Raw genomic sequence first — 57,324 nt, forward strand, 5'->3', positions numbered from 1 at the left:
ACGGCGACACCGTGCTGTTCCACATCGAGCCGCCGCTGCACGCGGCCCTGACCGACCTGGCCCGCGGCACCGGGGCCAGCCTGTTCATGGTGCTCCAGGCGGCTTTTGCCACCTTGCTGACCAGGATGGGTGCTGGTACCGACATTCCGATCGGCACGCCGATCGCCGGTCGCACCGATGAGGCGTTGGACGACCTGGTCGGGTTCTTCGTGAACACGTTGGTGCTGCGCACCGACACGTCCGGCGACCCGAGCTTCCGCGAGCTGCTGGACCGGGTCCGGGCGGTGAACCTGGCTGCCTACGCCAACCAAGATCTGCCGTTCGAGCGGCTGGTCGAGGCGGTCAACCCGGAACGCACGCTCTCCCGGCACCCGTTGTTCCAGGTCATGCTGGCCTTGCAGAACACGCCCGAGGCCGCTCTGCGGCTGCCCGGCCTCGACGCCGCGGTGGAGCCGTTCGGTATCGGCATCGCCAAGTTCGATCTGACCGTGAACCTGACCGAGCGCGGCGACAACGGCGGCATCGACGCCGTGATCGAGTACCGCCGCGACCTGTTCGAGCGGGCTACCGCCGCCGCGCTGACCGAGCGGTTCCTGCGGGTTCTCGCCACGGTGGCGGCCGATCCGGAGCGTTCCATCGGCGACATCGACGTGCTCAAGGAGGCCGAGCACGCGGCCATCGCCGGCGGACTGGCCGGCTTGCCCGCGCCGTACGGGGTGGATTCCACTGTCGCCCACCGGTTTGCCGAGCAGGCCGACCGAACGCCGGACGCGGTGGCCGTCCGCGACGGGTTCCGGTCGCTGACCTACCGTGAGCTCGACGCGCAGGCCAACCGCGTGGCAAACCTTGTGTTGGAGCATGGTTCCCCGACCGTTGCCGTCCACATGGAACGGTCGGTCGACCTGGTGGTTGCCGTGCTGGGCATCCTCAAGGCCGGCAGTGCCTATGTCCCGCTGCACCACGGCTATCCGGTGGATCGCATGCGTCACGTGATCGCCGAGACCGGCGCTCGGGTGCTGCTGGCCGACCGGACCCAACCCGAGTTCGACTGCACAGTGCTCACCGTTGCTGACGCATCCGTTTACGCGGCAACGGATCCGGGCATTGCCGGCAATCCCGATGCACTGGCCTACGTGATGTACACGTCCGGCTCGACCGGTGTGCCCAAGGGCGTCGCGATCACTCAGCGCGATGTGCTCAGCCTGGCCTTCGACCGCTGCTGGCGGTCGGGTCCGGGGAGCGGGTGCTACTGCACTCCCCGCACGCCTTCGACATCTCCACCTACGAGCTGTGGGTGCCGCTGCTGGGTGGCGGTGAGATCGTCGTGGCCCCGGCCGGTGACCTCGACGTTTCCGTGCTGCGGCAGCTGATCCGCGACGAGCGGATCACCTGTCTGATGCTGACGGCCGGCCTGTTCGGCGTGCTGGCCGACGAGAGCCCGGACTGCTTTGCCGGGGTGCGTGAGGTGTGGACCGGTGGTGACGTCGTGTCCGCGACCGCCGTCCGCCGGGTGCAGAACGCTTGCCCCGACACGGTGATCCAGGTCCTGTACGGCCCCACGGAGACGACTCTCGGCGTCACCCACTACACCGTCGACCCGGCCCACGTGCCGGCGACGATGCCGATCGGCCGGCCGTTGGACGGCGTGCACTGCTACGTCCTCGACGAGAAGCTGCGGCCCGTGGCCAAGGGTGTCTCCGGCGAGCTTTACCTGTCCGGCGAAGGACTTGCCCGTGGCTACCTCGGCCGGCCCGGCCTCACGGCGGAACGGTTCGTGGCCAATCCCTTTGACGGCAGCCGGATGTACCGCACCGGCGACCTCGTGCGCTGGCGGGACGGCGGCCTGCTGGAGTTCGTCGGCCGCGCCGACGACCAGGTCAAGATCCGGGGCTTCCGGGTCGAGTTGGGCGAGGTCGAGACGGCCGTGGCCACGCACCCGGACGTCACCCGGGCCGCGGTCGTGGTCCGCGAGGTCCAGCCGGGCGACAAGCGCCTGGTCGGCTACCTGGTGGCCGACGAGCCTGACCTCGACGACCTGCGCCGGCACCTGACCGGCCTGCTGCCCGACTACATGGTTCCGTCGGCCTTCGTGCTCGTGGACCAGATCCCGTTGACCGCCAACGGAAAGGTTGACCTCAAGGCACTGCCCGCGCCGGCCTGGTCCAGCGGCGACTCGGAAGGCCCGCGCACCCCGCAGGAGGAAGTCCTCTGTGGACTGTTCGCCGAGGTGCTCGGCCTGGCCAAGGTCGGCCGGGACGAGGGCTTCTTCGACCTCGGCGGCCACTCGCTGCTGGTGACCCGGCTGGTCGGACGGATCTCGGCCACGCTGGGCGTGCAGGTCGGCATCCGCGACCTGTTCGAGTCGCCGACCGTCGCCGCGCTGGCCCAGCGCCTGGCTTCCGGCGGTGCCGGCGGCTCGCTGGACGTGGTGCTGCCGTTGCGGGCCAACGGAACCCTGCCGCCGCTGTTCTGCGTGCACCCGGCCGGCGGCATCGGCTGGATCTACTCCGGCCTGATGCGGCACCTGCCGGCCGAGCGGCCGATCATCGCGCTCCAGGCCCGTGGCCTCGACGGCTCGCCGGACCTGCCGGGCACCATCGAGGAGATGGCCGCCGACTACGTCGAGCAGATCCGCAAAACCCAGCCCGGAGGCCCGTACCACCTGCTCGGCTGGTCCTTCGGCGGCATGGTGGCGCACGAGATCGCGGTGCAGCTCCAGGCGGCCGGCGAGCGGATCGAGCTGCTCAGCGTGCTGGACGCGTTCCCGGCCAGCTTCGAGGAAGGGCACGTGCTGACCGAGCGGGAGATCATGATCCTGCTGCTCAACGCGGTCGGCCAGCGCCCGGAGTCGCTCGGCGACCGCCCGCTGACCCCGGAGACCGTGAAGGCGGTGCTGCGTGCGGAAGGCAGTGCGCTGGCCAACCTCAGCGAGCGGGACCTGGAGTCGATGCTCGCGGTGTTCGTCAACAACAGCACCCTGATCCAGCACTTCCAGCCCAAGGTCTACGACGGCGACCTGCTGTTCTTCACCGCCGCCCGCGGCCGTACCGCCGAATCGTCCACTGTGGAGGCTTGGCGCCCGCACGTGACCGGGGCACTGGCCAACACCGACATCGACGCCGACCACGGCGGCATGACCCAGCCGGACGCGCTGGCCGGGGTGGCCGCCGTCCTGAACCGGAAATGAGGAGCAACACCATGGCTAACCCGTTCGACGACAACGACGGCCGCTTCGTCGTCCTGGTCAACGACGAGGGCCAGCACTCGCTCTGGCCGACCTTCGCCGAGGTGCCCGCCGGCTGGACCGTGGCGCACCAGGAGGACAGCCGCGAGGCGTGCCTTGACTACGTGAACGCGAACTGGACCGACATGCGGCCGAAGAGCCTGGTCGCGGCGATGAGCTCGGGGGAGGCTGACGGCATTGGCTGAGCTCGCTACTGCCCTCGTGGACGAATTCCTGACCCTGGTCGACGACAGCTGCGTCGCGGTGCTGCCGCACGTCCTGCGCATCGCGGCCGAGCTGCGGGTCGCGGACGTCCTGGCCGACGGCCCGCGTGATGTGGACACCATTGCGTCCGAAGTGGACGCTGACACCGAGTCGCTGTATCGGATGCTGCGGGCGCTGGCCAGCGTCGGTCTGGTCACGGAGTCCGAGCAGCGCACCTTCGCGCTGACCCAGCGCGGCCGGCGGCTGCGCACCGACGCCACCGACACCTCGTGGGCGTCGGTGGTGAACATCGAGTCGCAGCAGGCGTGGATCCGGGCCACCGACACGATCCGCTCCAGCAAGTCGGCGTTCGACCAGACCCACGGCGGGGAGTTCTTCGAGCACAAGGACGAGGACCCCGGCGCGAACCGGATGTTCCTGCGCCGCATGCGGGAACGGGCCGGCCGGTCCTACCCGCGGTTCCCGATCGCGGTGGACTGGGACCCGAGCGCCGTGGTGATGGACATCGGCGGCGGCGACGGCTACCTGCTCGGCCGGGTACTGGACTTCAAGCAGAACCTGTCCGGCGTGCTGTTCGACCGACAGGCCACTGTGGACGTCGTCCGGTCCGAGGGAACCCTGGACCGCTTCGGGGCCAGGGTCTCCACCGAGAGCGGCGACTTCTTCCAGAAGGTGCCGCTCGGCGCGGACACCCACCTGATGTGCAGCGTGCTGCACGACTGGACCGATGAGCAGGCCATCACGATCCTGCGCAACAGCAGGGAATCCCTCGAGCCGGGCGGCCGGCTGCACATCGTGGAGATGGTGGTGCCGGACGGCGACGACTGGCACCCGAGCAAGTGGAGCGACGTCGGCATGATGGTGCTGACCGGCGGGCGGGAGCGCACCCGCGTCGAGTTCGACGCGCTGCTGTCGGCCGCCGGCTACACGCTGACCTCGGTCCGCGGCATCCCCCGCTCGTACTTCAGCGTGATCACGGCCGTCTGAGCCGGGAGAGGACATTGTCATGAGCACCCAACTCGCGGTCGACCACGTCGAGTTCTTCGTCACCGACCTGGACGCGTCGCTGGTCGAACTGGTTGACGGCTATGGCTTCGAGGTGCTGGCCGCGGTCAACTCCAAGGCGTGGGGCGGTTATCGCTCGGTCGCGCTGGGCCAGGGCGACTCCGTGCTGGTGGTCACCGAGGCCGCCGGCGACCTGCACCCGGCCGGGCAGTACGTGGCCCGCCACGGCGACGGCGTCGGTGTCATCGCGCTGCGGACCGACGACGCCGCCGAGGCGTTCGCCGTGGCCGTGGCCAACGGTGCCGTGCCGGTCAGCCCGCCGGCCGACCGGGACGGCTGCATCACGGCCACCATCGAGGCGTTCGGCGATGTGCTGCACACCTTCGTGCAGCAGCCGGCGGTCGGCCGCTGCCTGCCCGGCTTCGGCGCGATCTCCACCGCCGGCACGATCGGCGCCGGCCTGCTGGAGATGGATCACTTCGCGGTCTGCCTCGAGGCCGGCGGCCTGGACGGCGCGGTGGAGTTCTACCTTGAGGTGCTGGGCTTCGCCGAGATCTTCGAGGAGAAGATCGAGGTCGGCACGCAGGCGATGAACTCCGTTGCCGTGCAGAGCCTGTCCGGCAAGGTCACGCTGACCCTGATCGAGCCGGACACCACCGCCGAGCCGGGCCAGATCGACGACTTCATCGGCAACCACGGCGGCGCCGGCGTCCAGCACATCGCCTTCACCTGCAACGACATCGTCGCGTCGGTGGCCGACATCACGGCCCGCGGAGTGGCTTTCCTCGACCCGCCGCAGACTTACTACTCGCTGCTGGCGGAGCGCCTGGAGCCGGTGGGCCACACCGTGGACGAGCTGCGCGGCCTGGGGATCCTGGTCGACGAGGACCACGACGGGCAGCTGTACCAGATCTTCACCCGCACCACCCATCCCCGTCGCACCTTCTTCTTCGAGGTGATCGAGCGGCTCAAGGCCAGGACCTTCGGCAGCGGCAACATCAAGGCGCTGTACGAGGCGGTCGAGCTGGAGCGGACCACGGCCCGGGAGACGCGGTGACCCACCAGTCCGTCGTGCTGGACAGCGGGCAGCTGCACTCCTCGCTGTCCGACCCGGCGCTGACCTCGATGAACCTGCTCAACGAGGTCGCCGGCCGGTACCCGGAGGCCATCGCCTTCGCCGCCGGCCGGCCAACCGAGCAGTTCTTCGACGTCGACGACCTGCACCGGGATGTGGCCCGGTTCCGCGAGTATCTGCTGCGGGACAAGGGTTACACCCCGGCGCGGGCCGACCGGGAGCTGTTCCAGTACGGCCGCACCAAGGGCATCGTGCACGAGCTGGTGGCGCGCAACCTCGCCGTTGACGAGCGTATGCACGTCGACCCGGAGTCCATTGTGGTCACTGTCGGCTGCCAGGAGGCGATGTTCCTGGTGCTACGGGCCTTGCGTGCCACCGCAGACGACGTGATCTTGGCAGTCAGCCCGACTTACGTCGGTGTGACCGGGGCTGCTCGCTTGGTGGACATGCCGGTGCTGCCCGTACGGGAAGGGCCGGCCGGTATCGACCTGGACGACCTGGCGGCGCAGGTGCGGGCGGCGCGGGCCGCCGGCCTGCGGCCCCGGGCCTGTTACCTCGTGCCGGAGTTCGCCAACCCGTCCGGCGTGAGCCTGACCCTGGAGACCCGGCTGCGGCTGCTGGACCTGGCCGAGGAGCTGGACATCCTGTTGTTGGAGGACAACCCGTACGGGCTGTTCCACGACGGCTCCGGTCGGCCGCCGACCTTGAAGGCGCTGGATTCCCGCCGGCGGGTGGTTTATCTCGGGTCGTTCGCCAAGACGGCTGTCCCCGGTGCCCGTGTCGGATACGTGGTCGCCGATCAGTTGGTGGACAACGGTTCTCTGTTCGCCGACGAGCTGTCCAAGCTCAAGAGCATGGTCACCGTCAACACCTCGCCCATCGCCCAGGCCGTGGTCGCCGGCCGGCTGCTGCGGTTCGACGGCAGCCTGGTCGAGGCCAATCGCCGCGAGGCCGAGCTTTATCGCACCAACCTCCGGCTCCTCCTGGACGGTCTCGAAGCCCGTTTCGCCGATCGCCCCGATGTCACATTGAACGTCCCCGGCGGCGGCTTTTTCGTCGTCGTCACAGTGGATTTCCGCTGCGACGACGCCGCCCTGGAACGTTCCGCGCTCAAGCACGGTGTTTTGTGGACTCCCATGCACCACTTCTATGCCGGCACAGGAGGTTTCTCCCAGCTCCGGCTGTCGTGCAGTGTCGTCACGCCGGCTCAGATCGAGACCGGCCTCGACCGCCTGGCCGCTTTCGTCCGAGAGGAGTCCGCGATGCTGGTCTAGGCGGCGTGGGCCAGGCCGGTCTCGAAGGCGTAGATCACGGCGTGGATTCGGTTGCGCAGGTTCAGTTTTCCCAACAGGTTCTGTACGTGTGATTTCACGGTGTGCTCGGAAACCGTGAGCGCCAAGGCAATCTCGGCGTTGCTCATGCCACGGGCGATGAGCGACAGCACCTCGCACTCCCGCCCGCTCAACCCGTCCCGTCGCACCGGCACCTCGCGCTGGACCGGCCCTTCTCCGCCACCGAACAGCACATACCCCGCCGACGCCATCCGCACTGCCGCAACCAGCTGCTCCGCCGTGGCCGACGGCGGCAGCACCCCGCACACCCCTCGTTCCACATCGGGCCTCAAGGAATGCTCGTGGCTGCCGATGGTCAGCACTCGAATCGTGTACCGGGCGTCCCGCGCCGCCTTCACGGTGACGCCGAACGCCTCCGTCTCCTCACTCACCCGGTGCAGCAGCAACACGTGCGGCTGCAACGCCTTGACCACATCCCCGACCGCGATGCCGGGCTGGCAGTCGCCCACCGCCCGGATCCCCGGCTGGTCGTTGAGCGCGGCCCGCACCCCGCCTCTGGCCAGCACGTCGTCCCCGGCGACAAGAACCTTGATCATCGTTCCCCCTCGAACTCGTGGTCCCGGGGACTACGTAACCACGGGTCCTCCCTCGCGAGGACCAGGCTCGAGCGCGTCTCTAGCGCTGGGGGACTAGCGGTTCGAGTGAGTCTTCACGACGTCGCCGATGGCCTGGTCGAGGATCGACAGGCCGAGCGCGATGTCGTCGTCCGACGCGGTCAGCGCAGGGGCGATGCGGAACACGCCGCCCATGCCCGGGAGCTGCACGATGTTCATGTGCAAGCCCAGTTCCAGGCAGCGCCGGGTGACGCGCTGGCCGATGTCGTCGGAGATCAACTCAAGTCCCACCAGCAGACCGCGGCCGCGGACGTCGGTGACGACGTCGTGGTTGTCGCTGATAGCCAGCAGCCCCTGTCGGAGCACGGTGCCGAGCTCACGGGCCTGATCCTCGAGCCGGTCGCGAAGCAGCACGTCCAGCACGGTGTTGCCGACCGCCGCCGGTAGCGGATCGGAGACGTGCGTGGTGAAGAACAGGTACCCCCGCTCATGTGCCGCCGCCTCGATCTCCGCGCTGGTCACGACCGCCGCCAGCGGCAGCCCGGCGCCGAGGGTCTTCGACAGCGTGAGGATGTCCGGCACGATGCCGTCACGCTCGAACGCGTACCAGGTGCCGGTCCGGCACAGGCCGGTCTGCGCCTCGTCGAGGATCAGCAGCATGCCCCGCTCGCGGCACTTCTCGTGCAGGGCGGCGAGATACCCGAGCGGCGGCTCGATGACCCCGCCGGAGCTCAGGATCGGCTCCACGATGCACGCCGCCAGCGCGCCCACCGACTGCGCGTCGATCATCTCGAAGCCGAAGTCCAGCTCCTGCCGCCAATCGGCTCCCGGTACCGGCAGGGCGAAGTTGCCTGGGGACGCCGGCCCGTAGCCCTTGCGGCCGGCGCTGTAGGTCGCGCCGGCGGCGGCCTGCGTCATGCCGTGCCAGGACCGGGCGAACGACACGATCTCGTGCCCGCCGGTGACCAGCTTGGCCATCCGCATCGCCGCTTCGTTCGACTCGGCCCCGGTGGTCAGCAGCAGCACCTTCTCCAGCGGCGACGGCAGCGTCTCGGCCAGCCGCCGGGCCAGGTCGACGACCGGCCGGCTGAGCATGCCGCTGAACAGGTGGTCCAGGGTGGCGGCCTGGCGCCGCACGGTGGCCACGATCTCCGGGTGCGAGTGGCCGAGGATGGCGCTCATCTGCCCGGACGTGAAGTCCAGGATCTTGCGCCCGTCCTCGGTGAACACGAAGCTGCCCTCGGCGCGGGCGATGATCTCGCGGGTGAAGTCGGCCCGGCCCGCGTAGCGGATGAGGTGTCGGTCGGCGTCTGCCCAGAAGGAATCAGCAGAGAAGTCCATGGCTGTGACGGTAGGAGCGGGCCGAGCGACACGTCCAGCGCACAATTCCGACCTCGTTGTGCGGTTTTGCCGAACAATGGCCGCATGCTGAACCCGTGGCGGCTGCGGCTGCTGAGCCGGCTCGACACCCTGGGCACCATCCGCGCGGTCGCCCAGGACGCCAACCTGAGCGCGTCCAGCGTGTCCCAGCAGCTGGCCGTTCTGGAGACGGAAACCCGCACCCAGCTGCTGGAACGCACCGGCCGACGGGTTCGGCTGACGCCGGCCGGGCTGGTGCTGGCCCGCCGGGCGCGGGCGATCCTCGACCACATGGACACCGTCGAGGCCGAGCTGCGCGGCCTGCGCGAGGAGCCGGCCGGGCTGGTGCGGCTGGGCGCGTTCCAGAGCGCCATCCACTCCCTGGCCGTGCCGGCCGTCGCCCGATATCCGCAGCTGGACGTGGAGCTGCTGGAGCTGGAGCCGCACGAGTCGATCCCGGCGCTGCGTGGCGGCGACGTCGACGTGATCGTCACGACCACCGACTTCGGGCAGCTGCCGCTCGGCCCGGATCTGGAGATCGTGCCGCTGGCCACCGACCCGATCGTGCTGGTTTCCTCGCCCGATCGGCACGTCCCGCGGGGACCGGCCGTGCTCTCCGCGTACGCCGGCGAGCCATGGGCCCTCGACATTGCCCAGTCGTACATGGCCGATCTGACGCTGCGCCTGTGCCGCGAGTCCGGCTTCGAGCCGCGGGTCGTGAGCCGGTTCAGCAACTACCTCATGACCCTGCGACACGTCGAGGCCGGTCTGGCCGTCGCGCTGCTGCCCGGGCTGGCCGTCGATCCGCGCTATCGCGTTGTGACACGGGAACTTGCCGTGCCGCTCACGCGGACCATCGCCGCGGTCGTGCGGCGGGGCTCGCCGCTGCGAGCCGCGGTGAACCTGGTGCTGACGGCGTTGCGGGAACAGCCACTGTGGACGGACGTCAGCAGTTGATGGCCTTGATCCAGGCGTCTTCCGCGTTGGCCCCGGGCTCGGCGTTGTAGCTCCACGCGCGGGCGTACCACTCGAAACCGTTGTGCTGCACCAGGGCGCCGCTGTTGTACTGCGTGTCGCGCCGCCACTGCTCGGCCTGGCACAGGGCGTTGACCGTGGTGGCCGGCGGCGCGGCGGGTGCCTTGGTGGTGGTTTTGGGTGGTGGCGGGGCCTTGGTGGTCGTCTTCGTTGTCGTGGTGGTCGTAGGCGCGGCCGAAGTCGTCGATGCCGTGGAGCTCGGAGTCGCCGACGTGGTGCTGGCCGAGGTGGTGGGGTTGGGCACCGGCTCGGCCACGGGGTCGGGGGAGCGCGTGACGGCCCAGAGGACCATGCCCAGGCAGAACAGCCCGAGCACGACGGCGGTGATGATCACGGTGCGCGTCTGGCGGCGAGTCATGAGTGCGGCACCTCCAGGGGCCCGGTCGGGGGAACGGGGTAGCGCAAGTGGGTGATCTCCACGGCCCGAAACCTTAGCCCGCTCCGCTCAGTGATTATGAAAGGGGTTCACTTATCACTCGGCAGTGTGGCCGGGGCTGACCGGATTTCCGCTGCTCACCGGCGTGGATAGCATCCGGGCCATGCTTCAGGAGGAATCCTCGGCTCAGGCGACGGTCATCCCGGCGCGCCGCTGGCTGCACGTGGCGGTGGGTAGCGCGATCGCCGCGGTCCTGGTCTACGTGCTGGCGGTGCTGACGCCGATCGGCCAGCAGCTGGAGAACGCGGCGCTGCGCGGGGCCGACCAGGTCAGCACGAACGAGGCCGGCACGGCCAACAGCAGCCTCGACCAGATCACCGTGTATTCGCTGGCCGCCGCGGTCGTGCTGATCGCGGCGATCGGCCTGCTGCGCCGCCGCTGGGACCTGGCGCTGGCCTCGGTCGGCGTGATCGTCGCCGGTCAGGTGATCACGCAGGGCCTCAAGCGGTACATCCTGCCGCGACCGCCGCTCGTCCCGCTGACCGGCCACTACGCCGACAACAGCCTGCCAAGCGGCCACACCACGATCGCCATGACGGTGCTGTTCGCGGCACTGATCGTGGTGCCGTACCGGTGGCGCGGCGTGGCGCTGTTCTTCGTGCTGTCCTGGGCCGTCGGCATCGGTTCGTACACCGTCACGGCCAAGTGGCACCGCCTGTCCGACACGTTGGCGGCGGACGCGATCGCGTTGGCGTTGGGCTGCCTCGCCTCGTGGTGGCTGGCCCGGCGCGGCCTCGTGCACAGGTACGAAGGCAAGCGCCGCATCCCACGCGTCCTGATCGTCACGTTCACCGCGGTCGTCGGCGCGTTCTTCCTGCTGTTCGGCGTGTTCTTCACGCTCGTGCCGCTGGCGCAGTACGGCCTGGACGGCGTGTTGCGCGACGACACGTGGATCGTTTACCTGGCCGCACAGTCACTGGCCTCACTCGGCTCGATCACCGCCGCCCTGATCTTCCTCGGCACGTGGCGACGGCTGGAGATCCGCTAGCGCTTACGGGGTTTGGCCCAGCCGAAAGTCAGCTCGACCGCCCGTTTCCAGTTGGCGTACTCGGCTTGCCGGTCCTCGTCGTTCCACTGTGGAGTCCAGCGCGCCGCCAGATGCCAGTTCCGGCGCAGCCCCTCCAGATCCGGCCAGTACCCCACAGCCAGTCCGGCGGCGTAGGCCGCGCCAAGCGACACCGTCTCGGCCACCATCGGCCGCAGCACCGGCACGTCCAGCACATCGGCGATGGTCTGCATCAGCAGGTGGTCGGCGGTCATGCCGCCGTCGACCTTCAACGCCTTGGACGGCACGCCCAGCTCGGCGGCCATCGCATCCACGACCTCACGCGTCTGCCACGCTGTGGCTTCGAGCACCGCGCGGGCCAGATGTCCTTTGGAGATATAGGAAGTGAGGCCGACGATGATGCCACGCGCCTCGCTGTGCCAGTGCGGCGCGAACAGCCCCGAGAACGCCGGCACGATGTAGCAGCCGCCGTTGTCGGTCACGGTCCGGGCCAGCGTCTCGATCTCCGGCGCGCTCTGGATCAGCCCGAGCTTGTCCCGGAACCACTGCACGAGCGAGCCCGTGACGGCGATCGAGCCCTCGAGCGCGTACGTCGCCGGCTCGCCGCCGAGCTGATAGCCAATGGTGGTAAGGAGTCCGTGCTCCGACTTGACGAGCGTGTCGCCCGTGTTCATCAGCAGGAAGCTACCGGTGCCATAGGTGCATTTGGTCTCGCCCTTGGCGAAACACGTCTGCCCGAACAGCGCCGCGTGCTGGTCGCCCAGTGCCGCGGAGATCGTCACGCCCGGCACCACGCGCGTGGTCTTGCCGTGAATCTCCGTGGAGGCCCGGATCTCCGGCAGCATCGGGGCGGGAATGTCGAAAAAGGACAGTAGCTCGGCATCCCAGGCCTGGGTGGTGATGTTCATCAGCATGGTGCGGCTGGCGTTGGTCACGTCGGTGACGTGCAGCCCGCCGCTGACGCCGCCGGTCAGGTTCCAGATCAGCCAGGTGTCGATGGTGCCGAACAGGACGTCGCCGCGCACGGCCCGCTCCCGCAGCCCAGGAGTGTTGTCCAGCAACCACTTCAGCTTCGGCGCCGAGAAGTACGTGGCCAGCGGCAGGCCGCAGCGCTCACGTATGCCTGAGCTTTCCGGACGGGCGGTCAGCTCGCCGACCAGCTCCTCGGTCCGGATGTCCTCCCACACGATGGCCCGCCCGACCGGCACACCCGTGTGCCGGTCCCACACCACGGCCGTCTCGCGCTGGTTCGTGATGCCCAGCGCCACCACCTGATCCGCGCCGACACCGCCGTCCCGCAGCGTCTGCGGCATGATCCGGTCCACGTTGCGCCAGATCTCCACCGCGTCCTGCTCGACCCAGCCCGGCCGCGGGTGGTACTGCCGGTGTTCCCGCTGCACGACCGAGACCAGCCGGGCGCTGTGGTCGAACAGGATGCACCGGGTGGAGGTGGTGCCCTGGTCGATCGCCATCACATACCGTTGCGCCATGATCCCCGCTCAGTCGCTCAACGCCCGGGACACGGCCTCGGCCGCGCTGGCCACCTGACTGACCAGGGCCGGCTTGGGCCGGCTGGCCGAGTCGCAGATCCGGTCCACCGCACCGGAAACGCCGATCGCCCCGACGACGAGCCCGCCGAACGCCCTGATCGGCGCGGCGATGCCGGCCTCGCCCGGCATGTACTCCTCGGCCTCGCTGGCCCAGCCGCCGGCCCGCACCTGGGCCAGCACGCGTTCCAACGCCTGCGGCGACACGATGGTGCGTCGGGTCAGGGACGTGAGCGGGCTTCGGCTCAGCGACGCGTCGTAGGCCAGCAGCACCTTGCCGAACGCGGTAGCGTGCAAGGGAAGCATCGCCCCCACCCCGAGTGTCTGCATCGTGTCGTCCGGCCGGAAGACGTGGTGCACCACCAACACCGCGCCGTCGTGGTGCACGCCGATGCGCACCTCCTGGCCGCTGCGGGCGGCCAGCGCGTCGGCCCAGTTGAGCGAGCGTGAGCGCAGCTCGTTCGCGTCGAGGTAGCTGGTGCCCAGGTGCAGCAGGGCCGCGCCGAGCTTGTAGCGGCCGGATTCCTGGTCCTGTTCGACGAATTCGACCCGTTGCAGGGTGCGGAGAATCCCGTGCGCGGTGCCCTTGGGCAGGCCGAGCGAGGCCGCGATCTCGGCCAGCCCGTACTGCCCCGAGCCGCGCGCCAGCAGCCGCAGCATGGCGGCGGCTCGCTCGATCGACTGGATGGGGCCCGGCACGGCGTCAGCTAATCAAACGAGCTCGTTGTCGGCAATGTCGAACGCCCGGTGGTGCTACGGGCCCCGTCCGGGAGCGGTTTCATCCGCCCGATCGTCGGACAGTAATCGGATGACCACCCTGTGGTGTGAGTCACCGTTCGACATTGTCGACCGGTCACCGTTGAGGGCCCGGTTCCCGCTGCTTACGGTCCCCTCACTCACTGGGGGTGAGCGGACCGTTCAACGACGAATGGAGGAGTGGGTGGCTCTCGGAGCGGTGTTCCTCAGCGAGGTGCTCGGCACCGGCCTGCTGATCTTGCTCGGCGCCGGTGTGGTGGCCAACGTGCTGCTGGTGAAGTCCAAGGGCTTCGACGGCGGCTGGCTGCTGATCAACTTCGGATGGGGCCTGGCCGTGATGGCCGGCGTCTACGTCGCGTTCAAGTCGGGTGCGCATCTCAACCCGGCGGTCACGATCGGCATCCTGAGCAGCGGGGCGAGCACGTACGCCCCTGGGGTGGCGGTGAGCCTCGGCTCGACCCTGGTCTACCTGGCCGGCGAGTTGCTCGGCGCCTTCCTCGGCGCCTGCCTGTGCTGGCTGGCCTACAAGAAGCACTTCGACGAGGAGCCCGACGAGGGCAAGAAGCTGGCCGTGTTCTCCACCGGCCCGGCGATCCGCAGCTACGGCTGGAACCTCGTCACCGAGATCCTCGGCACGTTCGTGCTGGTCTTCGTGGTGCTGTCGTTCGGAAAGACGCCGTCGGGCCTCGGCCCGCTGGCCGTGTCCATGCTGGTGGTCGGCATCGGCGCCTCGCTCGGCGGGCCCACCGGCTACGCCATCAACCCCGCCCGTGACCTCGGGCCGCGCATCGCCCACGCCATCCTTCCGTTGCGCTACAAGGGTGAGCCCGCGTCCACCGAACCGAAGAACTCCGACTGGAGCTACGCCTGGGTGCCGGTGGTCGGTCCGATCATCGGCGGCGTCATCGCCGGTCTCGCCTCCCACATCGTGTTCTGATCGGAAGGGCTTTCCACCATGGCACAGCACATTCTCGCCATCGACCAGGGCACGACCAGCACCCGGGCGATCGTGTTCGACCATGCCGGGGCCATCGTCTCGGTCGGCCAGAAGGAACACGAGCAGATCTTCCCGCGGGCCGGCTGGGTCGAGCACGACCCGGCCGAGATCACCGCGAACACCCGCTACGTCATCGGGCAGGCGCTGGCCAAGGCCGACCTGAACATCGGCGACCTGGCCGCGGTCGGCATCACCAACCAGCGGGAGACCGCGGTGGTCTGGGACCGCACCACCGGCGAGCCGGTGTACAACGCCATCGTCTGGCAGGACACCCGTACCCAGTCCATTGTGGACGACCTGGGCGCGCTGGGCGGCGGGGCCGACCGGTACAAGGCTCGCGTCGGACTGCCGCTGGCCACCTACTTCTCCGGCCCCAAGGTCCGCTGGATCCTGGACAACGTGCCCGGCGCACGGGAGGAGGCCGACCGCGGCGACCTGCTGTTCGGCAACACCGACACGTGGACGCTGTGGAACCTGACCGGCGGCGTCAGCGGCGGCGTGCACGTCACCGACGTGACCAACGCGTCCCGGACCATGCTGATGGACCTGGACACGCTGGACTGGGACGCCGAGATCGCCGCGGAGATGGGCATTCCGCTGTCCATGCTGCCGCAGATCCGCTCTTCCTCCGAACACTACGGCGTCGGCGTCGGCGTGCTCAGCGGCGTGCCGATCACCGGCATCCTCGGCGACCAGCAGGCGGCCACCTTCGGCCAGGCCTGCTTCGACGTCGGCACGGCCAAGAACACCTACGGCACCGGCAACTTCATGCTGCTCAACACCGGCACGGAGAAGGTCGCCAGCCAGAACGGCCTGCTCACCACGGTTTGCTACAAGATCGGTTCCCAGGACGCGGTGTACGCGCTGGAGGGCTCGATCGCCGTCACCGGCTCGCTGGTGCAGTGGCTGCGTGACAACCTCGGCATCATCGGCTCCGCGCCCGAGATCGAGACGCTCGCCCGCAGCGTGGAGGACAACGGCGGCGCCTACTTCGTGCCGGCGTTCTCCGGGCTCTTCGCGCCGTACTGGCGGGCCGATGCCCGCGGCGCGCTGGTCGGCCTGACCCGCTTCGTCAACAAGGGGCACCTGGCCCGTGCCGTGCTGGAGGCCACTGCTTTCCAGACGCGCGAGGTGCTCGACGCCATGAACGCCGATTCCGGCGTGGCGCTGACCGAGCTCAAGGTCGACGGCGGCATGGTCGTCAACGAGCTGCTCATGCAGTTCCAGGCCGATGTGCTCGACGTGCCGGTCATCCGGCCGGTGGTCGCCGAGACCACGGCGCTCGGCGCGGCCTACGCGGCCGGGCTCGCGGTCGGCTACTGGGGCGGCGAGGACGAGCTGCGGGCCAACTGGGCCGAGGACAAGCGGTGGACGCCGGCGCTGGCCGCCGACGAGCGGGAACGCGTCTACCGCAACTGGAAGAAGGCGGTCACGAAGTCGTTCGACTGGGTCGACGACGACGTGCGCTGATCTGATCGACGCCTGATTGATCGTCTAGGAGGAGTTCCCGATGTCCGCAAGGCTGGACGCCGGCTATCGCGAGGCGGCGCTGCGCTCTCTCGCCGACACCGAGTTCGACGTGCTCGTGATAGGCGGTGGGATCGTCGGTGTCGGCGCCGCCCTCGACGCCGCGTCGCGTGGGCTGTCCGTCGCGCTCGTCGAGGCGCGGGACTGGGCATCGGGAACCTCCAGCCGGTCGAGCAAGCTGGTGCACGGCGGGCTGCGCTACCTGGAGCAGTTCGAGTTCTCGTTGGTACGTGAGGCTCTGCGGGAGCGAGGTCTGCTTCTCCGCAAGCTGGCTCCGCACCTGGTGCGGCCGGTGCCGTTCCTGTACCCGTTGACGCACAAGGGGTGGGAGCGGCCGTACGTCGGCGCCGGGCTGATGCTGTACGACACCATCGGCGGCGCTTCGTCGGTGCCGATGCACAAGCACCTGTCCCGCACCAAGGCGATGGCCATGTCGCCGAGCCTGCGTGACGACGCGTTGACCGGGGCCGTGCGGTACTACGACGCCCAGGTCGACGACGCCCGGTTCACGATGATGGTGGCCCGAACCGCTGCCCAGCACGGCGCGACCGTGCTGACTCGGGCCTCCGCCGTGGAACTGCTGCGTAACGGCAATGGCGTTACTGGGGCGGTGGTTCGGGATGGCCTGTCCGGCAAGGAGATCCAGGTCCGGGCTCGTCGCGTGATCGGCGCCACCGGCGTGTGGACCGAGGAGAACCCGGGCTTCCGGATCCAGATGTCCAAGGGCGTGCACCTGGTCGTGGCGCGGGAAAAGCTTCAGCTCGAGACCGGGCTGATCATGCGCACCGAGAAGAGCGTGCTGTTCGTCATTCCGTGGGGCCAGCACTGGATCATCGGCACCACCGACACGCCCTACTCGGACGCGCCGGACCGGCCGACCGTGACCGCCTCGGATGTGGAATACCTTCTGGAGCACGTGAACAGCGTGTTGAAGGAGCCGCTGACGGTCGATGACGTGATCGGCACCTACGCCGGGCTGCGGCCGCTGCTGGCCGGCAAGAACAAGGAGACGGCCAAGCTGTCCCGCGAGCACGCCGTTGCTTCGCCGTCGCCCGGGCATTTCGTGGTGGCCGGCGGCAAGTACACGACGTATCGGGTGATGGCCGCCGACGTCGTCAACGCGGCGGTCGAGGGGCTCGGCGGTGTCGCGCCGTCGTTGACCGCCCGTCTGCCCATCCACGGCGCGGTCGGCTACCGCGAGCTGTGGGCCGACCGGATCGCTTTCGCCGCCCGCAACGGTTTGTCGGTGTCCACTGTGGAGCGTCTGCTGCACCGTCACGGGTCAGCTGTCACCGAGGTCGTCGACCTGATCCACTCGGACCCGGCGTTGGCTTCGCCTTTGAGTGGGGCCGAAGGCTATCTGGCGGCGGAGATCGTGCACGCCGTGACCCATGAGGGCGCGCTTGATCTCGACGACGTGCTCAGCCGGCGTACCCGCATCGCTTTCGAGTACCCGTCGCGTGGGGTGGCATGCCTGGAGCAGGTGGCCGACCTCGTCGGCGCCCGACTGGGCTGGGACACCTCCGCCCGCCGGGAGGCCGTGGACGCCTATCTGGCCGATGGTGTCATGCTGACCGCGTGATCAGTCTTCGCTGCGCTCGGCTTTTCGACGGCGACACAATGCACGACGGCCCCCGAACCGTCGTGCTGGACGGCGGCCGCATCGTCGGGTTCGACGATGCGGCCGTTGATGTCGTCGATCTCGGCGATGTCACCTTGATGCCGGGCTTGGTCGACGCCCATACACATCTGGTTTTCGAGCCCGGCAGCGACATTCTGGCCGACATGGCCTCGACGCCGCGTGACGTGGTGTTGGAGCGGATGCGCCGCCATGCCGTCGAGGCTCTGCACGCCGGCATCACCACCTTGCGTGACCTGGGGGATCGCGACTACCTGGCCGTCGAGCTCCGGGATGGCGGCGGCTTGCTGCCCGAGATCCTCGCCGCCGGGCCGCCGATCACCATTCCCGGTGGGCACTGTTGGTTCCTCGGCGGCGAGGTGCCGGCTGACCGCTCCGCGTTGATCGACGCCGTGGCCGAGCGGGTGTCCCGTGGTGTCGACGTCGTGAAGATCATGGCTACCGGCGGCGGAATCACGCCCGGCAGCGCCGCCCATTCGTCGCAGTACTCCTTTGAGCAGATTTCCGCCGTCGTCGAGGCCGCTCACTCCGCCGGTCTCCCCGTCACCGCCCACGCCCACGGCGCTCTCGGCGTCCGCGACGCCGTTCATGCCGGTGTCGACGGCGTCGAGCACGCCACTTTCCTCGACGGCACCGGCGGCGCCGCCCCCGACTGGGACACCATCGCCGAGATCATCTCCCGCGGCATCTACGTCGGCGTCACCGCCGGCCGCCTGCTCACCGGTCCGCCCACCCCGCCCCATGTCCTTGCCGCTCGGGCCTTCTTGGCCCGCATGCACCGCTCCGGCGCCCGCATCGTCTGCTCCTCCGATGCCGGCATCATCGCCTACAAGCCGCACCACTGCCTGCCCCACGGCCTCTCCGAGTTCCAGGGCTTCGCCGACATCTCCGCCGCCGCCGTCCTGACCTCCGTCACCCGCCTCGCCGCCGAGTCCTGCGGCGTCGGCTCCCGCAAGGGCCGCATCGCCCCCGGCTACGACGCCGACCTCCTTGCCGTGTCAGGTGATCCCACCCAGGACCTCGCCGCCATGCGCTCCGTCTCCGCCGTCTACCGCGCCGGGACCCGCGTCTGCTGACCCATGAGGTGCTGGCACGCATTCCGGCGGTCCCCGAAGACCTCGGGTAGCTACCCGACGGGCGGATCGAGCCGGTTTCGGGCGGATTTTTTCGCGGCGATTCCCTCACTTCCTGGACAAAGAGGGTATGTACTGTCCGGCGGATTTTTGGTCCGACAGCCCGATTGACCCTGTGCATTGTTACGCCGCCAGGGTGCCATGCTCGCGGGCCGTTACCTACCTCCGCTACACACGGAGCAGGTGACGGAGGGGATCGCGTTGCACGAGAGGGGTGTCGCTATGCGCGGCAGTTTCATCGAATGGCTGAGTCGGTACGTCGCCCAGGCCGGCGTGCTGGGACTGGTCGAGGGTGCGCTCGGCATCTTGGCCTTCGGCGGCTCGCTGAGCGCGCTGCTCGGCGATGCGTCGATCAAGGCGGCGGCCATTGTCGCGGTTGTCCTGTCCACCCTGGGACTGATGATCGTGCTGGTCGCCGGCCAGGCGAAGTGGCAGCGGGAAAGCGGGCTGGGCAAACGACTGATCGCCCAGTACTGCGACATCATGATGGAAACCCGCGCCTCGTACTACAAGGTGGTCGAGTGGAAGCAGGTTATGACTGTGAAGAGCAACGGGGACCTCCACTCCTCGATCACATTGCGGTCCGTGGCTGTGTGTGAGGACCTGCGCTTCTTTCGATTTCGTACCGGTCCGGCCTGGGGGCAGCCGGTCAAGCATCGCAAGGGAGTCACGGTCCAGGTCAGAAGTGTCATCTCGGGGGAGATCGGCGGCACCCGCCGGGACGTCACGACAACCTGGTTGAACGACGGGCGGATGGAGGTACTGGTGCACTTCTACGCGCCGGTGCCGCGTGGCAGTGAATTCGACGTGGTGATGGAGTTCTTCTGGCCGCAGCGAGCACGGCCGCTGATTGTCGACCGCGTTCCGGACAACTACACGGTGATGCTCACCTACCCGGTGCCGAGGCTGCGCTACTCGATCACGCTGCCGCCGGGGGTGCGGGCGTTCTACGACCCGATCGGCTTCGACCTGACCGAGCAGGCCTTCACGCTGGGCTCGTCCACCGACGGCATGGACCAGATGGAAATCCAGCTGGTCAGCCAGAACATGCCGTTCCGGGACCGGATCGGCATGCGGCTGGACGTCAGGTGAGGAACTCGGTCAACCGCTCGGCCTCCTCGGCGACGGCGGAGCGTTCGGCGCGGGTGAAGGTGCGCAAGGGCGTAACGGTCACGGCGTTATCGGCGGTGGTCCACGTGGCGGAGACGCGGCCGTCGACCAGCACGACGCGAGTGCCGGCCACAGAGAGCAGGCGGTGGGCGTCGTCGACGATGCGGGTGCGGTCGTCGTAACCGAGGAGGGCGTTGTCGAAGGCGGGGAGGAAGCGCACGGGGGCGGGGGTATCGGGGTCGGGGCGCGGGGCGTCGGGCAGGTCGAGGAGTAGGCGACCGCGCTCGTCACGGAAGGAGACGAGCTCGGGTTGCAGGGCTTTCACCGCGGCGGGCAGGCCGGTAAGGCCGGACCAGGCGCGGATGTCGGCGGTGGCGGCGGGACCGAAAGCGGCGAGGTAGCGGCGGACCAGGGCGGGACCGGCGTCGGATTGCGCCAACGGGCGGCCGAGCCAAGCCGTCAGCAGGACGTTGCGAACGCCGCTTTTGTTGCGCCAGAGGCCACGAGGTGGCACTTGGACCACCGGCACCAGCCCGGCGATGAGCAGTTCGCCGAGCACCCGCGGCGGCACGTCCGGCCAGCGGCCGCCGGCGGCCTGGACGAGCTCGGCCATGGTGCGGGGCTGCCCGTCGGACATGACGGCATGCCCGGCGGCGGACAGCTCGGTCAGGTCGACGGAGGCCAGCTCGCGCCGGTACGTGCCGAGAACCCGTTGCAGCAGCATGGAATCGTGCCGGCACCGCCACGCGATGACGTCATCGGCGGTGAGCAGATGGACGGTGCGGCGCATCAGGTGCGTACGAACAACTTGGCGCTGTACAAGGAGACCGGACAACGACGACGGCGCGAAGCCTTGCAGCCGCGACCAAAGCCCGACGAACGGCTCCTGCGGCTCCTGGGCCTGCAACCCGCAGAGATGCCCGACCGCGTCGAGAACCGGCAGGTCGACGCGGTCGAGCAGCAGCTGGCGGGCCAGGGTGGCGCGGTTGAGGGCCCGCGTGGACAGGACGGTCATCCGCCGAGGCTCTCCCGCAGGATGTCGGCATGCCCGGCGTGCTGGGCGGTCTCGGTCGCCACGTGCATGATCACGCGCCGGACCGTATACGAGCCGCCGGGCTCCAGCCACGGGGCGGGCGGCAGCGCCTGGCCGGCGTCGAGGTCGGCGGTGGCGGCGATCTCGACGGTCCGGGCGGCGACCTTCTCGTAGCGGGCGCGGATGTCGGCCAGGGTGTCCCCGGGCAGCATCTGGAACGCGTTCTGGTGGTCGACCATCCACTGCGGCGGCGGCGCGGCGCCGGTCATGATGTCGTCCCAGGTGACGCTGTCGGGCAGCTCGTGCGGCATGGCCGACGCACCTTCGACAGCGAAGCGGAGCCACTGCTCCTCCATGGCCATCACGTGCTTGAGCAGGCCGCCGATGCACAGCGAGCTGGCCGTCGGGCGCTCGGCGGCCTGCTCGTCGGAGAGCCCGTCGGCCGTCTTGAGCAGGGCGGATCGGGCGGCAGCTAGCACTGCTAGCAAATCGGTGGTCTCAGTCATGGGGTAACTCTGACAGCAGTAGTGGACAGGTTGTGGCCGCTACTATGAACGACATGCCGAAAACTTCGGGCCGCCTGCTGTCGCTGCTCTCCCTGCTTCAGCTGCGCCGCGACTGGCCGGCGCAGCTGCTGGCCGACCGCCTCGAGGCCAGCCCGCGCACGGTGCGGCGGGACGTCGACCGCCTGCGTGAGCTGGGCTATCCCATCCGGACGATCAAGGGCCCGGACGGCGGCTACCGCCTCGGGGCCGGCACCGAGCTGCCGCCGCTGCTGTTCGACGACGAGCAGGCGGTCGCCCTGGCCGTCGCGTTGCAGACCGCCATCGCCACCAGCGGCGTCGGCGAGGCCGCGGCGCGGGCGTTGAGCACCATCCGGCAGGTCATGCCGTCGCGGCTGCGGCACCGTATCGACGCCCTTCAGGTCACCCCGCTGAGCGTGAGCCACACACCCGTCGACGTTGCCGTGATCATGGAGGTCAGCGCCGCTGTCCACGCCCGTGCCGTACTGCGCTTCGACTACCGGGACGAGCCGCGGCGGGTCGAGCCGCACAATCTCGTTACGTGGAGCGGACGTTGGTACCTCGTGGCTTGGGACCTGGACCGGGACGACTGGCGCATCTTCCGCGTCGACCGCATCACCCCGCGTACGCCCACCGGCCCCCGCTTCGTCCCGCGCTCACTGCCCGGCAGCGACGTCGCCACCTTCGTTTCCGGGCGTTTCAAGGGTTCCGCCGATGTCGATCAGTGGCCGTGCCGGGGCGAGGTGATCCTCCACGCCCCGGCCGATGCCGTCATTTCCTTCGTCGGCAACGGCATTGTCGAGGCGCTCGGCCCCGATCGCTGCCGTCTCGTGCTCGGCAGCTGGTCCTGGCCCGGTCTCGCCGCCACCATCGGCCGCTTCGACGCCGACATCGAGGTCGTCGGACCCGTCGAGCTCAGGAACGCCTTCGCCGCGCTGGCCCGCCGCTATGCTGCCGCCGCTTCGTCGGCGACCGAAGTCCCGGCAGGCTAGCGTGGTCGTACATGGCTATTTCGCGCATGCCATTGGTGTCGCTTTGCTTGGGATTCTTCATGATCCCGCTGGACGCGACCGTGGTGACGACTGCCCTGCCGGCGATCGGCCGTGATCGCGGCCGGCAATGGGTGCTCGACGGCTACACGCTGGTCTTCGCCTGTCTGCTGTTGTCCGCGGGCTCGCTGGGCGATCGGCTCGGGGCGCGCCGGGTCTTCTTGTGCGGACTGGGTTTGTTCGTGCTCGCCTCCATGGTGTGCGGTCTGGCAACGACTCTGGGCCTGCTCAACGCGGCCCGGGTCGTGCAGGGACTGGCCGCGGCGCTGGTGCTGCCGACGTCGCTGGCGTTGATCAACGCCTCGTACCCGGAGCGGGCCGCACGGGCTCGTGCCATCGGCGTGTGGGGCGGCATGGGCGGGATCGCCGCTGGTCTCGGACCGGTGCTCGGCGGTGTGCTGACCGGTTGGATCGGCTGGCCGGTGATCTTCTTCCTCAACGTGACCGTCGGTGTCGCCGCGATCGTGTTGACACTGCGCCATGTTGTCGCCCCGAGCGCCCGGGCGCGGGTCGGCCTGGATCTTCCGGGGCAGGTGCTGAGCGTTCTGGCCGTCGGCGGACTGGCCTTCGGGCTCATCGAGGGCGTGGTCTGGGCGTACGCCGTCGCGGCGCTCGGCGGCGTCGGCTTCGTGCTCGTCGAGCAACGACGACGGCACCCGATGTTGCCGCTGAGTCTGTTCCGCAGCAAGGAGTTCACCGGCTCCGTGCTGGTCGGTGCGGCCATCAACACCGGCTTCTACGGCGAGCTTTTCCTGCTGTCCCTGTACTTCCAGCACATCCGCCTGCTGACACCGGCGCTGGCCGGACTGGCCCTGCTGCCCAGCCCGGCATAGCGTCGGTGGCCTCCGCCTTCGACGGCCGGCACACTGCCAGGTTCGGGCCGGTGATGCGCTTCGGCCCTGTTACCGGTGCGTTCGGGCGTTGCGCAGCAACATGATCCCGCACTGGCAGCTGGCCTTTTGTCCGCTGGCCAACAAGTTCAGCAGCCGTCCACCACATGCCCACTTCTGCCATCGAGCCAGCCAACAGGCGGCCCCCGCCACTCCCCAAGGGGAGGCGCCCCACGTCCATTCTACCGTGCAGAGGTCTCGGCCCGGCGGCGTGAAGATCCACATGTGGATAACTCGAGCCCTGTGGACAAGCAGGGAATCCGCAGGCCGGATCGTGTGCGGTAGTGGAATTGCCCGGTCCGTTCGACCCGTCTGCCAACTCATCCGGCATGATCGGGGTGTGGACGAGCGGGCGGAGATCACGACGGCCAAGGGCGCGGCGAGCGACGAGCTGGTCGTGGCCTTCGGGCGGCTGCTGGGCGCGGCCGGGCGGCTGGGGCACATCCTCGGGCGGGCCATCGAGGAGGAGTTCGGCATCAGCCACGTCATGTACGAGGTGCTGCTGATCCTCGGCCGGGCCGGCGAGCCGGGGCTGTCGATGGGCGTGATCGGGCGCGAGCAGATCCTGACCACGGGCGGCGTGACCCGGCTGATCGACCGCATGGAGGCGGCGGGCCTGGTCGAGCGGACCGAGGATCCGGGCGATCGGCGGGGGCGGCTGGTGCGGCTGACCCCGCACGGCGAGGACGTCGCGGTGCGGGCGTCGCGGGTGCACCGGCTCAACATCGAGCGCTACTTCCTGGACCCGCTGCCGGTCGAGCACCGCGCCCAGTTCCTCGCTGACCTGCGGATTCTCGGTCACGCGGCGCGGAGTTCCCTGCCTCAGCTGCGCTGATCCGGATTGTGACCGGCGTCACTTCTTCGGGGAAATATCTGACGAGTCAGAATCTGTTGAGTCAGGTAATTGGCCCACGAGGAGGACGCCATGAGCAAGCTCAAGTACCAGGTCATCGACCTCGACTTCCCGGTCGGCGACAAGAACAAGACCGCCACCCTGGTCACCGGCGAGCACGACGCGCTGCTGGTCGACGCCGGCTTCACCCGGGCCGACGGGCACCGTCTGGTCGCCCGGATCCTGGACTCCGGCAAGCGCCTGACCACGGTGTTCATCAGCCACGGCGACCCGGACTTCTACTTCGGGGCCGAGGTGATCGCGGATGCCTTCCCGGAGGCCGAGTTCGTGGCGACGGCGCCGGTGATCGAGCACATCCGGCACAGCTACGAGGGCAAGCTGGTGGCGTGGGCGCACGTGGGCGTGAACCTGCCGACCCGGTTGGTCGACATCACGCCGCTCAACGGGATCGAGTTGGAGGGAAAGCGCTTTCAGCTGCGCGGCGGCCCGGCCGAGCTGGCGGACCGGCACTACCTCTGGCAGCCCGAGGACCGCGTGATCCTCGGCGGAGTCCTGCTGTTCCAACAGGAACACGTGTGGGTCGCCGACACGCCCAAGCCGGAGCAGCGCGCCGCGTGGGTGGGGCTGCTGGACGAGATGGCGGCGCTGGACGCCGACCTCGTCGTGCCCGGGCACCGCTTGCCCGGCACACCCGCGGACGCCACCGCCATCACCGCCACCCGCGAGTATCTCCTTGCGTTTGAACGGGAACTCGCCGGCGCCGTCGACGGAACCGCGCTGACCGACGTGCTCGTGGCCCGTTATCCCGACCACGGCATGCTGATCGCCGCGCAGATCGGCGCCAAGGTCGCCAAGGGCGAGATGAGCTGGGGATGAGCGCCGCCGACGTCGTTCGCCGCCAGTACCTCGCCTCCGCCGCCGGCGACCTGGCCGCCCTGCGTGACACCCTCGCGCCGGACGTGGAGTGGACCGAGATGGCCGGTTTCCCTTTGGCCGGCACGTATCGCACGCCCGAAGGCGTCACCGCCAACGTGATGGAGAAGCTCGCCGCCGACTGGGACGGGTGGACCGCCCATGACGACAGCTATGTCGTCGACGGCGAGAACGTCGTGGTGCTGGCCCGCTACACCGCCACCAACATGGCCACCGGCAAGGCGCTCAACGTCCGGGTCGCGCACCACTTCGTGGTGCGTGGCGACAAGATCGTCCGCTTCGAGCAGTTCGTCGACACCGCCAAGGTGCTCGCCGCGATGTCGTGACTGAAGGTGGCGGCGGTTTCCGCCGCCACCCTCGGCAACACCATCCAGGTGCCGTCCCGCTTTTCCGGGAGAGCGCGCCTTTGCAATTTGCACCGGGCAATCGGCGTCATTGCCCGGTTTTTCCTGTGTCGTGGGGAAACCCTCGTGAACGGGTGTGCGGGCCGTCGCGATGCTGCTAGCCTCCGTGCAGATGCACGTGCATCTGCACGGAGAGAGGGGACTCGTTCTGGCATTTGCCCTGGTGACGGGGTTGGCTGCACAGCTCGGCCGAGGTCAGCTGGACGGGGCAGCCGCAGTGGCACCGCCGGTGCCGTGTCGTTCGCATTCGACCGAAAGGGGAGGTCGGATGCCTTTGGCGGCACGGGCATACGGCGGCCTCCTGCGCGAACAGGAGACCGCCACTGTCCATTCATAGAGCACTGCTGAGGTATCTCTAGGAGACAGACATGTCAAGAGTACGCCCGCGGCCGCGACGCCGGCCGACGACGGCATGCTCACGAGGCCGGCATCGCCGCCTCACCGGTCAGCGACCGCGTTCCGCGCCCGACTTCGGGGCCCCGCCCCGCCGCCGTCCCGCGGCGACGGCATCCGCCCTGTGGCGAGCCGGATCCTGTGACTGCTGCTGGATTCGCTTCACGCGCGATGTCGTCATGCACCTGCGGCCGACGTTGCACGCGACCTTGCTGATCTCGGTGACACTGACCGGCTTGATCGTTGTTTCATTCGCGTCCGGATCCGCGGCAATGCCGCTCACGCTGTGCGCCGGCGTCCTGCTGCGGGCGTGCCGCCGACGCTGACCCGCGGATCGCTGTGGGCGGACCCCGGTCCGCCCACAGCCCACGCCACCGGTTGCCGTCCCGCTTTTCAGCGACAATGTCCACTTTTTGTCAACTTCCCGCCCGGTAACCCCGTAACTGACCAGTTTTATGCCTGTTTTCGGCGCCGGATCCGTGCTTATCATTGGTCGCGTGTCCGGCTACGAGTACGACATATTCATCAGCTACGCACGGCGTGGCAGTGTGCAGAAATGGATACTGAACCATTTCCATTCGAAGCTGATGGACTGCCTCGCCGATGAGATGGCGACCAAGCCGCGGGTCTACATCGACCGCACGATGGAACGCGCCGTGCACTGGCCGTCCAGCCTGCAACGGGCCCTGCTCCGCAGCAAGATCATGCTCCAGGTCCTTGCCCCGCCGTACTTCCAGTCGGACTGGTGTCAAGCCGAGTGGCGCAGCATGCGGGCCCGCCAGGAACAGCTCGGACTGGCCAGCATCGACTGCCCGCAGGGCCTGATCTGCTCCCTCCTGTTCGGCGACTCGGACACCTTCCCGATGGAGGCCCGCGAGGTGGCCTGGGTCGACTTCAAGGATTTCGCCAATCCGGACATGGCCTTTCAGAAGACCGAGAAATACGGTTCTTTTCACTGGAAGGTTCGAGATCTGGCCCGTGACCTCGCCGTATTGCTGCCGCAGGTGCCGGAATGGCAGCCCGACTGGCCGATCGTGGACATGCCCGATCCGGTGCTGCGGCCGCCGACGAAGATGCCGAGGTTCGGGCGATGACCGGCACCGTCGTCACCTTCTACTCCTACAAGGGCGGCGTCGGCCGCAGTTCCACGCTGGCCAACGTCGCGGTCCTGCTGGCTCGGTGGGGCCATCGCGTGCTGGCCATCGACTGGGATCTGGAAGCCCCGGGCCTGCACTACTACTTCAAGGACGCGATGTCCCAGCCACCGGCCGGCGGCGTCGTCGACCTGGCCCACGACTTCCTCGCCCAGGCGCCACCCTGCTCGTACGAGCTTCAGCTCGAGGTCGAGGAAGGGACGCTGGCGCTGCTCGCCGCCGGCCGGTTCGACGTCGACTACGCGGAGCGCGTGCAGTCCATCGACTGGGCCGATCTCTACGACCGCGGTTTCGCCGCCTATCTGGAGGACCGCCGCGCGGAGTGGACCGAGGCCTACGACTTCGTGCTGATCGACAGCCGGACCGGCATCTCCGACACCGCCGGCATCTGCACCGCGCACCTGCCCGACCGGCTGGTCGTCGTGTTCACCGCCAACGACCAGAACCTCCAGGACGTCGTCGACATCGCCGAACGGGCCGACCGGGCCCGTGACGGCATGCCGTTCGACCGGCCCAAACACATGGTGCTGCCGGTGCTTTCCCGGCTGGACAGCCGGGTCGAGTACGAGCGGGCCGAGGCCTGGCAGCGCCGGTGCGCCGACGTCGTCGCGCCGCTGTTCAGCGAGTGGCTGGCCGCGACGGTGCCTGGCGAAGTGATGATGCGGCACCTGACGCTGCCGTACGTCTCCTACTGGAGTTTCGGCGAGCAGCTGCCGGTGCTCGAGGAGCTGACGCCGTCGGCCGACCAGCTCTCCTACGCGCTGGAGACCGTCGCCGCCGTCATCGCCCAGCACTTCGACCGCACCGACCTGCTGGCCGACAACCGGGATGCCTACGTCGCCGAAGCGCGCGCCCCGCACGACGAATTCGACCTCGACCTGCTCGTCTCCAGCCCTCGCTCGGCCGCGGCCGACGCCGGCGCCCTCGTCGACAAGCTCATCCGGCTGGGCCTGCGGGCCGACCGGTCGCTCTCCGGCGTGCCAGAGTTCCTCGACCGCTCGCCCCACCTGGCCAAGCATCTCTGCCTGGTGGTCGACGGCCAGGTTTCCCGCTGGCAGGTCAACGAGGCCGAGTACTTCCTGCGCCAGACGTTCGCCCCGGGCGACGGGCAGCGGCGGCTCTTCCTCGTGCTGACCCGGGCCGGCGACTGGGACAGCCTCCCCGGCTTCCTGCGCAACCTTCGTCCCCTCAAGCTCGGTCCCGACGTCGCCGCCGAGCTCCGTGATCTCATCGCTGCCTCGCCCGACGCCGCCGACCCCGACCGGGAAAGCCTCCGCGACGCCGCGGCGGCGCTGCGCAACCTGCCGGCGTATGTGCCGTATCCCGGCCGCCTCGCCCTCATCCGGGAAACCATCGCCGGCATGGCTGCCGCCCTCGATGCCGGCGACCTGGCCCTGCTGCACGACCTCGCCGTGGACACCGAGTTCTTGAGCCGGACCCGGGGCAGTTCCCACGAGGTGAAGCTCCCGGCCGACCTCCGCGCGGAGATCCGCACGGTGCTCGACCGCATCGACCGCCGACTCACCGTCTGAAAGGTGTTGCAATGCCGGAGAAGTACGGAAGCCACGAGCAGGCGACCCTGTTCGCGCTGATGCTGGCCCGGACGGAGGTGGGCAATCCCGATCTCAAGAAGGACTACGGCATCGAGCTGCGCGCCGCCGCCCGTGATCGGCTGAACAAGGACGGCCTGATCCGGTCCAGGCAGGTCAAGCGGCGCTACGTGCACCAGATCACCGACGACGGCATCGCCTGGTGCGTCAGGGAACTCGGTGTCGTCGAGGCCCCGGACCGGTCGGGCCCGCTGCCCCGTCTGGTGTTCGAGGTGATGCACAGCCTGCCGGTGTATCTGGCGTGGCAGGGCATCGACTTCGCCGACGTGCTCAACCGCGGCAGCCTGGAGTCCGTCATCCGCGAGGTCTACGAGGAGCTGTCGGTCAAGTCCCAGGACTGGATCCGGCTGGCCAAGCTCCGGCCGCGCACCGAGGGCGTCGACCGGGACGTGGTGGACGGCGTCCTGCTGAAGATGATCAAGACTGGTCGCGTCCACCTCGCCCCGGACTCCAACCGCAAGGTGCTCACCGACGACGACCATGACGCGGCGATCCGGATCGGCAGCGAGGACAAGCACCTGCTGGCGATCGAGGAACCGTCATGACCGATGAGCTACGGGAGGCGTTGGCTGCGGTGCGGTTCAACTTCTCCGAAGGCCCGGACAACGTGTGGCGGACCCCGAAAGCCCACGTGGACGGCCTGCACGCGCGGGCAGAGCACCGCATTCGGGCCGGTATCGACGACGCGGCGGCCAGCACCGGGCCCAACCCGATCGGACTGGTGCTGCAAGGCCAGAAAGGCATCGGCAAGACCCATCTGCTTGGCGCGGCTCGGCGAGCCGTGCAGCAGGCGGGCGGCTACTTCTTCCTCGTCGAGCTGACCAGGGCGGAGGCGTTCTGGGCCGACGTCGCCAGCGCCATGCGCAGCGAGCTCCGGCAGCTCAACGAGGACGGCGAACTTCAGATCACCGCGTTGCTCATGCGGCTGTGCGTGCGCGCGAACGTGCCGGACCAGGTGCGGCGATCGCTGCTCAACCGGACGGCGCTGACCGCGGAGAGCCTGCGCGAACTCGTGCGTCACCTGCTCAAGGTGGACGAGCGGGTGGTGGCCGAGGGGTCGGACACCATCCGCGCGCTGGCGCTGTACGCGTCCGAGCACTTCGCCATCGGACGGCAGTTCCTGGAGGGGACGGCCGAAGCGCAGCACGCGCGGCGGTGGGGAATCCCGGCCCGGGCGCAGGATCCGCGCATCCTCGTGCGTGACATCTCTCGTGTGCTGGCGCTCACCGGCCCCTGCGTCATCGCCATCGACCAGCTGGACACGCTCGTCGCGCTCGGCCAGGACGAGACCGATGCGGAAACGGTGACTCCGGCGCTCAAGCTGGAGGTGGCCCACATCGCCGATGGCCTGATGCAGCTGCGCGAGACCACCAGACGGACGATGTCGATCGTGGCGTGCCTGCCCAACTCGTGGAAGACGCTGCACCGGATCGCCAGTGACACCGTGGAGGACCGGTTCACCGAGACTCCGATCCTGGGGTCGATCGTGCAGCCGGAGGTCGGTCGGGCGCTGGTGGCGAAGTGGCTGTCGGTGGCCTACGACCGGGTCGGGTTCGTGCCGCCGCACCCGACCTGGCCGATCGCGCCGGAGGCGTTCGGCGATGCGTGGATCGCCCACACGCCAAGGGAATTGCTCAAGCGCGTCCAGTCGCACGCCGAGTCCTGCCTGTTCGGCGAGATCCGCGAGCTGACCTCCTTCGAGGACAAGCCGGTCGAGGAGGCCATCGAGCCGCCGGTCCGGGTGGGGCCGCCGCCGGACTACCTCGCCGAGTACGACCAGAAGTTCGCGAAGCTGCGGAGCAAGGCCACTGTCGTGGTCGCGGATCTGAAGCTGACCAACGAGGACGACGTGATGCCGGGCCTGCTGCTGGCGGCGGTGAAGTCGTGGATCACCGAGGTCGGCAACGACGCCATGGAATGGAAGCCCGACCCCGCGCACGGCGGCGGCTCGCTGCACGTGAGCCTGCGCCGCACGGTCGACGAGGAACAGGACATCCAGGAGCTGTGGGCGTTCCGGTTCATCGCCAGCGCGCACGGCAAAACCGTGCTGCGTCGGATGCGCACCGCCCGTGACGCGGCCCAGATCCGGCCCGGCGTGACCAACCGGCACCTGGTCCTGATCCAGAACGGGAAGCAGGGCTGGGCCGGTCCCCAGACCAAGCTGGAACTGGGCGAGCTGGAGGCGGCCGGCGGGCGCCGGGTGATCATCACCGATGAGGAGGTGCGGACCTTCAGCGCGCTGAAGGAGATGCTGGCCGACCAGTCGCACCAGTTGATGGCCTGGATCGTGTCCCGGAAGCCGGTCAGCACCACGACGTTTCTGCGGGACATCCTGCCGGAGCAGGGGCAGGGGGTGTCGCGGCAGCGGGAGACGCGGCCGCCGCCGGAGAAGGTGGCGCCGGTGTGGCCGACGGCGGAGCCCGACGAGACCGGTCCCGCTGTGCGGGAAGAAGTGGTGGCGGAGCCGGCGGACCAGGTGGTGCCGGAGGAAGCGGCTGAGCCGGTCGCGGTGAAGGCGGCGGCGGGGATTGTGCTGGACTCGGTGCGGATCGAGCTGGAGTCGCTGCGGAAGCACGTGATGATCTTCGCGGGGTCGGGGAGCGGGAAGACGGTGCTGCTGCGCCGGATGGTGGAGGAGTGCGCGCTGCGCGGGGTGTCGGCGATCGTGCTGGACCCGAACAACGACCTGGCGAGGATGGGGGATGCCTGGCCGGAGAAGCCGGACGGCTGGGGAGAAGGGGATGAAGGAAGGGCGAAGGAGTATCTGGCGAACACGGAGGTGGTGGTGTGGACGCCGGGAAGGGCCGGCGGGAGGCCGCTGAGTTTTCAGCCGCTGCCGGACTTTGAGAGTGTCCGGGAGGACCCGGACGAGTTCCAGGCGGCGGTGGAGGCGGCGGTGGCGAGACTGGTGCCGCACGCGGGCCTGACGGGGGCGTCGAAGGCGGCGCAGAGGGGGAAAGCGGTTCTGCGGGAAGGGCTGAAGTACTACGCGAGAAGGGGAAAGAGGGATCTGGGCGGCTTCGTGGAGACGCTGGCGGAGCTGCCGGACGGGGTGAGCCAACTGAACACGGCGCCGGCGATGGCGGCGGATCTGGCGGAGACGCTGCGGGCGGCGATGGTCAACGACCCGCTGCTGGGCGGGAACGGGACGCCGACGGATCCGGAGCTGCTGCTGACGCCGACGGAAGGCAAGAGGGCTCGGATATCGGTGATCAGCTTCGTGGGGCTGCCGGCGGACGAGCAGCGCCAGGGGTTCGTGAGCCAGCTCCAGCTGGAAGTGTTCGCCTGGGCCAAGAGGAACCCGGCGGTGGATCGGCCGCTGGGCGGTCTGATCGTGATGGACGAGGCGCAAACCATTGCCCCGTCGGGAAACCTCACGGCCAGCACGCAGAGCACGATCCTGCTGGCCTCGCAGGCCCGAAAGTACGGCCTCGGCCTGATCCTGGCCACGCAGGCGCCGAAAGGCGTGCACAACCAGGTGGTCGGCAACGCGACGACACAGTTCTTCGGTCGCCTCAACAGCCCGGCGCAGATCGCGGCGGCGACGGAGATGGCGCGGGCCAAGGGAAGCACGGTGGCGGACATCTCCAAACTGGAGCGAGGGCAGTTCTACGCCACCGGAGACACGTTCGCGTTCCGGCGGATTCGGACGCCGCTGTGCCTGAGCCACCACCCGCCGAGCCCGCTGCGCCTGGAAGAAGTGTTGGACAGAGCCAGAAAAGAACACTAGAAAGTGCTCCCCACCGCCAGGTGGGGAGCACTTTCGCGTTGAGTCAGCTCACGGTTGAGGCCAGCACGGTGTTGATGCGCTGCCACAGGGCGGCGAAAAGCTCCTCGCGGCGGTAGGAACGGGGCTCGGTGCCGCGGCCGAGCAACGAAAGGTCGTGCAGCTCAAGCACAGCGGCCCCGGCGGCGAGGTCGTAGACGGGTCGCGCCCAGCCGTTGCTGCACGCGCTGCCGGCGTCGTGGCGGCCGACGACGAAGTTGACGGTCTCGTCGCCGCCGATGCCGCCGCGCTGGATGTCCAAGGCGTACACGGTGTCGCCGGCCCGTTCGACGCGCACGGCGATGCGAGAGTCACCGACGTGGACGGAACCGGCGAAGCCGCGACGGCCGAGACCGGGCAGGGCGGCGGCGAACTGCTCGCCGAGGTAGCGCAGGGCGGCGTCCTGCTCGGCGTAACGGCTGAAGGTCGCGGGAACGGCCACAGGCTCAGCGATGTCCTTGGTGGCGGCGATGATGTCGGCGACGGGAGCCGACAGGACGACGCCTCGATGCGAGCGGCCAGCGACTCGGTGAGACCGTCGGAATCGCGCAGGTAGGCGACGTGCGGGTGCAGCAGACCTCCCGGCACGGCAACGGAACCGACCAGCACCGGCAGCACGTGCTCGTCCCCGGACTTCACGGCCCCCAACATGGCCGACGCGAAATCGTCCACGGACGCCAGGAACGGCACGAAGAACCGCACCCGCGCGTCGGGCAGGTCGCCGCTTTCCTTGTGGGACCACCATTCATGCGTCTGCTCGGGCCCGTGCAGCACGGTCAGCCCCCGCTGCCGCCACGCCTCGACCCACACCCCGACCGCGTCCCGCTGCTCCTCGGCGAACGACACGGCAACGTCGTAGTCCACTCCGACCTCCACTGCTCCGATTGGCTGGGCGACAGCAGGATCCGGGCCGGTTGTCGACGGGAAGTGGACGAGCCGTGGATCAACCGACCGTGACCGTCGTGCAACCCGCCGAACACGGCCGAGTGCTCGACACGATTCCGAGTCACTGACCGTTTCCCGTTTCCCGTGACGACGGGAAACGGTCACCTCATTGTTCCGATAATCGACGCGATGAATCCTTGATGTGGGCGCCGGAAATCCCGGAAATCAACGCCTCGGCAATCAATTTCCCTTGCCTGGAGGATTTGTCATGTCCACTTCTGTGTCCCGTTTGCTCGCGGCCGCCGCGACGGCACTGGTCGCGTTGTGCATCGTCTTCGGCTCGCCGGCCAGCGGCGCGGTCCACCGCCTCGACGGCGGCGACCCGACCCCGCCGCCCACCACGACCAGCGCCACCACCGACGGCGGCAACCCCTGGCACGACTGATCACACAAATGACCGGCCGCGAAATGCTCGCGGCCGGTCACGTCATTGTGGTCTAATTGGTCGACGCCGTCAGGGGAGGCAACCCGTGACCGAATCGTTTGGTGCACAGCTGCGGGCGTGCCGTGACGCTGCCGGTATTTCGATGGGGGAACTGTCCCGGCGGGTCAACTACAGCAAGGGCTATCTCAGCAAGATCGAGAACGATCTGAAGCCGCCCAATCCGACCATGGCGAAACTGTGCGACGCGGTGCTGGGCGCGGACGGCCGGCTCATCGCGGCGGCCCGCGAGCGGCCGACACTGGACCGCCGGCAGGTGCTGGCGGCCGGCACGATGCTGGCGCTCACCGGCGGCCTGACGCTGGCCGGCGGCCCGAGGCCGATGCTGGACGACAGCGTCCTGGACGGCATGCGGGCCTCGTTCGAGAATCTGCGGGCGCTGGGCGCGCGCACCAGCCCGGTGGTGGTGCTGGAATCGCTGCGTGCCCAGGTTGGCACTGTGACCGCGCTGGCCGGCGAGAACCCGGAGCCGATCCGGTCGAGGTTGCTGCTGCTGGCCGGCAGGATCGCCGAGTACACCGGCTGGATGTGTCAGGAGGCCGGCGACGAGCCGGGTGCCCTTGCCTGGACCCGGCGGGCGTCGGAACTGGCGAAAGCCGGTGGCGACACCGAAATCGAGAGCTACGCCTTCGTCCGCGAGGCCGGCCTCGCCCTCTACCGGCACGATCCGGTGAGCACGATCGACCTGGCGCGGCAGGCCCAACGCGTCGGTAGCCCGACCGCGCGGACCTTGGGTCTGGCGCTACGCCGTGAGGCCCAGGGGCACGCACTGGCTGGCGATCGCCACGCCTGCGAGAGCGCGATGGACCGGGCCATGGAACTGCTCGCTCAGTCCACTGAGGACGATCGACGCTATCCGGTTCTCGGCTCAACCGCACCGGATCCGATCGGCCTGGCCCGCGGCTGGGCCCTGTGCGACCTCGGCCGCACCGGTGAGGCGGCCGAGGTCCTTGAGGTGGAACTGACCAGGCTGCCGGACATGTCCCGCCGCAACCGGGCCCGGTTCGGGGTTCGCCGCTCGCTGGCCCACGCGCTGGCCGGCGAGATCGACCAAAGCTGCCTGACCCTGGCCGACACCCTGGACGACGTCGCCCACGTGGACTCGGCCACGGTCCGGATGGACCTCCGCGACCTGGCCCGCACGCTGGGCCGCTGGCGCGGGCACCGCACGGTCCGGGAGCTCCATCCGTCGCTGAGCCGCGTGCTGCACGGGCACTAACGGCACGCGCACGACAGGGCGGCCCGCTCCGCGCGAACCAGATCTTCCTCCGGCAGCCCCAGATCGGCGAACTGTTGCTCGGCGTCACGCCAGTGCGTCACGGCGTTCGCGTGGTGGCCAAGGGCGTGCAAGGTTCGCGCGACACCACGGTTGGCATGAGCCTGATAGATCCGATTGCCCATGCCGGTCGCAAGGTCAAGGGCGGCCAGGAAGGCGCGGTGTGCGTCGGCGAGGCGCGCGTCGGCCAGCGCGGTGTCGCCGCGATCATGGTACAGCTGGGTTCGGAGATCGGCGTCGGCCACACCGGTTGCCACGGCCTTGGCGTGCTCCTGATAGCGCATTGCCTCGGCCAGGCGGCCTTGTCGGCGGTGGACGTTGCCGATGTTGTTCAGCGCATGGGCGGTGGCGCAGTCGTCGTGCACCTCGCGGGCTTGCTCGTACGCCTCGGTATGGCTGGTCATGGCCTCGGTCAGTAGCCCCAGTTCCTGTTGCACAGCACCGAGATTGTTCAACGAGTGGGCCAGGCCCGGCCCGTGGCCGATCTCTCGCAGCATGACAGCGGCCGCGTGTTGCTGCTCCAGTGCGGTTTCCTGTCGGCCACGGAGATGGTTGAGGTAGCCCAGCATGCTCAACGCGTGCGCCTGCCCGCGAACGTCGTCGCACTGTCGGTACTTCTCCAGCGCGGCAGCGAAATGCGTGATGGCCAGCTCGTGGTCGCCGAGCTCCATGGTGGGAATGGCGACAGCGCACAACGTGGCGGCCTCGCCCCGCACGTCGCCGAGTCGCTGCCAGTGCGGCAACGCCTGCTCGGCCAGCGCCCGCGCCTCGCTCACCTTGCCGACGCGGTCGTGCGCGGTGGCCAGTCTGAGCAGCACATGAGCTTGTCCGTAATCGCCGGTGGCGGCCTCGCGGGCCAGCCGCATGGTGCCCATCCAGTCCTCGAACTGGTTGGTTGTGTTGAAGTAACGCCAGATCAGCACGGCCAGCTGCCACGTGTGTTCCGGCAGGCCGTTGTTCGCGGCGTAGCGGATCGCGGCGACCAGGTTGCCTCGCTCGGCGGCGATCCACGCCACCGCTGTGTCGCCGGCGGCGAAGGTGGGCGCGGCGCTCGACTGTCTGTCCACGGTGGGCTGCTGGCCGAGCGGATAGCCGGCGGCCATGGCCCGGCCCAGTGCCACCAGGTAGTAGTCGAGCAGCCGCAACAATGCGTCCGATGTGGACTGTGGCTGGGCCGCGGCGAACTCCTTCAACGGATCCAGCATCTGATAGCGGTCCGGCGCGATCTCCTCCAGCAGGCACACCTCGTGCAGCGCGTCGAGCAGGAGTCGAACCAACGCGACATCGCGGTCGACGAGCGCCGCCGCGCCGGTCACGTGCAGATCCCCGGGGGCATGGCCGAACAGTCGAAACGTCGCCTGCTGCGCGGGATCCAGCTGCTGATACGACGCCTCGACCGCCGCGCCGCCGCTCAACCGCTGCACCAGGTGTTCCAGCGGCCACCGATCGTGCCGGCGGAACATCGCCGCCGCGACCTTGATGTCCACCGGCAGGTACCCGCACCGCTTGACCACCTCGGCGACCTCGGCCGTCTTGCCGCGAACCCGATGCGGGCTGGTCAGCACGCGGAACATGGCGACGGCGTCCTCCGGCGGCAGCGGCGAGAGCCGCACCGGCTCGCCGGTGTCCGGGTCGCCCATCCGCCGGCTGGTGACAATCGCGAAGCAGCCGTCCATCTGCGGCAGCAGCGGTCGGACCTGATCCGGCGAGAAAGCGTTGTCCAGCACCACCAAGCGCCGGGTGCCGTACAGCTCCTGCTGGTACCGAGCGGCCTTCGCGCTCTCCGTCGCAGGGATCTGCTCGGGCGGCACGCCGAACTCGACCAGCAGCCGGGTCAACGCCTCGGACGTGGTCATCGGCGGCACGTTGGGGGTGAACCCGTTCAGCGACAACAGGAACTGCCCATCGGGATGACGATCACGCAGCCGGTAGGCCGCCTCGATCGCCAGCCCGGTCTTGCCGGAACCGGGCGCCCCGCTGACCCACACCGCCGGCCCACCGGCGCCGATGATCGTGTCCAGCTCGGCGGCCCGGCCGGTGAACCCACCCGGCCGCGACGGCAGCGAGCCGGCCGGCTCGCCCTTTTCGGCCCGGGCCACCAGATTGCGCAGCTTGGGGCCGGCCTCCAGCCCGGAATCGGCCAAAGCGGCGGCGGCGTCCCGGAAAATGCGGATTGCCGCCACGTCGTCGCCGCCGGCCAGCAGCGCCCGCATGAGCAGCTCGGCGTGCTTCTGACGTGACGGGTCGACCTGCACCACCGGCCGCAGCCGGTCCCGCGCCGAGCGGTGATCACCGGCCGCCAGCTCCAACTCGGCCAGGTCGCCGACGGCGTCGAGGTAGGCGTCGTCCGGTGACACGACCGAGGCCCCGCCGACCCGGTCGATGTCGATGTCCTCGAGGAACGGTCCGTGGTGGAGCTCGACCGCCGCCCGCAGCAACGCGATCTGCTGGCGGGAATCGCTGGTACGCAACGATTCCTCGCGCAGGCGGTCGAAGCGCAGGGTGTCCAGCCGGTCCTCGTCGATCCGCAGCACGTAGCCGGTCGGCGTGGTCTCGATGGCCACGTCGTCGAAGTCCTGAAAGGTCTCTCGCAACCGCTTGATGTAGGTCCGGACCAGCGACCGGCGTTCCGCGTTGCCCGGCCACACCGTCTCGGTCAGCCGCTCCGGCGACACCGGTTTGTTGGCGTGCAACAGCAACACCACCAGGACGAAGCGCTGCTGCTGGTCACCGAGCGGCACGGGCACACCGTCGTGCCATGCCTCCAGTGGCCCCAGCATCCGAAACTCCACGCGGCCTCCCCGGCGTTCGAGCTTGCTGTCGGGGCAGTCACGGCGCAAGCGCCCGTCCGGGTGCCGGCCTGATCCCCGTTCCGTCCACGATCTTTCGACGTCGGCCCGACACGCTGCCGCGGTGGAAGCCGATGTGTTGCCCTGCTACGTGGTGTGCGATTTCTCGTCGTCCATGACCGACTACATCGGAGAGCTCGGCGCCGGGTTACGCGAGTTCCGGGCGGCGGCGCACGCGGATCCGGTTGCCGCGGCACGGATCCGGGTCTCGGTGATCGGCATGGCCCGGACGCCGTGGGTGCTCCAGCCCTTGCGCCAGGTGGTCGAAATTGTCGACGTCGCCGAGCAAAGTCCCTGTGCCGCAACCTTCTTCGGGCCTGTGTTCGATTTCCTCCATGCGCGCGTCGAGGAGGACGTGAACGCTCTCAACGACAACGGGCTAAGACCCCTTCGTCCGATCGTGTTCTTCGTGTCCGACGGCCGCCCGGCCGACGCCGCCGAGTGGCCGGCCGCGCACGCTCGGCTGACCCGGCCCGAGCTGGTCGCTTTCGGCGTGGGGGCGGCCGATCCGGACACTTTGACCCGGATCGGCACGGCCCGGGTGTTCCTCGGCGGTGTGCGGCTGGGGACCGCGCTGGCCGCCACGGTGCTGCATCCACGCCGTGTCCACTTCCGGTCCACTCGCCCGCCGGACGCTGTCCCGCGAATTCACGGGGAGGCAGGATGAACGGGCATCTGGATCTGGTGCGTGAGCTGAAGTCGCTGCGGAAGGGGCGCGGCGTGCACGCGGGCCGGATCGAGCACCGGATCGGGCCGGCGATCAGGGCCGCGTGCGAGATCGACAAGAGCGACGGGCCGGTGACGGTGCGGCGCAAGCTGACCACGCGGCTGACCGAGCTGATCCACCAGCTGCCGGCGGACCTGCGGCTGGCCACGCTGGTCGCGTTCGGGCTCGAACCCGAGGCCCGGCAGCCGCTCTACCAGCAGCGGATGCTGTGGGTGGCGGCGCGCATGGACCGTGACGAGCGGACGGTCCGCCGCCGTGTCGACGACGCCGTCAACCAGCTGGCCGAGCTGGCCGTGGTCCCGGGCGACCGGTCCGGCGGGTGGCGGACCGCCGAGCTGACCGTGGCCGTCGCGCTGGACCAGGACCGGCCGGAGGTGTTGGAGCAGCGACGGATCATCGCCGAGCAGGACGGCCTGCGCGAGCTGGAGCTGGTGGCGCCGCTGCCGCTGACCGAGACGGACGTGCAGGTCCTCTACGGCGGCACGCTCGTGCCGGCCGACGGCGGCTTCACCCTCACGCTGCCGGCGCCGGTGTCCAAGGAGGAGCGGCACGAGGTCGCGCTGCGGTTCCGGCTGCCGGCCCGGCAGGCGATGCCGTACCTGCTGTGCGTGCCGCGGCGGCCGTGCGAGCGGTTCGACCTGCGGGTGCGGTTCGACCGGGACCGCGAGCCGCCGACGGTGTTCGCGCTGCGCGGGGCGTCGCGGGAGGACCCGCTGCACGACGGCCACGAGCATCCGGTCGACCGGGCCGGGGAGATCCACGTGCGCTTCCACCAGCTGACTCCCGGCCTGGCCTACGGCGCGCGGTGGGAATGGCCGGCCTGACGGTTCGACTGCCACATGCGCTTCCCATGTGCGCCCTGGTGCCACATGGGAAGCGCATGTGGCACATCCAGGGGTGTTTGTCGGGGGTCGTGGTTACGGTGATGTGGTGCGAGTAGCGACGTGGAACGTGAACTCGGTGAAGCAGCGGCTGCCGAGGCTGCTGCCGTGGCTGGACGAGCGGCGGCCGGACGTGGTGTGCCTTCAGGAGACCAAGCTGTCCACGGAGGCGTTCACGGCGTTGCTCGGCGAGGAGCTGGCGCAGCGCGGGTACGAGATCGCCGTGGTGGGGGAGCAGCGGTGGAACGGGGTGGCCGTGCTGTCCCGGGTCGGCCTGGACGACGTGGTGGTCGGGATCGAGGGGGCGCCCGGCTTCCCGCACCAGGAGGCGAGGGCGATCGCCGCCACCTGTGGGGGCGTGCGCGTGCACTCGCTGTACGTGCCGAACGGGCGTGAGCCGGACTCCGACCACTATCGGTACAAGCTGGAGTGGCTGGCCGCGCTACGTGACGTAGTCGCCAAGGGACCGGCCGACGCGGTGCTGTGCGGCGACATCAACATCGCGCCAACGGATGCTGACGTGTTCGACCCGGCGGCGTTCGTGGGCCAGACGCACGTGACCCCGCCGGAACGCGCCGCCTTGCAGGCCCTGGTGGACCTGGGCCTGCACGACGTGGTCCGCGAGCGGTGGCCGACCGAACGGGTGTTCAGCTACTGGGACTACCGGGCCGGCATGTTCCACCAGGACCTGGGCATGCGCATCGACCTGGTGCTGGCCTCGGGTCCGGTGGCCGGCCGGGTGAAGGCGGCCTGGGTGGACCGGCATGCCCGCAAGGGCAGCGGCCCCAGCGACCACGCGCCGGTCATCGTCGACCTGGACGAGGCCCCGGACGGCGACATCGGGCCGGTCGTGCCGCCGCCGTCGGCCCGTGGCACCGGGAGGAAAGCGAGGCTGCCCCAGGCGAAGAAGTGATCCACATGTCACAACCCGAGTTCACTACGCCATTCGGCACCGTATCGTTATAAGCACTTGCCGAGTGGGGAGGTGAACCGGATGCGACAGCGCCCGTACGTGGCGTACCAGCCGTCGAGCCAGCCGCTGCCGAGCCGGTTCCAGGTCGACGGCCTGCTGGGGCGCGGCGTCGGCACGGAGGTGTACGACGCCTACGACGAGGAGCTGGACCGCCAGGTCGCGGTCAAGCTGTTCCCGGCCGACCTGGACGACGTCGCCTGCCGGCGGATCGCCGACGAGGCCCTCGCGCTGGACCGGGTCAACCACAAGCGCCTGGTCGCGGTGTACGACGGCGGCATCCACCAGGGGCGGCCGTACCTCGTGATGCAGCTGATCCGCGGCCTCAGCCTGAGCAAGCGCTTGCGCGAGGGCCCGATGCTGACCGCTGAGGCCGTGGTGCTGGTCGCGCTGCTGGCCGACGCCCTGGCCCACGTGCACGCCCAGGGCGTGGTGCACCGTGACGTGAAGCCGTCCAACATCCTGTTGGACGAGGAGGGCATGCCGCACCTGAGCGACTTCGGCATCGCCCTGCTGGCCGGGCAGTCCCGGGTGACCGCGGTGGACGAGGTCATCGGCACGCCGGCCTACCTGGCCCCGGAGCAGATCCTCAGCGGCGCGCTCGGGCCGGCCGTCGACGTCTACGCGCTGGGCCTGGTGCTGCTGGAGTGCATCACCGGCCACCGTGAGTACGACGGGCCCAACAAGCTCGACGCCGCGCTGCTCCGGCTCAGCCGCGACCCGCAGGTCCCGGAGGAGCTGCCGGGGCCGCTGGCCGGGCTGCTGCGGGCCATGACCGCCCGTGAGCCGGGCCGCCGGCCGACCGCCCAGCACTGTGTGAACATGCTGTCGGCGATGGTCGTCGAGGCGGCCGAGCCGGAGACCGAGACCCTCGCGATACCCCGGGCTATGCCTTGGCGATCAGCTTGATCTCGATCAGCTGCGGCGGCAGCGCCAGCCGGGTCACGCCGATGATCGTGCTGGCCACCTGCGGGTTCTCCGTGCCGTAGGCCGCCTTGCGGACCGGGCCGGCAGCCGCCATGCCGGCGTCCACGTCCAGCACGTAGATCACCTCCTCGACCACGTCGTCCAGCGACGCCCCGAAGCGGGCCAGCAGCGTCTTGGCGTTGGCGTAGGTCTGGGTCATCTGGTCGGCCATGTCGCCGAAATAGGTGATCCGGCCGTCCTCGTCGAGCGGCGCCGGCGCGACCATGTGCTCGCCGTCGTGGGAGAGCTGGCCGGACACGTAGATGGTGTCGCCGTGTCGCACCGCCTGCACGTATCCGTAGGCTTGTTCCCAGGAGACACCGAAACTCTCCACCTGCTTTGTCGTCATGGTGGTGACGGTAGGAGTCGCTGGAGACCACGGAACAGCGGAAACCGTGCCGTTGATGCCAAGGATCGTGCCAGCCCGAGGATTGTGGGGAGGTGTTGGATGGCCCGCCGGATCGCGATCCTGGTGCCGCCGCTGGTGAGCCCGCTGGACTACAGCATCGCCGCCAACATCCTCGGCGACCAGCCCGGCTACGAGCTGCTGTCGGCCGGCGATCCTGGGCCGGCCGGGCTGGTGGACGGTGTCGTGATCGTGCCGACCCATCCGCTCGACGCCGTCGACAGCGCCGATGTTGTTGTGGTGCCCGGGTTCGACGGCCCGTACGTGCGGCTGCCGCAGTCCTTCCTCGACGCCATCGCCCGCAGTTACGACCGTGGCGCGACCATCGTCGGCATCTGCACCGGCACGTTCGCCTTGGCCGCCAGCGGGATCACCGCCGACCGTCAGGTCACCACCCATTGGCGTTACGCCGCCGAGCTCCAGAAGTTGTTCCCGGACACCAAGGTCGTGGACAACGTGTTGTTCATCCAGGACGGCACCGTCCTCACCTCGGCCGGCGCCGGCGCGGCCATCGACCTCTGCCTGCACCTCATCCGTGAGGACTTCGGCGTCGACGCCTCCCAGGCCGCCAGCCGTGAGGCTGTCGCCTCGCCCGCCCGCCTCGGCCCGCAACCCCAGTACACCGACGTGCTTTCCCCGCCCAACGCCGATCTTGCCGCGACCCGCGAATGGGCCCTGTCCCGCTTGGCCCAGCCGCTCACCGTCGACGCCATGGCCCGTCATGCCGCCATGTCCCGCCGCACCTTCATCCGCCGCTTCAACGAGGAAACCGGCCTGCCGCCGATGAAGTGGCTTACACTCCAACGCATCCTCGTTGCCCGGCGCCTGCTGGAGACCACCGACTGGTCCGTCGACCGCATCGCCGGCGCCGCCGGCATGGGCTCCGCCGCCAACTTCCGCGTCATCTTCCGCCGGGAGACCGGTTCCCGGCCCAGCGACTACCGCCGCCTGCACCGCGCCGGGTGAGGATTGGTCGGTTTCAGGGCCGGATAGCATGAGCCGAGTGAGTGAGCAGCGTACCGTCGATGCCTATTCCGGCGGCGGCGGTGGCACGATACTGGAACACCGGTATGCCACGATATTGCTGGCGCAACTGCTGCTCGGCGACCCGATCCCCATGCTGGGGGACACTGTTTCACCGGTGCAGATCACGTTCCAGCGACCCGACGTGAGCACCGTCGACGACATCATCGTGACTGGCGAGTTGCCGGGCGGCCGGCGCCGAATGCTCTCGATCGGCGTCCGGCGAGCTCCGAGTTTTGTGCCCAGCGACGAGAAGACGATGGCACTGCTCGGTTCCTATCTCGCTGTCGTGCATGAGCACTGGGCGGAGATCGAGGACGATCGGTGGCGTCTTGGCCTCGTCGTCGCCAGCCACAACACCGACCTGCGGCAGTTGGCCGAGCTGTCCGTCCTCGCCCGCAACATGCCGGACCACCAGGAATTCCGCGCGGTGCGGCTCAAGAAGACCAAGCTGCGCAACCGACTGGCTCAGCTCGACAAGATGGTCGCAAAGGCGGTTGGATCCATCGAGACCACGGTGCCTGTGGAGGAGCTGACCTGGCGCCTGTTGTTTGCGCTGTGGCCGTTGGAAAGCTATCTGGAGGGCATCGAGCAGCACGATCGGACGGCCATGGTCGGTCGGCTCCGGACCATCTCCCCGCAGGGGAGTCTGAGTGCGGCCAACCAGGTCCTCGATCAACTGTTCACGCTGGCCTGCGCGTATGTGAAAGGCGGCGCCGTAGTCACCGCGGTCATGTTGCGTCGGAGGCTGGGCGACCTGCTCGAGGATGGTCCGTCCCGGCACAGACAGGGATGGTCGGTGCTGCGGCGGCTCTCGACCCAGTTGCGTGATCACACCCGCGCGCAGTTGACCACGGCTGAGCGAACCCTCGAGATCGATCGCGAGGCAGCCAGGAAGGACCTCGGCGTGGCGCTGACCGAAGCCGGCACCAGTGCCGGCACGATGATCGTCACGGGCGACCCGGATGTCGGAAAATCAGCGTTGACGCTGCGGGTGGTCGAGGAGTTGCGGTTCGCCGGGGCCGGCGTCGCCGCCCTTAGCCTGCGTCATCTGCCGGAGACGATGGTCGAGTTGGAGGCGCTGCTCGGCTCCGGGCTGGTAGATGTGCTGGCCGAGACCTCAGCCGAGGTCCGTCTGCTGGTGATCGACGGCGCCGAGGCCGCGGTGGAGGGCCGGGAGGTGATGCTGACCGATCTCGCGATCGCGTCGCTACGCGCCGGTCTTGGCGTCGCAGCGGTCACCCGTTTGGATGGACTGACCGACGTTGCCCGGTGCCTGATGGCGGCCCGACGTGCGGCTGGTCTGGATGGAGCTAGGCCCGTTGAGCACGTAGTGCATGCCTTGGGTGAGAACGAGATCTGCCAGCTCACGGACGCGTTCGCTGGGCTGACCCGGTTCGCCGACGACCCGAGATCGACCTGGGTGCTGGGCCGTCCCGGTCTCGTGGATCTTGTCCTCCGTGCCGGCGTCGCCTCCGCGCTGCCCGACCGGGCCCTGTCCGAAGCCGACGTGTTCGTAGCGATCTGGCATGGCTTGGTGCGGCGGTCGACCGCCTGTTCGCCGGACTCACGTGAACAAACCTTGCTGACATTGGCCCGCCGGGAGCTGTTGCCCGGCGCGGTTCGCACCATTTCTGTCGACCCGTCGTCCTTGCCCTCGCTCCGTTCCGACGGCCTTCTGCCGCCCGCAGCGCCGACCTACGCATGGCATCGCGGCCCTGTCTTCGCCGGCGACCTGATCCGTGACCTGGCCGCCGCTAAACTGCTTCTGGTCGAAGGCATGTCCTTGATCGCCGGCGCCGAGGCACCCCGCTGGCTCCTGCGAGCCGCCCGCCTCGCTTGCCAGGTCGTATTGGCTGACTCCGTCTCCGCCTGCCTTCTGTTGGCCCAGGCGTTCACCGAGATCGCCGCGCAGTACGGCCAACGCTGGGCCGAACTTCCCTTCGAGGCGTTGCTGACCCTCGGCACCGCCGAGGCCGACCTTTCCGCGATCTGGCCAGCGCTGAGCACCGAGCAGCGCGTGACCCTGCTCCGCATCGCCGTACAGCGTTACAGTGTCGGCGTCCTGGGAGACACGACGTTGCAGGCTCCGCTGGTCAAGCTGGCCCTGTGCGAAGAACCCATCCCCAGCCTTGACGAAGGCGGTCGGCTGGTCATCGACTACGAAGTCGAGAAGCTCGTCATAGCGTGGTTGCGGGGAGCAGCGGAGGATCTGCGTGATGCACATCCGTTGCGCCAGCAGGTTCGCGATGTCCTGCTCGCCGCGCGGCCGACCACCAAGGATTCGTTTGCGGTGCGGGTGTTTGCATTGCTTGGCCCCGACCTCGACGATCGGGCTGAGGCATTCCTACGGCAGGCACTGGCGCAGGACACTTGGCATCTAATGTCGATGATGGACTGCTCAGAGGCCTTGTGGTCTATGGCGCACAACCGGTTCGACGTCTTGTTCGACATCACCGAGGCCTACTATCTCGATCGGTCGCCGATCGATTGTGAGGCTCTCGCGGCGTTGTCCAGTGTGGACGGGCAGCGGACCACTCCGCTGATACAGCGGCTGTTGAATGAGAAGAGCCAGCACGGCGCCTCGGACGCGGTGATGGTGGAGTTTCCGGACGGCTCGTCCCGGCTCTGCCATGGGAACATCTTTACCTGGGGTGCATACGCGGACCATCGCTCCAACCGTGGTCTGTACTGTGATGGGCTGTTCGCGCTGCGCTGGTTCGCTGAGGACCTACTCGGATCAGATACTCCGTTGAGTGACGTCGTGGATATCCTGGTTCGTGGTTGTGGGAACCTTGCCGTGCCGAGGCTCGTCATCCAGTTGCTGATGAACAACCTTGAAACGGTGACGTCGGAGTTCGACTGCTGGCTAGCGCAGCCGGCGTTGTGGGCCATGGAGCACGAACATCGTCGACTTGGCCTTGGTCGGTCGGACACCGGCCACAGCTTGGAGATGGTCGCGGCCATCCTTGTCACCGATGCCATCAGTCGGGGCGATCAACGACGCTTGGGCGCGCTGGCGAGCGTCGCGTCGGAGCTGAGTCGCCAGGTGCAGGAGTCGGACGCCGACTACACCGTGGCAACGCATGGAGACCGGTGGGTGGAGCTGTTGAGCGCCGACAGTTATCGCCTGAACTGGGAGAACGGTGTTGTCACGTCGGTCGATTTCTTGCCCGCCGCCCGCCGACTTGAAGCCCAGGCCGATCATCCGATCGAGGACGTTGATCCTGGTCAGGTAGTGAGGAAGAGGCTGTCCGGGTTGATGTTCAAGTACACCGGTCTTGTGTTGAGGTACGCCAGATTTCGTGTGAAAACACTGCCAGACCTGGCTTGCGACCTGGCATTCGCGCGCAGCGTCTCGGATGCGCAGTGGCTCGATCGATCGGAGCATCACTACCTCGACGATGTGGCCACCGCTGCCGTTATCTATCATGGCCACGGCCATGCTGATCTGAGCCTTGACGATGTGCTCTGGGCTGCCGACCGTCTCGTGTCCAAGGCCCTTGATGGTCACGATGGCAGTGGGTTTGGCCTTGATGAACAGTCCGGTGTTGCGCTTGTTGCCCTGTTGCTACCGTCCTTTGCTGTGGTTGAACTCGATCGGGAGCGGTTGGAAGAGGCTCTGGTTGTAAAGGCTGCGAGTATCCTGAATGGGCTTGATTACGCGTTTGGGTGCACTCTTAAGTCGCTGTGGGAGGCGCCTTGTTTCGAACTGTGTGCGACACCGCGCTGTGCTCATGAAATCGTGTGGCGGGTCATCGAGAACTTTATGCACAGCCAGGGTTGGTCGTCGTTGACCGGATCGATTGCGGCGTGTCTCGATGCGGTTCGCTGCGGTAGCTGTGTTGCGGCGAGAATCGAACCTCGGCTCGATGTTTTCCTCAGTTCTTACCGGGAAGAGGTCAACGGTCGGTTGGGTGCGGGGAGATCCTTCTACCATTCTGGCGAGGGAGAATTTTGCCGTTCCCTCGTGCGGGCGTTGTTCGCGACGGCCGCCGCTGGGGACGAGCGGCGGATGGTCGAGCACATTCAAGGGTTGGCGGACAACCTATGGGAACTCGGGGCCTTCCTGCGTGACCTGGCTTGTGAGGCCACTGACTCCGAACTGTATCGGGCGTTGCCGGCAGTGTGGCCGGTAGTCATGGAATCCGTCCTGGACCTTGACATCCCCACTGACAGCGACGACTACCGCATGGCTGTGGCCGCGCTCGTGCCCGAGCCGCGAGTGTCCAGGGCCGATCCGCTGATGCAAATCAAGCCATCGATCGAAATGCAGCCCCTCTACGACGCTCTCGGCGTCAAGCGTGAGGATCCGGACGACATCATCGCGGCGGCCGCGTGCCGCTGGATCGCACCCGAGGCGCTGACGCATCTGATCGACCGCTGGATACCGCTGGTCAGCGGCGAAGGCATCGCGGTCGACCTGCTCATCGGCCTGGTCCGGACAGCACCGCTCCCGTGGCAGACGACCACGGGACTGCGGTGGGTGGAGCGCATGATCGGCCCGAGCATGACCAAATGGAATCTGATGTCGCAGCGGCTGGTGTCGTGGCTCCGGGAGATCCATGCCGCCGGCCACCTTGACACAGCGGACACGGCTGTCCTGTGCCGGATAGTGGACGCCAGGGCGGCCGCCGGTTCGGAGGGCGCGCTGGCTTTCCAACGCGAACTGGAGTGACGGATGGTGATGTCTGATTCCCGCCAGCCATCGCTCGTGGCCGAGGCCATGCTTGGGGCATGAAGACGATCGTGGACAGCCCCGTCGGGGCATTGACTCTCGTCGGTGAGGACGGCGTGCTCACCGGCCTGTACATGGAGAACCAGCGGCACCGGCCGGCCGAGGAGCGGTTCGGGGCGACCGACAGCGGCCGGTTCGGGGCGGTGATCGAGCAGCTCGAGGCGTACTTCGCCGGCGAGCTCGACACGTTCGACCTGCCGTTGGCCTTGCACGGCACGGACTTCCAGCGCACGGTCTGGTCGGCGCTGCTGGAGATCCCTTACGGGGAAACGGTGTCGTACGGCGAGCTGGCCGAGCGGATCGGCAAGCCGAGCGCGGCCCGTGCGGTCGGCCTGGCCAACGGCAAGAACCCCATCGGCATCATCGTGCCGTGCCACCGCGTGGTGGGTGCGGGCGGCGGCCTGACCGGCTACGGCGGCGGCCTTGACCGCAAGCAGTTCCTGCTGGCCTTCGAGGCTCAGGGCGCGACGATGCCGCTGCTGTAGGCGTAGCGGATGGCCTCGGGGCGGGTACGGACGCCGATCTTGGCGAACAGGTTGTTGATGTGGGTTTTGACGGTGGTCTCGCCGATGAACAGGGCGGCGGCGATGTCGGCGTTCGCCAGGCCGCGGGCGATGAGCGTGAGCACCTCGGCCTCGCGGGCGGTGAGACCGGCGGGTGGGGGAGTGGGCGAAGCCAGGGCGGCGACGAGGCGCTGGGAAACGGTGGCGTCGAAAGTGGACTGTCCGGCGGCGACGGCCCGTAGGGCGGCGGTGATCTCGGCGCGGCCGGCGTCCTTGGTGAGGTAGCCGCGAGCGCCGGCCTGTAGCGCGGTGGTGATGGACTCGTCGTCGGAGTAGGTGGTGAGCACGACCACGGCGACGGACGGGTGGGCGGCGGTGATGCGGCGGGTGGCTTCGACGCCGTCCATCACCGGCATCCGAAGATCCATCAGCACGACGTCGGCCGGCACGGAATCCAGTAGCGCCAAGGCATCGGCGCCGGTGCCGGCGTCGCCGACGACCTGGACGTCGTCGACCAGCGACAGCAGGGCGACCAGCCCCTCCCGCATCACCAGCTGGTCGTCGACCACGATGACCCTGATCATTCCGGCACCTCGGCGGTCACCAGCCAGCCCTCTCCCGATCGCCCGGCGGTCAGCGTGCCGCCGACCAGCTCGATCCGTTCCCGCATCCCGGTCAGCCCGTGTCCGGGCGCGGCCGACTCCGAGACAGAAGCGTTGTACACGGTCAAAGTGACGCCGGCACCGTAGTCGAGCACGACGGAGACGGCGGAACCCGGGGCGTGCTTGAAGGCGTTGGTCAACGCCTCCCGAGCGGTCCTCAGCAATGCCACCGTGGTGCCGGCGGCCAGTGGCCGGACGGTGCCGGTGACGGCGTAGTCGACCTCCAGCCCCCGATCCCGCCGGCCGTCGGCGACGAGTCGGGCCAACGCCTCGGGCAAAGACACGACGTCGTCACGCAGCGCGGCGACGGCCCGCCGGGCCTCGTCCAGACCCTCGTGCGCCAGCAGACGGGCCCGCTGTACGCGCAGCAGCCCACCGTCCAGATCACGTTTATCGGCCAGCAAAGCCTCGGCGACCTCCAGCTGAACGCCCAGCGCGCCAAGGGAATGGGCCAGCACGTCGTGCATCTCACGGGCAATCCGCGCCCGCTCGTCCAACGCCGCGTACGACGCGAGCAGCCGGGCCTGCATCTGGTGCTGCCGCGCGCTGAGCCCGACCAACCCCATGATCACCAGCACGGCGAAGTCGCCGACCGCGGACACAGCGCCCTGCAACCACAAGGCGCCGCCAACCCCGAGCACGAACGCCACCCCGAGCAGCCCGGCCAGCACCGGGGACGACAGCCGGGGCAGCGAACTCGTGACGACCAGCGCCACGCAGCTCAGCAGCACCGGCGTGCCGTCGGGCGCGGGTCCGATGGCCGTCACCGACAGCAGCAGACAGGCCAGCAGCAACACGGTGCCGGTCCGCGGCAGACGTCGGTCGAGCAGCACGAAGCCGAGCCAGCAGGCCAGGCTCACCCCGTACAGCACCCACAGCCAGCCCGGCGTCGGCCGCTGCACGGTGGCCAGCGTGATCACGAACACCGCGGTCCCGACCAGGCCGACCACCAGCCACAGCGGGCCGATCCGATCGAGCAGTCGCACGAGCATCAGGCTGCCATGTCAGCGGCCGGTCCGCCGCCAGATCAGCGCGAGCACGAAGGCCAGCATGATCAGCAGGACCACGCCGCCGCCGATCATCAGGAACCGGATCAGCAGGAAGTGCAGCACCTCGCCCATCAGCGGCGCTCCTTGACCACGCGCTCGACGACCATGTTCGTGAGCCCGCCTCGGCGACGGGCGGACTCGCGGATCATGGGCTCGACCACGGCCCGTGCCCTGTCGAGCTTGCCCATTCGACGCAGGATCATGGCCACCGCGAAAAGAGCTAGCAGTGCTAGCGCTATGACGCCGCCGATCATGGCGAACCGGATCGCGAGGTATCCCAGGTATGTCTCCATGGCCGGGACGCTACGGAGAAACCGGGGTGGACCAGCACCTCCCGGCGGTGGAGATCGGGGTGGACCGCGTCTCCACCCTCACGGCCTGAGCAGTATCCGGACGGGGTTGCCGTCGTGCTCGCGCAGCCGGCGGATGCCCTCCTCGAACTCCTCGAGCGGCAGCACGGCGCTGACCGACGCCGACAGGTCGAGCCGGCCGCGGGACACCAGTTCGACCAGGTCGGCGAGGTGTTTCATCTTGTAGCCGAGGTGCCCGATCACGGCATGCCGGCGGCCGAGGAACACACCCTCGCGGCCGAGATCGATGGTGTCGGCGCTGATGCCGACCAGCACGACCTTGCCGCGCAGGCCGAGCGCGCCGTTGGCCTGGGCGATGGTGGACGCGCGGCCGACGCAGTCGAAGGCCACCCGCAGCCCGCGGCCGTCGGTGATCTCCATGATCCGCTTCGGGGTGTCCGGGTCCAGCGGGTCCAGCGCGAAGTCGGCGCCGAGCGAGAGCGCCCGTTCGCGCACGCCGGGCACCGGGTCCAGGCCGATGATCGGCGACGCGCCGGCGAGCCGGGCCAGCTGCACCAGATGCGTGCCGATGCCGCCGAGCCCCCACACCGCCACCGAGTCGGCCATCCGCAGGTCGGCGGTCTCGATCGCGCCGTACGGGGTGGAGACGGCGTCGGCCAGCACGGCCGCCTGCTCCATCGGCACGCCGTCCGGCACGGAGATCAGCGACACGCCCGGCGTGACGACGTACTCGGCCCACGCGCCGTCGTAGGCGAAGGCCATGACCTCCAAGGCCTCGCAGTCGTCGATCGTGCCGCCGAACAGGCACGACCGGCAGTCCCCGCAGGCCCGCCCGGCGGCGATCACCACGCGGTCGCCGACCTGCCAGTGCCGCACGTCGCTGCCCACCGCCGCGACCGTGCCGGACGCCTCGTGCCCAGGCGTGATCGACGGCAGCTGGGCCGGGATGTAGCCGTCGAACTGGCTGAGGTCGGAGTGGCAGATGCCGCACGCCGCGACCTTGACCACCACCTCGCGCGGCCCCGGCCTCGGCACCGGCACGGTCTCCAGGCTCAGCTTCCCGGACTCGGCGTGGAAGCGCACGGCGCGCATGGTCTCCGGCAGGCTCATGGCTTGACGACCTCGTTCCAGTGAATTTCGTGCTCGTACAGCCAGGCCCGCACCTCGGGTCGGGCGTTGGCCTCGGCCTCCTCGGGCGTGCGCACCGGCTTGGCCACGAACTCGGCCAGCCGCTTCACCCGTGGAGCGCGAATCCGTGGTGGCGCTCAGGTGGGCGGCATCGCCGACCAGCACCATGCGTTCGTTGTGCCAGCGCGGCAGTTGCTCGGGCAGGTGGTGGATCTCCGTGGCCTGCACCTTCTCCTGTTCAGCGCCCACGACCCGGCGCGGCACCTCGCCGGGCGCGTCGGCGAACTGCGCGGCCAGCGCCTTCAGCCAGGGCACCTCCGACTCGCCGCCGGGCAGGCCCGCGCCCCAGAAGGTCTCGTTGTCCGGCGAGGTCACGTAGACCAGGCCGCAGGCCACCAGCCGGCACGTCTCGGGCACGGTCGGGATCGACGGGTCGCGGCTGTAGCCGTAGACCAGGGTCAGGCCGGTGGCCCGCGGCTGCGGGGCGTCCGGGTCGATCAGGTTGCGGGTGGTTGACCAGACGCCGTCCGCCCCGACCAGGAAGTCGCCCTCGGCGGTGGTGCCGTCGGCGAAGGTGGCCACGACCCGGTCGGTGATCTCGGCGCTGACCAAGCGCTTGCCGTGCTCGATCTTTCCGCCCCGGCGGAGCAGTTCTTCTTGCAGCGCAAGGTAAATGTCGGCGCGCTTGAGCGTGCGCGGGGCGTGGGTCCGGCCCATCGGACCGCTGGCGTAGACGGTGTCGGCCGGGTCCAGATATTCCACGTTCGGCGTGGGGAAGGACCAGTCGATCACGGCCTGTTCGGCGTCGATGGCCCGCAGCGCGTCGATGCCGTTGGGCATCACCAGCAGGAATGCTCCAACGTCGTCCCCTCCGGTCGGATACGCCTCGTACACGGTCGAAGTCACACCGGCCTTGCCCAGCGCGATGGCGGCGCTCGCGCCGGCGATGCCGCCGCCGATGATCAGTGCGTGGGTCATGGATTCCCGTCTGTGGTGGGCGGAGCCGGCTTGGGGAACAAGGTCGGGTACTGGCCCGGGGGCAGCTGGAAGTGGATGGTCGGCTGAGTGCGGGTGGCCGGCGGGGTGTAGGTCGGCAGCACGGTGGTGCCGGTGACCGGGCGTTGCGTTGGCTGGTCGGTGAGCACGAAGATGGCGACGGCGGCGACCAGCGCGGCGACGGAGAGCGAGAACAGGGCGGCCTTGCGGGCGTTGTCCCGTACCCGCGGCGGGGTGTCGACGACGGCGCTGGTGGACTGCTCGGGCTCGGCGGCGAGGTGGCGCTTCGGGTCGATCCGAAGTGACGCGAGGTGCGTGCGCAGGGGATCGACGCCGGAGCGGCTGTCGACAGCCTCGAAAACCACACCGTTCAGTTCAGTGAAGGGCACCCGGTGCACGCCGTCCGCTCGCAACTCGGTGACGACGAGCTCGCTCGGACCGGTCCACGACAATCGCCAGCTCGCCCGGCCTGCCTCGACCAGGTAGTGCCCGACCAGGGCATGCAGGGCCTCGCACAGCCGAGCCGTGGCCCGATGCCGGTCCTCGCGGTCGAAACGGGCCGACAGCGCCTCGGTATCGCCGGATTCCAGCAGGTCGAGCACGGTGGCCAGGGTGGCGTCGGGCCCGTCGAGCAGCAATCGGGCCGCGGCCAGCGGCGCCGTCTGCCGGGCGGCCTGGTCCAGCCACCGGGCGGCCGGCAATGCATCGAAATCGTGGCTTGGTAGCAGGTGCCGCAGCAGCGCCGGCCTGGGATAACTCCAGGTCGACGGCTCGTGCTGGCGAGCCGGGACCTCGGCCGTCATGGCGGCCAGCCGGGCCAGCCGGTCGGTCATGGCGGGATGGCCGGCGTACGGGCTGCGTTGTGCCGGCTCCGGATCGGTGACCTCGGCCGGCCGCTCGGCCAGCATCAAGGCGAACATGGCCAGCGGATCCTCGGGCGCATAGCCGGCGGCGGCGGTCTGGGACAGGCACTGGTTCAGGAAGACCTGCCAACGGGCGTCGATGCCGGCCAGCGACCGCAGCGCCTGGGCGATGGCCGTCGGCCCGGCGATACGGGCGGCGACGGCGTCGGCCTCGAACTCCTGCTGCCGCCGCACCGCGAACGAAACTCGTGAGTACAGATGGCCGTAGGCCTTGACGACGTGGAACAGCAGGCGCGCCGGGCCGTAGCGGAACGCCGCGGTGTCGGCGAGGTTGTCCCGCAATCGATCCAGCGCCCGGTGGCCGCGGTACACGACCAGGGCACCCCGGGTCGGCCGACGCAAGTAATGCCCGAATTCGTGGCCCAGCAGCGCACGGAGCTCGTTGGCCGACAGCGCGGCCAAGAGCGGCAGGCCCAGCACGAGACGGCGGCGACCGGGCAGCAGACCTAGCAGTCGCGCGTCCTCGCTGACCGAGGCGTTGACCTGGCCGCTGAGCCGCAGCTCGTCCGGCGGACGGAGGCCGGCCTCGGCCGCCACCTGCCGTACGAACGCCCACAGCTCCGGCGCCTCTTCCTCGTCCACCAGCACGGAGTCGGCGTCCGAGCCGGCTTTGCCGGCCGACACCAGGCCGCCCAGCACGACCACCATCGCGGCGACGCTGCCGATCACGCCGAACAGCACGGGGTAGGGATCACCCTGGACCGTGCCCTGGAGGTGGTCCTGTACTGACGACGCGCACACCACCGCCAACGCACCGGAAACGGCGATGGCCAGCAGGGCGAGCAGGTAGACGCCGAACAGCAGGACGATCGCCAGCACCGCGCGCAGTCTGATCATCCGCGCCACCAATGGCGCTGTGGTTGCGCCACGCCATCCGCGGCGGCCCGCACCTCACGGCTGGCGAACGCCTCGGCGTCAGCGCGGTTGCCACACAGCAGCGCGGCGCGGGCCGTCTGCCGGGGACGGGACGTCCGGAAGAAGTGCTCGAAGTCGCTCATTCGCCCTCCCCCAAGCGATTGCCAGCCAGTTCCCGCTGTTGTCGCACCCGACCGCTCGCCACGACCGGGCCAGCAGTCGCGCCCTGACCCGCCCAGCGTGCAACATCATCGTCCAGCGTGCCATCGAGCATGCCACTGCGGCAGCGGCCAAACGAGCCGCCAGCGGTGCCGGCGGTGTTCACCCGTATCACCAACTGTACTGAGTGGTACAGTCACGGGATGAGCGATGCGGGACGGACGGCCCCGTCGGGGGCAAGGGCGGACGGCAAGCGCAAGGCCATCGTGGAGGCCGCGCTGCGGGCCTTTCTCGACGAGGGCTTCGACGTCAGCATGGACCGGATCGCCTCGGCGGCCGGCGTCTCCAAGGTCACCGTCTACAACCACTTCGACAGCAAGGAGAACCTGTTCCGGGCGGTGGTGTCCGGGCAGCTGCACGAGGTGCTGTCGGTGGTGGAGCAGATCGTCGAGTCCCGGCTCGGCGACTCCGACGACGTGCGCGGCGAGCTGCTCAAGGCCTGCCGGGCCTGGGTGGCCGCGCTCACGCTGCCCGACATGATGGCGCTGCGCACCCTGGTCGTCGCCGAGTCCAAGCGGTTCCCCGAGCTGGGGGAGACTTGGCTGGAGAGCGGCCCGACGCGGCTGCACGCGGTGTTCGCGACCGCGATGACCCGGCTGGGCCAGCGCGGCGTGCTGGACATTCCCGACGTGGAGCTGGCGGTTCTCCAGCTCTCCGGCCTCGTGCTCTCGCCCAACCTGGTGTACGGCGCGTACGGCCAGAGCCCGGGCAAGAAGCTGGCGGACCGCCTTGTCGTCGCCGGCGTGGACATGTTCCTGGCGTACTACGGCATCGACTGAAGTCGACCGGCCAGCCGGGGCAGCAGTCGCAGCGCGTTGTCCCGGCCGATGGCCGTCTTCTCGGCGTCCGTCCACTCCGGACTCTCGGCCAGTCCGGCGACGGTCTCCTCGGTTGTGGCGGCCGGCATGAACGGGAAGTCGCTGCCGAAAAGCACGTTCGCCGGATCGGCGAAGGCGGCCAGCGAGGGCAGCGTGTACCTGTTGGCCGACATGGCGATGTCGAAGTGCAGCCGGCGCAGCGAGGCCAGCACGTCCCTCGGCGCGCGTTCGGCCAGGTAGGCGCCGATGGTCGGGCCGTAGGTCAACCGGTTGGCCAGGAACGGAATCGTGCCGCCGGCGTGCGAGAGGATCAGCTTCAGCTCGGGCAGCCGGTCGAGAACCCCGTTGAACAGCAGGCTGGCCGCGGCCCGGGTGGTCTCGAAGGTGAATTCGTACAGCGACGGCGGCAGGTCGAACGTGGCCAGGTCCTTGAGTTCCGGCGTGGCCGGGTGGACGTGCACCGCCAGCCCGCGCTCGGCGATCTCCGCCAGCAGCGGTTCGAACTCCGGCTCACCGAGATACCGGTTGTCGTAGGCCGTCAACACTCCCACGCCGTCCAGGCCGAGCTCGTTGATCGCGTACGCCAGCTCTTCGCGGGCGGCGTTCACGTCCGGCAGCGGCAGAATGGCGAACGCGCCGAACCGGTCCGACAGCAGCGAGGCGAAGTACTCGTTCACTTCCCTGGCCAGCCTTCGCGTCCGCGCCGGATCACCGCCGAAGTGCACCCCCGGCGCCGTGATCGACAGCACCGCCGCGTCGATCCCGTTGTCGTCCATCAGCTGCCGGCTCAGTTCCGGTTCCCAGGTCGGGTAGTCGACCCCGGGAATCGGCGTGCTGCCGCGTAAGGCTACGGCGTAGCGCGGCGGGATGGCGTGATGGTGCACGTCGATGAAGCCCATGTCGGAGCCTTCCGCTAGCTGTACCGAAGAGGACAAAGCAAGACCGTGTTCGACGACTGCCCGCGGACGCGGCTTGGTCAGGCCCACCTGCGAGCGACCAACCGCCTCGTTCACCGGCTCAACCAGGAACTTCCCATCCGCCTCGAAGCCTTTGCCGCGCCCGATGTCGTTGTCGGGCCGGCCGTGACCCACGTCCCGGACGTCGTCGTGACGGCCAGCGAGTGGCGGGACGAGCGGCGGCTGGCCGTCGACGAGGTGCTGCTGGCCGTGGAGATCATCTCGCCGGGTAGCTGGCGGGAGGATCTGATCGTGAAGCCGGTGGAGTACGCCGAGGCCGGCATCCCGCACCTGTGGATCATCAGCCTGGCCGACGGCCCGGTGACCCTCGCGTCCTACCAGCTGGTGGAAGGCGATCGGCACTACCGGCAGCAGCGGCCGTTGACCGGCGTCGTCGACATCGATCTCCCCTGGCTGCTGAGCCTCGACCTCGACGCCCTGACCGCGCCGCGTTAGAAGCCGAACAGGGCCTGGGCGTTGGTGTCGAGGATCTCGGCGGCCTCGCCGGCGTCGAGCTCGCGGGTGATGTAGTCGATGGCGGCCTGGTACTCGGCGTGGGCCTGGTACGGGAAGTCGGTGCCGAGCACGAGGCGGTCGGCGCCGAAGGTGTCGACGGCGGCGCGCAGGGCGGGGGCGTGGTTGTGGCCGACGGTGTCGAACCACATCCGCCGGGCGGCGAGGCTGGGGAGCTCGGGGGTGCCGGGCGCCTCCCAAGGGACCTGGTGGTCGGTGCGGGTGAGCACCATGGGCAGTGCGCCGCCGAGGTGGGAAGCGATGATCTTCATGTTGGGGTAGCGGCTGGGGATGCCGGCCAGGATGAGGTGCATGACGGCCACGGTGTCCTCGATGGGGGCGCCGATGGACCACGTGAGGTTGTGCCCGGCGATGAGCTCGGCCCCGGCGCCCTCGCCGGCGGGGTGCACGTAGAGCACGCTGCCGCGGCGGTTGAGCTCCTCGTACAAAGGCTCGAACAGGGGGTCGCCGAGGCCGCGACCGAGGATGGACGTGGTGACGGCGGCGCCGACCATGCCGAGGTCGTCGAGGGAACGGGTGAGCTCCTTGAGCGAGGCGTCGACGTGCGGCAACGGCAGGG

Annotated in this window: 51 protein-coding genes (2 of these 51 only partly in view); 33 read left to right on the plus strand and 18 right to left on the minus strand. The window is 69.1% G+C overall.

What is annotated here, in order from left to right; all coding sequences use genetic code 11:
- The 6 genes in view from M3Q35_RS40865 to M3Q35_RS40890 are tightly spaced (at most 19 nt apart) and all read left to right on the plus strand, a layout consistent with a single transcriptional unit that may run on beyond the window.
- On the plus strand, positions 1-1,370 hold the final stretch of the coding sequence (locus tag M3Q35_RS40865; RefSeq protein WP_273937934.1) for a non-ribosomal peptide synthetase. Its footprint begins 7,699 nt before the window's first position; 1,370 of the gene's 9,069 nt are visible here — the last part of the coding sequence; its start codon lies beyond the left edge, outside the window; its stop codon occupies positions 1,368-1,370.
- Positions 1,274-3,187: an alpha/beta fold hydrolase gene (locus tag M3Q35_RS49040; protein ID WP_273944667.1), complete on the plus strand. Its 1,914-nt coding sequence runs from the start codon at positions 1,274-1,276 to the stop codon at positions 3,185-3,187. Before M3Q35_RS40865 ends, M3Q35_RS49040 begins: the two co-directional genes overlap by 97 nt.
- A gap of 11 nt (positions 3,188-3,198) precedes the next feature.
- Positions 3,199-3,429 (plus strand): MbtH family protein, encoded by a 231-nt coding sequence (locus M3Q35_RS40875; protein ID WP_273937935.1) that lies wholly within the window; start codon positions 3,199-3,201, stop codon positions 3,427-3,429.
- Positions 3,422-4,435, plus strand: coding sequence for a methyltransferase (locus tag M3Q35_RS40880; protein ID WP_273937936.1), 1,014 nt, complete (start codon positions 3,422-3,424; stop codon positions 4,433-4,435). Before M3Q35_RS40875 ends, M3Q35_RS40880 begins: the two co-directional genes overlap by 8 nt.
- Before the next feature lie 19 nt (positions 4,436-4,454).
- Positions 4,455-5,510, plus strand: coding sequence for a 4-hydroxyphenylpyruvate dioxygenase (gene hppD, locus M3Q35_RS40885; protein ID WP_273937937.1), 1,056 nt, complete (start codon positions 4,455-4,457; stop codon positions 5,508-5,510).
- Positions 5,507-6,802, plus strand: a complete 1,296-nt coding sequence (locus M3Q35_RS40890; protein WP_337960523.1) for an aminotransferase-like domain-containing protein — start codon at positions 5,507-5,509, stop codon at positions 6,800-6,802. The genes hppD and M3Q35_RS40890 overlap by 4 nt, the downstream gene beginning before the upstream one ends.
- Here M3Q35_RS40890 and M3Q35_RS40895 read toward each other — a convergent pair.
- Together M3Q35_RS40895 and M3Q35_RS40900 are read right to left on the minus strand one after the other, a co-directional pair.
- Positions 6,799-7,416: a response regulator transcription factor gene (locus tag M3Q35_RS40895; protein WP_273937938.1), complete on the minus strand. Its 618-nt coding sequence runs from the start codon at positions 7,414-7,416 to the stop codon at positions 6,799-6,801. The genes M3Q35_RS40890 and M3Q35_RS40895 overlap by 4 nt on opposite strands.
- A gap of 93 nt (positions 7,417-7,509) precedes the next feature.
- Complete coding sequence (locus M3Q35_RS40900; protein ID WP_273937939.1) at positions 7,510-8,775, minus strand: aspartate aminotransferase family protein; 1,266 nt, start codon at positions 8,773-8,775, stop codon at positions 7,510-7,512.
- An 84-nt stretch (positions 8,776-8,859) separates the two neighbouring features.
- On the opposite strand from M3Q35_RS40900, the gene M3Q35_RS40905 reads away from it, so the two are divergent.
- A complete protein-coding gene (locus tag M3Q35_RS40905; protein WP_273937940.1) occupies positions 8,860-9,750 on the plus strand; it encodes a LysR family transcriptional regulator in 891 nt (296 codons plus the stop codon).
- Here the strand turns inward: M3Q35_RS40905 and M3Q35_RS40910 are convergent.
- Complete coding sequence (locus M3Q35_RS40910; RefSeq protein WP_273937941.1) at positions 9,740-10,186, minus strand: hypothetical protein; 447 nt, start codon at positions 10,184-10,186, stop codon at positions 9,740-9,742. The two genes, M3Q35_RS40905 and M3Q35_RS40910, sit on opposite strands and share 11 nt — an antisense overlap.
- 181 nt (positions 10,187-10,367) lie before the next feature.
- On the opposite strand from M3Q35_RS40910, the gene M3Q35_RS40915 reads away from it, so the two are divergent.
- Positions 10,368-11,252, plus strand: coding sequence for a phosphatase PAP2 family protein (locus M3Q35_RS40915; protein ID WP_273937942.1), 885 nt, complete (start codon positions 10,368-10,370; stop codon positions 11,250-11,252).
- Here M3Q35_RS40915 and glpK (M3Q35_RS40920) read toward each other — a convergent pair.
- Positions 11,249-12,760: a glycerol kinase GlpK gene (gene glpK, locus M3Q35_RS40920; protein WP_273937943.1), complete on the minus strand. Its 1,512-nt coding sequence runs from the start codon at positions 12,758-12,760 to the stop codon at positions 11,249-11,251. The genes M3Q35_RS40915 and glpK (M3Q35_RS40920) overlap by 4 nt on opposite strands.
- Before the next feature lie 9 nt (positions 12,761-12,769).
- Entirely contained in the window at positions 12,770-13,516 is a 747-nt protein-coding gene (locus M3Q35_RS40925; RefSeq protein WP_273937944.1) for an IclR family transcriptional regulator, read from the minus strand.
- A 241-nt stretch (positions 13,517-13,757) separates the two neighbouring features.
- Here M3Q35_RS40925 and M3Q35_RS40930 point away from each other — a divergent pair, with 241 nt between their 5' ends.
- From M3Q35_RS40930 to M3Q35_RS40950, 5 genes are all read left to right on the plus strand, one after another.
- Positions 13,758-14,510 carry an MIP/aquaporin family protein gene (locus M3Q35_RS40930; protein ID WP_273937945.1) on the plus strand — a complete coding sequence of 251 codons (753 nt, stop codon included), beginning with the start codon at positions 13,758-13,760 and terminating at the stop codon, positions 14,508-14,510.
- A gap of 18 nt (positions 14,511-14,528) precedes the next feature.
- Entirely contained in the window at positions 14,529-16,040 is a 1,512-nt protein-coding gene (gene glpK, locus M3Q35_RS40935; RefSeq protein ID WP_273937946.1) for a glycerol kinase GlpK, read from the plus strand.
- Between the two features lie 40 nt (positions 16,041-16,080).
- Positions 16,081-17,679, plus strand: a complete 1,599-nt coding sequence (locus M3Q35_RS40940; RefSeq protein WP_273937947.1) for a glycerol-3-phosphate dehydrogenase/oxidase — start codon at positions 16,081-16,083, stop codon at positions 17,677-17,679.
- Positions 17,676-18,812, plus strand: coding sequence for a metal-dependent hydrolase family protein (locus M3Q35_RS40945; RefSeq protein WP_273937948.1), 1,137 nt, complete (start codon positions 17,676-17,678; stop codon positions 18,810-18,812). Before M3Q35_RS40940 ends, M3Q35_RS40945 begins: the two co-directional genes overlap by 4 nt.
- A gap of 279 nt (positions 18,813-19,091) precedes the next feature.
- Complete coding sequence (locus M3Q35_RS40950; RefSeq protein ID WP_273937949.1) at positions 19,092-19,961, plus strand: hypothetical protein; 870 nt, start codon at positions 19,092-19,094, stop codon at positions 19,959-19,961.
- On the opposite strand, the gene M3Q35_RS40955 is transcribed toward M3Q35_RS40950, so the two are convergent.
- Together M3Q35_RS40955 and M3Q35_RS40960 are read right to left on the minus strand one after the other, a co-directional pair.
- Positions 19,954-20,994 carry a winged helix DNA-binding domain-containing protein gene (locus tag M3Q35_RS40955; RefSeq protein WP_273937950.1) on the minus strand — a complete coding sequence of 347 codons (1,041 nt, stop codon included), beginning with the start codon at positions 20,992-20,994 and terminating at the stop codon, positions 19,954-19,956. The two genes, M3Q35_RS40950 and M3Q35_RS40955, sit on opposite strands and share 8 nt — an antisense overlap.
- Positions 20,991-21,518 (minus strand): DinB family protein, encoded by a 528-nt coding sequence (locus M3Q35_RS40960; protein WP_273937951.1) that lies wholly within the window; start codon positions 21,516-21,518, stop codon positions 20,991-20,993. Before M3Q35_RS40960 ends, M3Q35_RS40955 begins: the two co-directional genes overlap by 4 nt.
- 53 nt (positions 21,519-21,571) lie before the next feature.
- On the opposite strand from M3Q35_RS40960, the gene M3Q35_RS40965 reads away from it, so the two are divergent.
- The 9 genes from M3Q35_RS40965 (at position 21,572) to M3Q35_RS41005 (ending at position 32,552) form a co-directional block, all read left to right on the plus strand.
- A complete protein-coding gene (locus tag M3Q35_RS40965; protein WP_273937952.1) occupies positions 21,572-22,528 on the plus strand; it encodes a helix-turn-helix transcriptional regulator in 957 nt (318 codons plus the stop codon).
- Positions 22,529-22,554: 26 nt separating this feature from the next.
- A complete protein-coding gene (locus tag M3Q35_RS40970; RefSeq protein ID WP_273944669.1) occupies positions 22,555-23,418 on the plus strand; it encodes an MFS transporter in 864 nt (287 codons plus the stop codon).
- Between the two features lie 397 nt (positions 23,419-23,815).
- Entirely contained in the window at positions 23,816-24,310 is a 495-nt protein-coding gene (locus M3Q35_RS40975) for a MarR family winged helix-turn-helix transcriptional regulator (RefSeq protein ID WP_273937953.1), read from the plus strand.
- 90 nt (positions 24,311-24,400) lie between these two features.
- Positions 24,401-25,204 carry an MBL fold metallo-hydrolase gene (locus M3Q35_RS40980; RefSeq protein WP_273937954.1) on the plus strand — a complete coding sequence of 268 codons (804 nt, stop codon included), beginning with the start codon at positions 24,401-24,403 and terminating at the stop codon, positions 25,202-25,204.
- On the plus strand, positions 25,201-25,587 hold the full coding sequence (locus M3Q35_RS40985) for a nuclear transport factor 2 family protein (RefSeq protein WP_273937955.1): 387 nt from the start codon (positions 25,201-25,203) through the stop codon (positions 25,585-25,587). The genes M3Q35_RS40980 and M3Q35_RS40985 overlap by 4 nt, the downstream gene beginning before the upstream one ends.
- A 968-nt stretch (positions 25,588-26,555) precedes the next feature.
- Positions 26,556-27,152, plus strand: a complete 597-nt coding sequence (locus M3Q35_RS40990) for a TIR domain-containing protein (RefSeq protein ID WP_273937956.1) — start codon at positions 26,556-26,558, stop codon at positions 27,150-27,152.
- Positions 27,149-28,744: a tyrosine-protein kinase family protein gene (locus tag M3Q35_RS40995; protein WP_273937957.1), complete on the plus strand. Its 1,596-nt coding sequence runs from the start codon at positions 27,149-27,151 to the stop codon at positions 28,742-28,744. Before M3Q35_RS40990 ends, M3Q35_RS40995 begins: the two co-directional genes overlap by 4 nt.
- Positions 28,745-28,755: 11 nt before the next feature.
- A complete protein-coding gene (locus tag M3Q35_RS41000; protein ID WP_273937958.1) occupies positions 28,756-29,367 on the plus strand; it encodes a hypothetical protein in 612 nt (203 codons plus the stop codon).
- Complete coding sequence (locus M3Q35_RS41005) at positions 29,364-32,552, plus strand: ATP-binding protein (protein ID WP_273937959.1); 3,189 nt, start codon at positions 29,364-29,366, stop codon at positions 32,550-32,552. Before M3Q35_RS41000 ends, M3Q35_RS41005 begins: the two co-directional genes overlap by 4 nt.
- 43 nt (positions 32,553-32,595) lie before the next feature.
- On the opposite strand, the gene M3Q35_RS41010 is transcribed toward M3Q35_RS41005, so the two are convergent.
- Positions 32,596-33,030 (minus strand): hypothetical protein, encoded by a 435-nt coding sequence (locus M3Q35_RS41010; protein WP_273937960.1) that lies wholly within the window; start codon positions 33,028-33,030, stop codon positions 32,596-32,598.
- A gap of 711 nt (positions 33,031-33,741) precedes the next feature.
- On the opposite strand from M3Q35_RS41010, the gene M3Q35_RS41015 reads away from it, so the two are divergent.
- A complete protein-coding gene (locus M3Q35_RS41015; RefSeq protein ID WP_273937961.1) occupies positions 33,742-33,918 on the plus strand; it encodes a hypothetical protein in 177 nt (58 codons plus the stop codon).
- A gap of 85 nt (positions 33,919-34,003) precedes the next feature.
- Positions 34,004-35,194, plus strand: coding sequence for a helix-turn-helix domain-containing protein (locus tag M3Q35_RS41020; protein WP_273937962.1), 1,191 nt, complete (start codon positions 34,004-34,006; stop codon positions 35,192-35,194).
- Here M3Q35_RS41020 and M3Q35_RS41025 read toward each other — a convergent pair.
- Positions 35,191-38,031, minus strand: a complete 2,841-nt coding sequence (locus M3Q35_RS41025) for an AfsR/SARP family transcriptional regulator (RefSeq protein ID WP_273937963.1) — start codon at positions 38,029-38,031, stop codon at positions 35,191-35,193. The genes M3Q35_RS41020 and M3Q35_RS41025 overlap by 4 nt on opposite strands.
- Before the next feature lie 133 nt (positions 38,032-38,164).
- Between M3Q35_RS41025 and M3Q35_RS41030 the strand changes: the two genes are divergently transcribed.
- The 4 genes from M3Q35_RS41030 to M3Q35_RS41045 all read left to right on the plus strand — a co-directional run bounded on the left by M3Q35_RS41030 (position 38,165) and on the right by M3Q35_RS41045 (position 41,587).
- Complete coding sequence (locus tag M3Q35_RS41030) at positions 38,165-38,767, plus strand: vWA domain-containing protein (protein ID WP_273937964.1); 603 nt, start codon at positions 38,165-38,167, stop codon at positions 38,765-38,767.
- Positions 38,764-39,651 carry a hypothetical protein gene (locus tag M3Q35_RS41035; protein WP_273937966.1) on the plus strand — a complete coding sequence of 296 codons (888 nt, stop codon included), beginning with the start codon at positions 38,764-38,766 and terminating at the stop codon, positions 39,649-39,651. Before M3Q35_RS41030 ends, M3Q35_RS41035 begins: the two co-directional genes overlap by 4 nt.
- 106 nt (positions 39,652-39,757) lie before the next feature.
- Positions 39,758-40,621, plus strand: a complete 864-nt coding sequence (locus M3Q35_RS41040) for an exodeoxyribonuclease III (RefSeq protein ID WP_273937967.1) — start codon at positions 39,758-39,760, stop codon at positions 40,619-40,621.
- 81 nt (positions 40,622-40,702) lie between these two features.
- Positions 40,703-41,587 (plus strand): serine/threonine-protein kinase, encoded by an 885-nt coding sequence (locus M3Q35_RS41045; RefSeq protein ID WP_273937968.1) that lies wholly within the window; start codon positions 40,703-40,705, stop codon positions 41,585-41,587.
- On the opposite strand, the gene M3Q35_RS41050 is transcribed toward M3Q35_RS41045, so the two are convergent.
- Positions 41,565-41,993: a RidA family protein gene (locus tag M3Q35_RS41050; protein ID WP_273937969.1), complete on the minus strand. Its 429-nt coding sequence runs from the start codon at positions 41,991-41,993 to the stop codon at positions 41,565-41,567. The genes M3Q35_RS41045 and M3Q35_RS41050 overlap by 23 nt on opposite strands.
- A 99-nt stretch (positions 41,994-42,092) precedes the next feature.
- On the opposite strand from M3Q35_RS41050, the gene M3Q35_RS41055 reads away from it, so the two are divergent.
- From M3Q35_RS41055 to M3Q35_RS41065, 3 genes are read left to right on the plus strand one after another with little or no spacing between them, the layout of a single operon-like run.
- Entirely contained in the window at positions 42,093-43,016 is a 924-nt protein-coding gene (locus tag M3Q35_RS41055; protein WP_273937970.1) for a GlxA family transcriptional regulator, read from the plus strand.
- 37 nt (positions 43,017-43,053) lie between these two features.
- Positions 43,054-47,751, plus strand: coding sequence for a hypothetical protein (locus M3Q35_RS41060; RefSeq protein WP_273937971.1), 4,698 nt, complete (start codon positions 43,054-43,056; stop codon positions 47,749-47,751).
- Between the two features lie 59 nt (positions 47,752-47,810).
- The gene (locus M3Q35_RS41065; protein ID WP_273937972.1) at positions 47,811-48,296 is read left to right on the plus strand and encodes a methylated-DNA--[protein]-cysteine S-methyltransferase; all 486 of its coding nucleotides are present in this window, start codon (positions 47,811-47,813) and stop codon (positions 48,294-48,296) included.
- Here the strand turns inward: M3Q35_RS41065 and M3Q35_RS41070 are convergent.
- From M3Q35_RS41070 to M3Q35_RS41095, 6 genes are all read right to left on the minus strand, one after another.
- Positions 48,269-48,898, minus strand: a complete 630-nt coding sequence (locus M3Q35_RS41070) for a response regulator (RefSeq protein WP_273937973.1) — start codon at positions 48,896-48,898, stop codon at positions 48,269-48,271. The two genes, M3Q35_RS41065 and M3Q35_RS41070, sit on opposite strands and share 28 nt — an antisense overlap.
- Positions 48,895-49,962 (minus strand): sensor histidine kinase, encoded by a 1,068-nt coding sequence (locus M3Q35_RS41075; protein WP_273937974.1) that lies wholly within the window; start codon positions 49,960-49,962, stop codon positions 48,895-48,897. Before M3Q35_RS41075 ends, M3Q35_RS41070 begins: the two co-directional genes overlap by 4 nt.
- Before the next feature lie 134 nt (positions 49,963-50,096).
- A complete protein-coding gene (locus M3Q35_RS41080) occupies positions 50,097-50,318 on the minus strand; it encodes a hypothetical protein (protein ID WP_273937975.1) in 222 nt (73 codons plus the stop codon).
- Between the two features lie 78 nt (positions 50,319-50,396).
- Positions 50,397-52,442, minus strand: coding sequence for an alcohol dehydrogenase catalytic domain-containing protein (locus M3Q35_RS41085; RefSeq protein WP_273937976.1), 2,046 nt, complete (start codon positions 52,440-52,442; stop codon positions 50,397-50,399).
- Positions 52,439-54,220 carry a M48 family metallopeptidase gene (locus M3Q35_RS41090; protein WP_273937977.1) on the minus strand — a complete coding sequence of 594 codons (1,782 nt, stop codon included), beginning with the start codon at positions 54,218-54,220 and terminating at the stop codon, positions 52,439-52,441. The genes M3Q35_RS41085 and M3Q35_RS41090 overlap by 4 nt, the downstream gene beginning before the upstream one ends.
- Entirely contained in the window at positions 54,217-54,381 is a 165-nt protein-coding gene (locus M3Q35_RS41095; RefSeq protein ID WP_273937978.1) for a hypothetical protein, read from the minus strand. The genes M3Q35_RS41090 and M3Q35_RS41095 overlap by 4 nt, the downstream gene beginning before the upstream one ends.
- A 219-nt stretch (positions 54,382-54,600) precedes the next feature.
- On the opposite strand from M3Q35_RS41095, the gene M3Q35_RS41100 reads away from it, so the two are divergent.
- Positions 54,601-55,236 (plus strand): TetR/AcrR family transcriptional regulator, encoded by a 636-nt coding sequence (locus tag M3Q35_RS41100; protein ID WP_273937979.1) that lies wholly within the window; start codon positions 54,601-54,603, stop codon positions 55,234-55,236.
- On the opposite strand, the gene M3Q35_RS41105 is transcribed toward M3Q35_RS41100, so the two are convergent.
- Positions 55,221-56,174 (minus strand): amidohydrolase family protein, encoded by a 954-nt coding sequence (locus M3Q35_RS41105; protein WP_273937980.1) that lies wholly within the window; start codon positions 56,172-56,174, stop codon positions 55,221-55,223. The genes M3Q35_RS41100 and M3Q35_RS41105 overlap by 16 nt on opposite strands.
- 45 nt (positions 56,175-56,219) lie before the next feature.
- On the opposite strand from M3Q35_RS41105, the gene M3Q35_RS41110 reads away from it, so the two are divergent.
- Positions 56,220-56,687 (plus strand): Uma2 family endonuclease, encoded by a 468-nt coding sequence (locus M3Q35_RS41110; protein ID WP_273937981.1) that lies wholly within the window; start codon positions 56,220-56,222, stop codon positions 56,685-56,687.
- Here M3Q35_RS41110 and M3Q35_RS41115 read toward each other — a convergent pair.
- A protein-coding gene (locus M3Q35_RS41115; RefSeq protein WP_273937982.1) for an amidohydrolase family protein crosses the window boundary here: on the minus strand, positions 56,684-57,324 show its 3' portion. The gene runs 295 nt beyond the window's last position; the window shows 641 of its 936 coding nt (coding positions 296-936); its start codon lies beyond the right edge, outside the window — the gene reads right to left on this strand; its stop codon occupies positions 56,684-56,686. The genes M3Q35_RS41110 and M3Q35_RS41115 overlap by 4 nt on opposite strands.

The organism is Kutzneria chonburiensis (genome assembly GCF_028622115.1).
Classification (GTDB): Bacteria; Actinomycetota; Actinomycetes; order Mycobacteriales; family Pseudonocardiaceae; genus Kutzneria; species Kutzneria chonburiensis.

Bases quoted from the DNA above. Each gene is read 5' to 3' on its own strand.
- M3Q35_RS40875 (WP_273937935.1), top strand. From the start codon at position 3,199: ATGGCTAACCCGTTCGACGACAACGACGGCCGCTTCGTCGTCCTGGTC.
- hppD (WP_273937937.1), top strand. From the start codon at position 4,455: ATGAGCACCCAACTCGCGGTCGACCACGTCGAGTTCTTCGTCACCGAC.
- M3Q35_RS40895 (WP_273937938.1), bottom strand. From the start codon at position 7,416: ATGATCAAGGTTCTTGTCGCCGGGGACGACGTGCTGGCCAGAGGCGGG.
- M3Q35_RS40900 (WP_273937939.1), bottom strand. From the start codon at position 8,775: ATGGACTTCTCTGCTGATTCCTTCTGGGCAGACGCCGACCGACACCTC.
- M3Q35_RS40905 (WP_273937940.1), top strand. From the start codon at position 8,860: ATGCTGAACCCGTGGCGGCTGCGGCTGCTGAGCCGGCTCGACACCCTG.
- M3Q35_RS40910 (WP_273937941.1), bottom strand. From the start codon at position 10,186: ATGACTCGCCGCCAGACGCGCACCGTGATCATCACCGCCGTCGTGCTC.
- M3Q35_RS40915 (WP_273937942.1), top strand. From the start codon at position 10,368: ATGCTTCAGGAGGAATCCTCGGCTCAGGCGACGGTCATCCCGGCGCGC.
- glpK (WP_273937943.1), bottom strand. From the start codon at position 12,760: ATGGCGCAACGGTATGTGATGGCGATCGACCAGGGCACCACCTCCACC.
- glpK (WP_273937946.1), top strand. From the start codon at position 14,529: ATGGCACAGCACATTCTCGCCATCGACCAGGGCACGACCAGCACCCGG.
- M3Q35_RS40940 (WP_273937947.1), top strand. From the start codon at position 16,081: ATGTCCGCAAGGCTGGACGCCGGCTATCGCGAGGCGGCGCTGCGCTCT.
- M3Q35_RS40950 (WP_273937949.1), top strand. From the start codon at position 19,092: ATGCGCGGCAGTTTCATCGAATGGCTGAGTCGGTACGTCGCCCAGGCC.
- M3Q35_RS40955 (WP_273937950.1), bottom strand. From the start codon at position 20,994: ATGACCGTCCTGTCCACGCGGGCCCTCAACCGCGCCACCCTGGCCCGC.
- M3Q35_RS40960 (WP_273937951.1), bottom strand. From the start codon at position 21,518: ATGACTGAGACCACCGATTTGCTAGCAGTGCTAGCTGCCGCCCGATCC.
- M3Q35_RS40965 (WP_273937952.1), top strand. From the start codon at position 21,572: ATGCCGAAAACTTCGGGCCGCCTGCTGTCGCTGCTCTCCCTGCTTCAG.
- M3Q35_RS40970 (WP_273944669.1), top strand. From the start codon at position 22,555: ATGCCATTGGTGTCGCTTTGCTTGGGATTCTTCATGATCCCGCTGGAC.
- M3Q35_RS40980 (WP_273937954.1), top strand. From the start codon at position 24,401: ATGAGCAAGCTCAAGTACCAGGTCATCGACCTCGACTTCCCGGTCGGC.
- M3Q35_RS40985 (WP_273937955.1), top strand. From the start codon at position 25,201: ATGAGCGCCGCCGACGTCGTTCGCCGCCAGTACCTCGCCTCCGCCGCC.
- M3Q35_RS40995 (WP_273937957.1), top strand. From the start codon at position 27,149: ATGACCGGCACCGTCGTCACCTTCTACTCCTACAAGGGCGGCGTCGGC.
- M3Q35_RS41000 (WP_273937958.1), top strand. From the start codon at position 28,756: ATGCCGGAGAAGTACGGAAGCCACGAGCAGGCGACCCTGTTCGCGCTG.
- M3Q35_RS41005 (WP_273937959.1), top strand. From the start codon at position 29,364: ATGACCGATGAGCTACGGGAGGCGTTGGCTGCGGTGCGGTTCAACTTC.
- M3Q35_RS41015 (WP_273937961.1), top strand. From the start codon at position 33,742: ATGTCCACTTCTGTGTCCCGTTTGCTCGCGGCCGCCGCGACGGCACTG.
- M3Q35_RS41025 (WP_273937963.1), bottom strand. From the start codon at position 38,031: ATGCTGGGGCCACTGGAGGCATGGCACGACGGTGTGCCCGTGCCGCTC.
- M3Q35_RS41035 (WP_273937966.1), top strand. From the start codon at position 38,764: ATGAACGGGCATCTGGATCTGGTGCGTGAGCTGAAGTCGCTGCGGAAG.
- M3Q35_RS41045 (WP_273937968.1), top strand. From the start codon at position 40,703: ATGCGACAGCGCCCGTACGTGGCGTACCAGCCGTCGAGCCAGCCGCTG.
- M3Q35_RS41050 (WP_273937969.1), bottom strand. From the start codon at position 41,993: ATGACGACAAAGCAGGTGGAGAGTTTCGGTGTCTCCTGGGAACAAGCC.
- M3Q35_RS41055 (WP_273937970.1), top strand. From the start codon at position 42,093: ATGGCCCGCCGGATCGCGATCCTGGTGCCGCCGCTGGTGAGCCCGCTG.
- M3Q35_RS41065 (WP_273937972.1), top strand. From the start codon at position 47,811: ATGAAGACGATCGTGGACAGCCCCGTCGGGGCATTGACTCTCGTCGGT.
- M3Q35_RS41070 (WP_273937973.1), bottom strand. From the start codon at position 48,898: ATGATCAGGGTCATCGTGGTCGACGACCAGCTGGTGATGCGGGAGGGG.
- M3Q35_RS41080 (WP_273937975.1), bottom strand. From the start codon at position 50,318: ATGGAGACATACCTGGGATACCTCGCGATCCGGTTCGCCATGATCGGC.
- M3Q35_RS41085 (WP_273937976.1), bottom strand. From the start codon at position 52,442: ATGACCCACGCACTGATCATCGGCGGCGGCATCGCCGGCGCGAGCGCC.
- M3Q35_RS41090 (WP_273937977.1), bottom strand. From the start codon at position 54,220: ATGATCAGACTGCGCGCGGTGCTGGCGATCGTCCTGCTGTTCGGCGTC.
- M3Q35_RS41095 (WP_273937978.1), bottom strand. From the start codon at position 54,381: ATGAGCGACTTCGAGCACTTCTTCCGGACGTCCCGTCCCCGGCAGACG.
- M3Q35_RS41100 (WP_273937979.1), top strand. From the start codon at position 54,601: ATGAGCGATGCGGGACGGACGGCCCCGTCGGGGGCAAGGGCGGACGGC.
- M3Q35_RS41105 (WP_273937980.1), bottom strand. From the start codon at position 56,174: ATGGGCTTCATCGACGTGCACCATCACGCCATCCCGCCGCGCTACGCC.